General features: G+C 68.7%; 55 protein-coding genes, 2 pseudogenes and 1 riboswitch (1 of these 58 running past the window's edge). Of the genes and pseudogenes, 31 read left to right on the forward strand and 26 right to left on the reverse strand.

Annotated elements, in window-relative coordinates:
- The 3 genes in view from F8178_RS14165 to F8178_RS14175 are tightly spaced (at most 48 nt apart) and all read right to left on the reverse strand, a layout consistent with a single transcriptional unit that may run on beyond the window.
- Positions 1-776, reverse strand: partial view of a patatin-like phospholipase family protein gene (locus F8178_RS14165; protein ID WP_317495245.1) — the 5' portion only. 136 nt of this gene lie to the left of the window's left edge; only the first 776 of its 912 coding nucleotides appear in the window; the start codon lies at positions 774-776; its stop codon lies off the left edge, out of view.
- Positions 777-824: 48 nt separating this feature from the next.
- The gene (locus F8178_RS14170) at positions 825-1,496 is read right to left on the reverse strand and encodes an HAD family hydrolase (protein WP_317495246.1); all 672 of its coding nucleotides are present in this window, start codon (positions 1,494-1,496) and stop codon (positions 825-827) included.
- 38 nt (positions 1,497-1,534) lie between these two features.
- Positions 1,535-2,158, reverse strand: coding sequence for a TetR/AcrR family transcriptional regulator (locus F8178_RS14175; protein ID WP_317495247.1), 624 nt, complete (start codon positions 2,156-2,158; stop codon positions 1,535-1,537).
- A 286-nt stretch (positions 2,159-2,444) separates the two neighbouring features.
- Here F8178_RS14175 and F8178_RS14180 point away from each other — a divergent pair, with 286 nt between their 5' ends.
- On the forward strand, positions 2,445-3,710 hold the full coding sequence (locus F8178_RS14180) for a bifunctional alpha/beta hydrolase/OsmC family protein (RefSeq protein ID WP_317495248.1): 1,266 nt from the start codon (positions 2,445-2,447) through the stop codon (positions 3,708-3,710).
- 88 nt (positions 3,711-3,798) lie between these two features.
- On the forward strand, positions 3,799-4,350 hold the full coding sequence (locus F8178_RS14185) for a peroxiredoxin-like family protein (RefSeq protein WP_317495249.1): 552 nt from the start codon (positions 3,799-3,801) through the stop codon (positions 4,348-4,350).
- 2 nt (positions 4,351-4,352) lie between these two features.
- Here the strand turns inward: F8178_RS14185 and F8178_RS14190 are convergent, their stop codons facing one another.
- Positions 4,353-4,733: a metalloregulator ArsR/SmtB family transcription factor gene (locus F8178_RS14190; protein ID WP_317495250.1), complete on the reverse strand. Its 381-nt coding sequence runs from the start codon at positions 4,731-4,733 to the stop codon at positions 4,353-4,355.
- A gap of 85 nt (positions 4,734-4,818) precedes the next feature.
- Between F8178_RS14190 and merA the strand changes: the two genes are divergently transcribed.
- The 4 genes from merA (at position 4,819) to F8178_RS14210 (ending at position 7,766) form a co-directional block, all read left to right on the forward strand.
- Positions 4,819-6,252, forward strand: a complete 1,434-nt coding sequence (gene merA, locus F8178_RS14195) for a mercury(II) reductase (RefSeq protein WP_317495251.1) — start codon at positions 4,819-4,821, stop codon at positions 6,250-6,252.
- A 26-nt stretch (positions 6,253-6,278) separates the two neighbouring features.
- Positions 6,279-6,920: an alkylmercury lyase family protein gene (locus F8178_RS14200; protein WP_317495252.1), complete on the forward strand. Its 642-nt coding sequence runs from the start codon at positions 6,279-6,281 to the stop codon at positions 6,918-6,920.
- A gap of 202 nt (positions 6,921-7,122) precedes the next feature.
- The gene (locus F8178_RS20430) at positions 7,123-7,377 is read left to right on the forward strand and encodes a type II toxin-antitoxin system Phd/YefM family antitoxin (RefSeq protein WP_396345528.1); all 255 of its coding nucleotides are present in this window, start codon (positions 7,123-7,125) and stop codon (positions 7,375-7,377) included.
- Positions 7,374-7,766 (forward strand): type II toxin-antitoxin system VapC family toxin, encoded by a 393-nt coding sequence (locus F8178_RS14210; RefSeq protein WP_317495254.1) that lies wholly within the window; start codon positions 7,374-7,376, stop codon positions 7,764-7,766. The genes F8178_RS20430 and F8178_RS14210 overlap by 4 nt, the downstream gene beginning before the upstream one ends.
- 70 nt (positions 7,767-7,836) lie before the next feature.
- On the opposite strand, the gene F8178_RS14215 is transcribed toward F8178_RS14210, so the two are convergent.
- Positions 7,837-8,568, reverse strand: coding sequence for a DUF427 domain-containing protein (locus F8178_RS14215; RefSeq protein ID WP_317495255.1), 732 nt, complete (start codon positions 8,566-8,568; stop codon positions 7,837-7,839).
- Positions 8,569-8,698: 130 nt separating this feature from the next.
- Here F8178_RS14215 and F8178_RS14220 point away from each other — a divergent pair, with 130 nt between their 5' ends.
- Entirely contained in the window at positions 8,699-9,238 is a 540-nt protein-coding gene (locus F8178_RS14220) for a carboxymuconolactone decarboxylase family protein (protein ID WP_317495256.1), read from the forward strand.
- Positions 9,239-9,263: 25 nt separating this feature from the next.
- Here the strand turns inward: F8178_RS14220 and F8178_RS14225 are convergent, their stop codons facing one another.
- Together F8178_RS14225 and F8178_RS14230 are read right to left on the reverse strand one after the other, a co-directional pair.
- On the reverse strand, positions 9,264-9,962 hold the full coding sequence (locus F8178_RS14225; protein ID WP_317495257.1) for a DsbA family protein: 699 nt from the start codon (positions 9,960-9,962) through the stop codon (positions 9,264-9,266).
- A 51-nt stretch (positions 9,963-10,013) separates the two neighbouring features.
- Positions 10,014-10,562, reverse strand: a complete 549-nt coding sequence (locus F8178_RS14230) for a peroxidase-related enzyme (protein ID WP_317495258.1) — start codon at positions 10,560-10,562, stop codon at positions 10,014-10,016.
- Between the two features lie 217 nt (positions 10,563-10,779).
- On the opposite strand from F8178_RS14230, the gene F8178_RS14235 reads away from it, so the two are divergent.
- The 4 genes and pseudogenes from F8178_RS14235 to F8178_RS14245 all read left to right on the forward strand — a co-directional run bounded on the left by F8178_RS14235 (position 10,780) and on the right by F8178_RS14245 (position 13,140).
- Positions 10,780-11,355, forward strand: a complete 576-nt coding sequence (locus F8178_RS14235) for a hypothetical protein (RefSeq protein ID WP_317495259.1) — start codon at positions 10,780-10,782, stop codon at positions 11,353-11,355.
- Positions 11,356-11,365: 10 nt separating this feature from the next.
- Positions 11,366-12,124 (forward strand): NAD(P)H-hydrate epimerase, encoded by a 759-nt coding sequence (locus F8178_RS14240; RefSeq protein ID WP_317495260.1) that lies wholly within the window; start codon positions 11,366-11,368, stop codon positions 12,122-12,124.
- A 170-nt stretch (positions 12,125-12,294) separates the two neighbouring features.
- Positions 12,295-12,423: pseudogene (nrtS, locus tag F8178_RS20435) on the forward strand (nitrate/nitrite transporter NrtS); the annotation flags it as partial.
- 177 nt (positions 12,424-12,600) lie between these two features.
- Positions 12,601-13,140, forward strand: coding sequence for a carboxymuconolactone decarboxylase family protein (locus F8178_RS14245; RefSeq protein WP_317495261.1), 540 nt, complete (start codon positions 12,601-12,603; stop codon positions 13,138-13,140).
- An 88-nt stretch (positions 13,141-13,228) separates the two neighbouring features.
- On the opposite strand, the gene F8178_RS14250 is transcribed toward F8178_RS14245, so the two are convergent.
- Positions 13,229-15,214 carry a PA domain-containing protein gene (locus F8178_RS14250; RefSeq protein WP_317495262.1) on the reverse strand — a complete coding sequence of 662 codons (1,986 nt, stop codon included), beginning with the start codon at positions 15,212-15,214 and terminating at the stop codon, positions 13,229-13,231.
- Positions 15,215-15,435: 221 nt separating this feature from the next.
- Between F8178_RS14250 and F8178_RS14255 the strand changes: the two genes are divergently transcribed.
- The 5 genes from F8178_RS14255 to F8178_RS14275 all read left to right on the forward strand — a co-directional run bounded on the left by F8178_RS14255 (position 15,436) and on the right by F8178_RS14275 (position 20,720).
- The gene (locus tag F8178_RS14255) at positions 15,436-16,932 is read left to right on the forward strand and encodes a hypothetical protein (protein ID WP_317495263.1); all 1,497 of its coding nucleotides are present in this window, start codon (positions 15,436-15,438) and stop codon (positions 16,930-16,932) included.
- Between the two features lie 166 nt (positions 16,933-17,098).
- Positions 17,099-17,794, forward strand: coding sequence for a Crp/Fnr family transcriptional regulator (locus tag F8178_RS14260; RefSeq protein WP_317495264.1), 696 nt, complete (start codon positions 17,099-17,101; stop codon positions 17,792-17,794).
- 33 nt (positions 17,795-17,827) lie between these two features.
- Positions 17,828-18,853 carry an AAA family ATPase gene (locus F8178_RS14265; protein ID WP_317495265.1) on the forward strand — a complete coding sequence of 342 codons (1,026 nt, stop codon included), beginning with the start codon at positions 17,828-17,830 and terminating at the stop codon, positions 18,851-18,853.
- A complete protein-coding gene (locus F8178_RS14270) occupies positions 18,850-19,782 on the forward strand; it encodes a DUF58 domain-containing protein (RefSeq protein ID WP_317495266.1) in 933 nt (310 codons plus the stop codon). The genes F8178_RS14265 and F8178_RS14270 overlap by 4 nt, the downstream gene beginning before the upstream one ends.
- Positions 19,779-20,720 carry a VWA domain-containing protein gene (locus F8178_RS14275; RefSeq protein WP_317495267.1) on the forward strand — a complete coding sequence of 314 codons (942 nt, stop codon included), beginning with the start codon at positions 19,779-19,781 and terminating at the stop codon, positions 20,718-20,720. The genes F8178_RS14270 and F8178_RS14275 overlap by 4 nt, the downstream gene beginning before the upstream one ends.
- A 59-nt stretch (positions 20,721-20,779) precedes the next feature.
- Here F8178_RS14275 and F8178_RS14280 read toward each other — a convergent pair whose 3' ends face one another.
- Positions 20,780-21,094 carry a zf-HC2 domain-containing protein gene (locus F8178_RS14280; protein ID WP_317495268.1) on the reverse strand — a complete coding sequence of 105 codons (315 nt, stop codon included), beginning with the start codon at positions 21,092-21,094 and terminating at the stop codon, positions 20,780-20,782.
- Positions 21,091-21,636, reverse strand: a complete 546-nt coding sequence (locus tag F8178_RS14285; RefSeq protein ID WP_317495269.1) for a sigma-70 family RNA polymerase sigma factor — start codon at positions 21,634-21,636, stop codon at positions 21,091-21,093. The genes F8178_RS14280 and F8178_RS14285 overlap by 4 nt, the downstream gene beginning before the upstream one ends.
- 331 nt (positions 21,637-21,967) lie before the next feature.
- Between F8178_RS14285 and F8178_RS14290 the strand changes: the two genes are divergently transcribed.
- The 5 genes from F8178_RS14290 to F8178_RS14310 all read left to right on the forward strand — a co-directional run bounded on the left by F8178_RS14290 (position 21,968) and on the right by F8178_RS14310 (position 25,468).
- Positions 21,968-22,498, forward strand: a complete 531-nt coding sequence (locus F8178_RS14290) for a hypothetical protein (protein ID WP_317495270.1) — start codon at positions 21,968-21,970, stop codon at positions 22,496-22,498.
- 256 nt (positions 22,499-22,754) lie between these two features.
- The gene (locus F8178_RS14295) at positions 22,755-23,315 is read left to right on the forward strand and encodes a DUF302 domain-containing protein (RefSeq protein ID WP_317495271.1); all 561 of its coding nucleotides are present in this window, start codon (positions 22,755-22,757) and stop codon (positions 23,313-23,315) included.
- A 2-nt stretch (positions 23,316-23,317) separates the two neighbouring features.
- Positions 23,318-24,079 (forward strand): hypothetical protein, encoded by a 762-nt coding sequence (locus tag F8178_RS14300; protein ID WP_317495272.1) that lies wholly within the window; start codon positions 23,318-23,320, stop codon positions 24,077-24,079.
- Positions 24,080-24,147: 68 nt separating this feature from the next.
- Positions 24,148-24,381 carry a hypothetical protein gene (locus tag F8178_RS14305; RefSeq protein ID WP_317495273.1) on the forward strand — a complete coding sequence of 78 codons (234 nt, stop codon included), beginning with the start codon at positions 24,148-24,150 and terminating at the stop codon, positions 24,379-24,381.
- A 529-nt stretch (positions 24,382-24,910) separates the two neighbouring features.
- The gene (locus tag F8178_RS14310; RefSeq protein WP_317495274.1) at positions 24,911-25,468 is read left to right on the forward strand and encodes a DUF302 domain-containing protein; all 558 of its coding nucleotides are present in this window, start codon (positions 24,911-24,913) and stop codon (positions 25,466-25,468) included.
- A 35-nt stretch (positions 25,469-25,503) separates the two neighbouring features.
- Here the strand turns inward: F8178_RS14310 and F8178_RS14315 are convergent, their stop codons facing one another.
- From F8178_RS14315 to F8178_RS14330, 4 genes are all read right to left on the reverse strand, one after another.
- Complete coding sequence (locus F8178_RS14315) at positions 25,504-26,403, reverse strand: patatin-like phospholipase family protein (protein ID WP_317495275.1); 900 nt, start codon at positions 26,401-26,403, stop codon at positions 25,504-25,506.
- A 77-nt stretch (positions 26,404-26,480) separates the two neighbouring features.
- Positions 26,481-27,017, reverse strand: a complete 537-nt coding sequence (locus F8178_RS14320; RefSeq protein WP_317495276.1) for a hypothetical protein — start codon at positions 27,015-27,017, stop codon at positions 26,481-26,483.
- A 1-nt stretch (position 27,018) separates the two neighbouring features.
- Positions 27,019-28,653 carry a multicopper oxidase domain-containing protein gene (locus F8178_RS14325; protein WP_317495277.1) on the reverse strand — a complete coding sequence of 545 codons (1,635 nt, stop codon included), beginning with the start codon at positions 28,651-28,653 and terminating at the stop codon, positions 27,019-27,021.
- 111 nt (positions 28,654-28,764) lie between these two features.
- Positions 28,765-29,658: an alpha/beta hydrolase gene (locus tag F8178_RS14330; protein ID WP_317495278.1), complete on the reverse strand. Its 894-nt coding sequence runs from the start codon at positions 29,656-29,658 to the stop codon at positions 28,765-28,767.
- A gap of 147 nt (positions 29,659-29,805) precedes the next feature.
- Between F8178_RS14330 and F8178_RS14335 the strand changes: the two genes are divergently transcribed.
- Together F8178_RS14335 and F8178_RS14340 are read left to right on the forward strand one after the other, a co-directional pair.
- On the forward strand, positions 29,806-30,186 hold the full coding sequence (locus F8178_RS14335) for a hypothetical protein (protein ID WP_317495279.1): 381 nt from the start codon (positions 29,806-29,808) through the stop codon (positions 30,184-30,186).
- A complete protein-coding gene (locus F8178_RS14340) occupies positions 30,183-30,530 on the forward strand; it encodes a glutaredoxin domain-containing protein (protein WP_317495280.1) in 348 nt (115 codons plus the stop codon). The genes F8178_RS14335 and F8178_RS14340 overlap by 4 nt, the downstream gene beginning before the upstream one ends.
- 36 nt (positions 30,531-30,566) lie before the next feature.
- On the opposite strand, the gene F8178_RS14345 is transcribed toward F8178_RS14340, so the two are convergent.
- Genes F8178_RS14345 through F8178_RS14365 form a run of 5 tightly spaced genes read right to left on the reverse strand, consistent with a single transcriptional unit; the run spans position 30,567 to position 34,702 of the window.
- Complete coding sequence (locus F8178_RS14345; RefSeq protein ID WP_317495281.1) at positions 30,567-31,730, reverse strand: copper chaperone PCu(A)C; 1,164 nt, start codon at positions 31,728-31,730, stop codon at positions 30,567-30,569.
- Positions 31,727-31,939: a hypothetical protein gene (locus F8178_RS14350; RefSeq protein ID WP_317495282.1), complete on the reverse strand. Its 213-nt coding sequence runs from the start codon at positions 31,937-31,939 to the stop codon at positions 31,727-31,729. The genes F8178_RS14345 and F8178_RS14350 overlap by 4 nt, the downstream gene beginning before the upstream one ends.
- A gap of 20 nt (positions 31,940-31,959) precedes the next feature.
- Complete coding sequence (locus F8178_RS14355) at positions 31,960-32,700, reverse strand: ABC transporter ATP-binding protein (protein WP_317495283.1); 741 nt, start codon at positions 32,698-32,700, stop codon at positions 31,960-31,962.
- Entirely contained in the window at positions 32,693-33,766 is a 1,074-nt protein-coding gene (locus F8178_RS14360) for an iron ABC transporter permease (RefSeq protein ID WP_317495284.1), read from the reverse strand. The genes F8178_RS14355 and F8178_RS14360 overlap by 8 nt, the downstream gene beginning before the upstream one ends.
- Positions 33,767-33,769: 3 nt before the next feature.
- Complete coding sequence (locus F8178_RS14365; RefSeq protein ID WP_317495285.1) at positions 33,770-34,702, reverse strand: ABC transporter substrate-binding protein; 933 nt, start codon at positions 34,700-34,702, stop codon at positions 33,770-33,772.
- 256 nt (positions 34,703-34,958) lie between these two features.
- A riboswitch (cobalamin riboswitch) is annotated at positions 34,959-35,085 on the reverse strand.
- A 131-nt stretch (positions 35,086-35,216) separates the two neighbouring features.
- Here F8178_RS14365 and F8178_RS14370 point away from each other — a divergent pair.
- Both F8178_RS14370 and F8178_RS14375 read left to right on the forward strand, forming a co-directional pair.
- On the forward strand, positions 35,217-36,578 hold the full coding sequence (locus tag F8178_RS14370) for an FAD-dependent oxidoreductase (RefSeq protein WP_317495286.1): 1,362 nt from the start codon (positions 35,217-35,219) through the stop codon (positions 36,576-36,578).
- A gap of 225 nt (positions 36,579-36,803) precedes the next feature.
- On the forward strand, positions 36,804-37,226 hold the full coding sequence (locus F8178_RS14375; RefSeq protein WP_317495287.1) for a cyclic nucleotide-binding domain-containing protein: 423 nt from the start codon (positions 36,804-36,806) through the stop codon (positions 37,224-37,226).
- 29 nt (positions 37,227-37,255) lie between these two features.
- On the opposite strand, the gene F8178_RS14380 is transcribed toward F8178_RS14375, so the two are convergent.
- The gene (locus tag F8178_RS14380; RefSeq protein ID WP_317495288.1) at positions 37,256-38,047 is read right to left on the reverse strand and encodes a methyltransferase domain-containing protein; all 792 of its coding nucleotides are present in this window, start codon (positions 38,045-38,047) and stop codon (positions 37,256-37,258) included.
- On the reverse strand, positions 38,034-39,623 hold the full coding sequence (locus F8178_RS14385; protein ID WP_317495289.1) for a radical SAM protein: 1,590 nt from the start codon (positions 39,621-39,623) through the stop codon (positions 38,034-38,036). Before F8178_RS14385 ends, F8178_RS14380 begins: the two co-directional genes overlap by 14 nt.
- A gap of 80 nt (positions 39,624-39,703) precedes the next feature.
- Between F8178_RS14385 and F8178_RS14390 the strand changes: the two genes are divergently transcribed.
- The gene (locus F8178_RS14390; protein WP_317495290.1) at positions 39,704-40,126 is read left to right on the forward strand and encodes a RidA family protein; all 423 of its coding nucleotides are present in this window, start codon (positions 39,704-39,706) and stop codon (positions 40,124-40,126) included.
- Between the two features lie 118 nt (positions 40,127-40,244).
- On the opposite strand, the gene F8178_RS14395 is transcribed toward F8178_RS14390, so the two are convergent.
- The 3 genes from F8178_RS14395 to F8178_RS14405 form a co-directional block, all read right to left on the reverse strand.
- Positions 40,245-40,661, reverse strand: coding sequence for a DoxX family protein (locus F8178_RS14395; RefSeq protein WP_317495291.1), 417 nt, complete (start codon positions 40,659-40,661; stop codon positions 40,245-40,247).
- A 116-nt stretch (positions 40,662-40,777) separates the two neighbouring features.
- Positions 40,778-42,628, reverse strand: a complete 1,851-nt coding sequence (locus F8178_RS14400) for a CocE/NonD family hydrolase (protein WP_317495292.1) — start codon at positions 42,626-42,628, stop codon at positions 40,778-40,780.
- 198 nt (positions 42,629-42,826) lie between these two features.
- Positions 42,827-43,999 carry an MFS transporter gene (locus tag F8178_RS14405; RefSeq protein WP_317495293.1) on the reverse strand — a complete coding sequence of 391 codons (1,173 nt, stop codon included), beginning with the start codon at positions 43,997-43,999 and terminating at the stop codon, positions 42,827-42,829.
- A 389-nt stretch (positions 44,000-44,388) separates the two neighbouring features.
- Here F8178_RS14405 and F8178_RS14410 point away from each other — a divergent pair, with 389 nt between their 5' ends.
- Positions 44,389-45,261: a DUF4389 domain-containing protein gene (locus F8178_RS14410; RefSeq protein ID WP_317495294.1), complete on the forward strand. Its 873-nt coding sequence runs from the start codon at positions 44,389-44,391 to the stop codon at positions 45,259-45,261.
- Positions 45,262-45,290: 29 nt separating this feature from the next.
- Here F8178_RS14410 and F8178_RS14415 read toward each other — a convergent pair whose 3' ends face one another.
- A complete protein-coding gene (locus F8178_RS14415) occupies positions 45,291-46,181 on the reverse strand; it encodes an SDR family NAD(P)-dependent oxidoreductase (RefSeq protein WP_317495295.1) in 891 nt (296 codons plus the stop codon).
- A 261-nt stretch (positions 46,182-46,442) separates the two neighbouring features.
- Here F8178_RS14415 and F8178_RS14420 point away from each other — a divergent pair, with 261 nt between their 5' ends.
- From F8178_RS14420 to F8178_RS14435, 4 genes are all read left to right on the forward strand, one after another.
- On the forward strand, positions 46,443-47,624 hold the full coding sequence (locus F8178_RS14420) for an MFS transporter (protein ID WP_317495296.1): 1,182 nt from the start codon (positions 46,443-46,445) through the stop codon (positions 47,622-47,624).
- A gap of 378 nt (positions 47,625-48,002) precedes the next feature.
- Positions 48,003-49,415, forward strand: coding sequence for a GGDEF domain-containing protein (locus F8178_RS14425; protein ID WP_317495297.1), 1,413 nt, complete (start codon positions 48,003-48,005; stop codon positions 49,413-49,415).
- A gap of 135 nt (positions 49,416-49,550) precedes the next feature.
- Entirely contained in the window at positions 49,551-51,269 is a 1,719-nt protein-coding gene (locus F8178_RS14430) for an LCP family protein (RefSeq protein ID WP_317495298.1), read from the forward strand.
- A 199-nt stretch (positions 51,270-51,468) separates the two neighbouring features.
- Positions 51,469-51,966 (forward strand): helix-turn-helix transcriptional regulator, encoded by a 498-nt coding sequence (locus tag F8178_RS14435; protein ID WP_317495299.1) that lies wholly within the window; start codon positions 51,469-51,471, stop codon positions 51,964-51,966.
- 21 nt (positions 51,967-51,987) lie between these two features.
- Here F8178_RS14435 and F8178_RS14440 read toward each other — a convergent pair.
- Positions 51,988-52,558: pseudogene (locus tag F8178_RS14440) on the reverse strand (4-hydroxyacetophenone monooxygenase); the annotation flags it as partial.

Raw genomic sequence — 52,558 nt, forward strand, 5'->3', positions numbered from 1 at the left:
CGGGAGAAGTCGCCCCCCGATACCGACAGCGGACACAGCGGCGGTAGTACGACGAGCGCGACGTTCTCGGGAACATGGGCGAGATCGCTGATCACCTGACGGTGGAGGAGCAGGGTGATGGCATGGGCGGCCATCGACGGCACGGTGCCCGGCGGCTGATCGAGGTCGCAGGCATACCCCCCGGGCAGCACGTACACGGTGCGAGCGCCGAGGCCGATGGCGTGCGCTATCGGGGTGTTGTTGGTGACGCCGCCGTCGATGTACTCGCGGCCCTCGTGACGCACCGGCGGAAACACGCCGGGTATGGCCGCGCTGGCCAGCAGCGCGGACTCAACCGGCCCGGCAGCCAGGCGCGCGCCCACACCGGTGAGCACATCGGTTGCCATCACCGACAGGGGCACGGGGGCTTCGTCGAGCGTGTCGAACCCCACCCAGCGGGAGACCAACCGGCGGAGCCCGCGCAGCGACGAGAAGTGATTGCGCCGCCCGAGCAACGCGAGCAGCCCGGTGGTCACCGGCACAGGGAACACGTCCTTGCGGCGCAGCCCGATCCAGATCTCGGCCAGCTCGTCCGCGGTCTGCGGGACCGGCGGGCGCGAGGCGATGTAGGCCCCGTTGAGGGTACCGGCGGAGGTGGCGATCAGCAGGTCGGGGGCGATCTCCCGCTCGTAGAGCGCCTGTAGCATGCCCACCTGCACGGCCCCCATGCTGCCGCCGCCGGAGAGCACGAACGCCACCGGCCGCTCGTCGGGAACCTCGGGTTCGGAGTTTGCCATGGACTACTCCTTGCGGAACGTTTCCGGGATTCCAGCCGTCCCTGCCGTTCAACCGGGCAGCGCGAGCAATCCCCGCGCCACCTCGACGAGGTCGTCCCCGGCGACGTCGGGGGCGGCGAAGATATCCGGGTAACGGCCCTCGTGCCTGCTCGCCCACCCGGTCGTCAAGCCCGCCCGGCGCGCCCCGTGGCAGTCGAACGCGTGCACCGCGACGAGCGCGGTCCCTGCTGCCCGGCGACCCAGATGGTGCAGCGCGTGCTCGTACACCCGAGCAGGCGGCTTCCAGCTCCCGGCCTCGGCGACGCTGATGACCGTTTCGATGGTGCGGTCGAGCCCGGTGCGCGCGAGGAAGTCTCGCGTGCCGTGCTCGGTGCCGTTGGTCAGGCAGGCCAGCTGTACCCCGGCGCCGGCCAGCTCACGGGCGGCGGGTTCCGCATCGGGCTGAGGGGGCAGCTCACCGAAACCGGCGAGCACGTGCTCGACATCGGCGTCGCCGAGTTCCCCGCCGGACAGCGTGTGGAGCGCGGCGGCCGCCACGCGCGGGAACGGCACGTAATCCCCGGCCAGCGACAACGCCATCCCGTCACGCAGTACCCGGTCGAACCATCGCGCCAGGAGCTCGGGGGCGAGCCCGACGGCTGCGAACCGTTCCCGCAGTGGCTCGAGAGACATGAGCGTCTCGACCACGTCGAAGAGCACCGTGTCCGGTCTGTTCGCCATGCTCGGCTCCTTCGATCGTGTTCGCCGCCACTGCCTGGTTACTTGCCCTGAGGCCAGGTATCCACCACCGCATCCGGGGCACGCATCGCGCTCAGCGCGGCGGAGGCGGCATGGCGCAGCGCGCGTGCCTCGGCCCCGTCACGCGACCGCACGTTGATGCCGTGGGTCACCATCACCAGGTGCTCCACCATGGCCTCGATGTCGGCGTCAGCACGGAGCTGGCCGAGTTGGGCCGCGCGCCGCACCGCGGCGTGCAGCGCGCCGCGCAGCCGCTCGTGCTGGGCGGCCAGGATCGCCGCGACCTCCGGATCAGCGCCTTGCGCCGTGGCTTGGAGCGCGGTGACCAGGCAACCCCAGCGTGCCCGTGCTCCCCAGCACCGCGCCGTGATCAGCCGCCCGAAGAACGCCGCGATGCTCGGCAACCCGTCTCCCCCGCCGTCCAGCGGGGTGAATACCGGGGCCACGTACCGGTCCAGGTACCGCTCCAATGCGGCGAGCCCGAGCTGGTGCTTGCTGCCGAAGGTGGCGTACAGGCTGGACCGGCTCAGCCCGGTCACGTCGACGATGTCCTGGATGCCGGTCTCGGCCCATCCCTGCCGCCACAGCAACAGCACGACATCGTCGATCGCCTCGTCCGGATCGAAGTGCTTGGTCCCGGGCACCTACGTCCCCTTCAGTCCTCGTTGCCGGGAGCTTCCCCGCCTCACGCCGGCCACCTCCTGGAACGTGCGGTCCAACCTATGGGGACGGCATCCCGCGAGGCAAGTCACGATCGGGCGAATCGCGCCGCCACGTAGCGTGCCGACGCCGGTGGCCGACCATGACCCGGCTCTGATGCCCTGTACGCACACTGCGGGTATGTCAGCGTGATGACAGCATGGGATTCGGGGACCGGCGCGCGTGGTTGCGCCGGGAGTACACGGCGATCGCGATCCGGAGAGGACATCGATGACCAGTAGTACCAAGATCACCTTCAGCGGATCCAGCGGCGACACGCTTGCCGGGCGTCTCGACCTGCCAGATGGCAAACCGCTGGCTTACGCGCTGTTCGCACACTGCTTCACCTGCAGCAAGGATGTCCTGGCCAGTTCCCGCATCGCCCGCTCACTGGCCGAGGCGGGGATCGCGGTGCTGCGCTTCGACTTCACCGGCCTCGGTCATTCCGAAGGCGAGTTCAGCAACACGAACTTCAGTTCCAACATCGACGACCTGATCCGGGCAGCGGGTCACCTGCGGGAACATTACGCCGCGCCGTCGATCCTCATCGGACATTCGCTCGGCGGTGCGGCCGTGCTAGCCGCGGCGCACCGGTTGCCCGAGGTCAAGGCGGTAGCTGTGCTCGGCGCGCCCGCCGACCCGGAACACGTCACGCGGCTACTCGGCGACGCACGGACCGACATCGAGCAGGAAGGCGAGGCCGAGGTCAGCATCGCGGGCCGCAGGTTCCGCATCCGCTCCGAGTTCCTCCAGGACATCGGCACCCAACCCCAGGCCGAGCGCATCGCGAACCTGAACGCAGCATTGCTCGTGCTGCACTCGCCGACCGACGAGATCGTATCGGTCGACAACGCGCGGCTGATCTTCGATGCCGCTCGCCACCCCCGCTCGTTCGTCTCCCTCGACGGCGCCGACCACCTGCTCACCGATCCCGCCGACGCCGCGTACGCCGCCACGGTGATCGCCGCGTGGGCGGGCCGGTACGTCGACCTGGCCGCGGACGCGGACGGCGCCGGTACGGTGGACACGCCCTCGGCCGAGGCTCCGGAAGCCCCGGTCGAGGGTGTGGTGCGGGTGGCCGAGAGCGGTGCCGGGCCGTACGCGCAGCGGGTCACGGTGGGAACGCACGTGCTGGCCGCGGACGAGCCGCGGCCCACCGGGAACGACACCGGTCCCTCGCCGTATGACCTGCTGTTGGCCGGTCTCGGCGCGTGCACCGCCATGACGCTGCGCATGTATGCCGACCGCAAGGAGTGGGCGTTGCAGCACGTCGCGGTGTCGCTGCGCCACTCGCGGATCTACGCGCGGGACTGCGAGAGCTGCGAGACCGAGCAAGGCAAGATCGATCGCATCGAGCGGTCGATCGAAATCGACGGCGATCTCGACGAGGACCAGCGGCAGCGGCTGCTCGCCATCGCCGACAAGTGCCCGGTGCACCGCACGCTGCACTCGGAGACCGTCATCGACACCACAGAGGCAGGCATCGCGGCTGGCTGACGTCGCGATAGGCACCCGCCCGAGCCGACAGTGTCAGCCTGCTGACATCCGCGGCACCCGGCGGCCCGTTTCGTGGTGACGTGGTCGCATGGTCACGTTACGAGAAGGCGACGTGCTGGATCGGCGCAAGTTGGTGGGAATCGACGGCGAGCTGGTGCACCTACCCGATCCGCAGCGCCGGGTGCACCTGCAGTTCCGGCGCTACGCGGGCTGCCCGATCTGCCACCTGCACCTGCGGTCCATCGCGAGCCGCCACGAGGAGATCCGCGCCGCGAACGTCTGTGAGGTGGTGGTGTTCCACTCGAGCGCCGAGACGATGCGCCGGTATCACGACGACATGCCCTACACCGCGATCGCGGATCCCGAACGGCACCTCTACGCGGAGTTCGGGGTGACGACCTCGCCGCGGGCCTTCCTCGACCCCCGCGGGTGGGCATCGGCGATGCGTGGTGTCGTGCACCAGCGGAGCCTGCGCGGCGCCGTCGGCGACGGTGAGACGCATCTGGGATTGCCCGCCGACTTCCTCATCGATCCCGACGGCACCGTCCTCGCGGCCAAGTACGGCGCCTACGCCGATGATCAGTGGTCGGTGGACGAGCTGCTGGAGCTGGCCGGACTCGGCAAGCGGGAACGCGGGTGATGTCACTGCCGCACGTCCTCACCGTCGACACGCACGCAGGCGGCGAGTGCGGCGACGTTGTCCGCCGCCAACGCCTGTGCCGTACTCACCAGCTCGACGACGCGGTCATCGACGACCGTGTAGTAGATACGACGCCCGTCGCGCCGCCGACGCACGTAGCCACAGTCGGCCAGGCACGCCAGGTGGCTGGATACGCGCCCCTGGGACAGGCCGATGTGATCGACGCACTCGCCGACGGTGCGCTCACCGTGGAGCAGGAACTCCAGCAGCCGCAGCCGCGCCGGATCCCCGAGGGCGCGGAAGAACTTCGCCACGACCTCGACACCCTCCGGCTTCTCCGGAAGCACGACGTGCGCTGGTTCCGGGTAGTCTGCTCCGCTCATAGCACACCAGCTTGATATATCCGCATAAGCGAATATTATAGAGGTGTCTATCACGAATTCCACAACGATCTCTGGTGGGGCTACCATGCACTACGATCTCGCGATCATCGGTTCCGGCAGCGCGGCCTTCGCCGCCGCGATCACCGCGCGCGGGCACGGCCGCAGCGTCGTCATGATCGAGCGCGGCACCCTCGGCGGCACCTGCGTGAACACCGGCTGCGTGCCGTCGAAGGCACTGCTGGCCGCGGCAGAGGAACGCCAGGTGGCGCTCGCCGACCACGTTCCCGGCATCCACACCGACGCGGGCGCGACCGATCTCGCGGCGCTATCGGCCGACACCGGCGCACTGGTGGCACGGCTGCGCAACGAGAAGTACCGTGACCTCGCCGCAGAGTACGGCTGGCAGGTCCTGTCAGGCACCGCGCGGTTCCTGCCGGATCCCGCGATCGAGGTCACCCGCCCCGACGGCGAGACCACCACCCTCGATGCGGAGCATTACCTGATCGCGACGGGATCGGCTCCGGCGCTGCCACCGGTTCCCGGCCTGGCCGAGGCCGGATACCTCACCTCGGCGGGTGCGCTGGCACTCGACACCGTGCCGGAGTCGCTGATCGTGCTGGGTGGCAGCGCCGTCGGCCTGGAACACGCCCAGCTGTGGAGCAGGCTCGGCGCGCGGGTCACGGTGGTCGAGCTCGCCTCGCGGCTGGCCCCGAGCGCCGAGCCCGAGCTCGGCCGCACCCTCGAAGCCGCGTTCCGTGACGAGGGCATCGCCGTGGTGACCGGAGCCCGCACCCACCGGGTCGACCGTGCCCACCACGATGGCGACGGCTACCGGGACGGCTACCGAGTCGCGCTGGACGCGCCGGACACCGGTACCACCGAGCTCCGCGCCGAACAGCTCCTGGTCGCCACCGGGCGCGCACCGGTCACCGACGCGCTGGACCTCGACGCCGTCGGGGTGACGCGCGGCGAGCGTGGCGAGGTGGTGGCGGATCCATCGCTGCGCACCGCGAACCCCCGCGTGTGGGCGACAGGGGACGTAACAGGCGGTCCGCAGTTCGTCTACGTCGCCGCCGCGCACGGCACCGTCGCCGCCGACAACGCACTGACCGGCGCCGGACGCACCCTCGACTACCGCCACCTGCCCGCGGTCATCTTCACCAGCCCCACGCTCGCCTCGGCGGGGATGACCGAAGCCGAGGCACTGGACGCGGGCTTCGACTGCGAATGCCGCATCCTCGACCTGGAGTACGTGCCGCGAGCTCTGGTCAATCGCGACACTCGTGGCGTGATCAAGCTGGTTGCCGAACGCGACACGGGACGATTGCTCGGCGCGCACATGCTGGCACACGGCGCGGGCGATGCGATCGCGGCGGCGGTGTACGCGGTGGCGACCGGCATGACCGTGCACCGGATGGCCGAGCTGTGGCTGCCGTACCTGACCATGGCCGAAGGCCTGAAGCTGACCGCGCAGACCTTCACCCGCGACGTGTCCAAGCTCTCCTGCTGCGCGGCGTGACCGCGACACGAAGGAGGACGTTCGCCATGACCGGGACACCACACCCTGAGCCGAACACATCCCGCGCCGCAGCGGCCCTCACCCCCGAAGCACGCGGTGTGCACCGCGCACTGCTGTCCGGCTTCGCCGCAACGGGGCAATCACTGACCCGGGAAGATCTGGAACGAGTAGCGCACCGTCACGGCACCGATGTCGCAACGGTGGTGACCGAGCTGGCCGAAGCCGACGTGGTGGCCTTCGGCGAGCGCGGGGAGGTGCGGGCGGCCTACCCGTTCGCACCGGTTCCGACGCCCATCAGCGTGACGTGGCGAGGCGGTCCGGCCGCGTACGCCATGTGCGCCATCGACGCGCTCGGCATCTCCGCCATGCTGGACCGGGCGGTAACGATCACGGCGTGCGAGCCACGCACCGGCAAGCGCATCACCGTCGACGTCGACAACGACCAGGCATCGTGGCATCCCGATTCCGCCGTGGTGTTCGCAGGCACGGTGAACGACACATGCTGCGCCGCGGTGGATCGTATGTGCGGATACGTCAACTTCTTCACCTCAGCTCGAGCCGCGTCCGATTGGGCATCCGATCACCCTGATGTCCGTGGAGCCGTGCTCGACCAGGCGACGGCTTTGGCCTCAGGCATCGCCGAGTTCGGCGAGCTGCTGCGGATGTGACGGCGACGTCATCGAGGCGGACCGGCTTGGCGGGGACAACGCCCGCGCTGGCAAGTGCTGGCCGCGCGGAGCGGCGAGGCCCCACCGAGCCCGGTTGAGGCGGGCAGGTATCCCGCTCCTACGCCTGGGTAAGCGATCGGGAAACACCTCGACCAGACCCAAATGTGCTACAATTGCTACATCCGGTAATCGTGGAGGAGCCATGTCACGCACCATTGCGCACCGTGAACTGCGGAACAACAGCAGCGCGGTGCTCCGTGATGTCCAGGCAGGCGAAAGCATCCAGATCAGCAATCACGGCGAGGTGGTCGCTCTCCTCGTGCCGCCATCCCATCCATCGGCAACGTCGCTCCAGGTCCGCCATGCCCGCATTCGGGGAGGCTTCAGCCAGCTGTCCCGCGTGCGCATCCCACAGTCGACCCAGGACGTTCTCGATGATCTCCGAGGCGACCGTTGACGGCATACGTCGAAACATCGGCCGCGGCCAAACTGTTGATCGAAGAAACCGAATCAGCCGCACTGAGCGCGTACCTGGACCTGCTGGCTGAGCGGCACGTCACGGTCGCGTCCAGCATGGTGCTCGAAACCGAGCTGCGGCGTCTGGCGACTCGTCACGAGATCGATCAATCGACCGTCACGGAGCTTCTCGACAGATTCGATCTCGTTACCCCCGATCGCGCGATCTTCGTCGAGGCCGGGTTGCTACCGGGACGGTACTTGCGCAGCCTCGACGCACTACACGTCGCGATCGCGCTGCGAATCAACGCCGAAGAGTTCCTCGCTTACGACACACGGCAATCCGAGGCTGCTCGGGCAGTCGGGCTGCATGTCGCAGCCCCCACGTGAGGTCGCCTCGGCCAGGGTCGCGTCATCCGCAGGCTCGTCCGAACGACCGGTGGTTCGAGCGTGGCTCGCCCTACTGGCGCACGCCGTCCATCTCCACGGCCACCTGACCGGTGTGGAAGGCGGTCATTCCCGCGATCGTGTGCGCCTCCGCGAACGGGGTCGCGTACGACCACGCGACGTCGGGATAAAGCGTGTCACCGATCCGGATCGAGTGGTACGACGCCGTGCCCTTGTAGGGGCAGCGCGTCACCGTGTCGCTCGGCTCGAGCAGATCCAGCCGCACGTCGGTTGTCGACAGGTAAGCGCACGGCGGCAGGCCCGTCTCGAACAGCAGCCGGGGATGGGTCGACTCCGCTACCACCACCCCGCCGAGCTCCGCGCGCACACGGCGCGAGCTCGCCAGGATGTCGATCCTGACGTACGGATCGCGGGGGTGGACATAGACCTCCTCGTCCTCTTCGAACCAGGAGTCCACCGCTTTCCAGCGGAAACGCAGGTGATCCCGCAACCGCGCGACCGGCGAGTCCGGGAAGCTCAGCACCCCGTCGACGGCTTCCCGCTCGGCCACCCGCACCGTGTGCAGCCGTGCCTGGCCGGCTCCGGTCCAGTGACGGCTACGTCCTGTGCCGGCGATCAGGTCGGTCCGCACATCCTCGCGGGGGAAGTAATACGCGGGGTGGTGTGGCCGCTCCCACACCAGCAGCGCCCTGGTGGAATCGACGACGACGGTTCCCGCGAGGACACCGCGGATCCGTTTCGGGCTCAGTTCGTGCGGCAACTCGCCGCGCTCGGGAGTCTCCATACTCCGGTGACCGATCCGGTGGTGGTATTTATTCCCGGCAACGTGCCGCATCCCGTGACGGGCAGGAATGTGCGCCGTAGCATGGCCACGTCGTACGCCCGTCCCGCCATCACGTCACGGAGCACGCCGCATGAGCTACCTGCCGTCGCTGCCGGAGAACGCCACTCTGCTCGACGTGCTGCGCGCCTACCCGGACGCGGCACGCCCGCTGCTTGACTACCACGAAGCGGTGCTGCGCGGCCCGTCGCCGCTGAGCATCGCCCAACGCGAGCTGCTCGCCGCCTACGTCTCCGGTCTCAATGCCTGCGACTACTGCCACGGCATCCACGAGGCGACCGCGCAGTCCTTCGGTGTGGAACCGGGGACGCTGGCGGCACTGCTGTCCGATATCGACAGCGCCCCGGTGGAGCAGTCCATGAAGCCCGTACTGCGCTACGCGACCACACTCACCGAGGAGCCCGGACGCGTGCGCCCCGACGACGCCCGAGCCGTGCTGGACGCCGGGTGGGAGGAGCGCACGCTGCACGACGCGGCGGCCGTGGTCGGGTTGTTCAACCTGATGAACCGACTCGTGGGTGGCCTGGGCATCACGCTGAGCCCGGAATACGTACCCACCTCCTCCAGACGCCTCGCCGACGGCGGCTACTCCGGGCTGAAGGACCTGTTGTAGCCTGCACCGCTTGCCACGGGACGCGTCAGCGCACGCGGGTGGCCCTGCCGGACAGGTGCGCGGTCAACGGGGTGTGCGGGAACGCACGCAGTCCCCGCTTGAGCTCGGCGAAACCGGGCCAGCGAGCCAGGGTGGTGATCGAATCCCACAGCCGCAGCGCGTCGTCGCCCTCCGGGGCACGGTCGATCACCGGACCGAAGAACGCCGGCCCATCCGGCGGGTCGAAGCTCAAGATCGGGGTTCCCACCTCGCCGCCTGCGCGCTCCACTGCCTCCTCGGTATCGGCCCGCAGCACCTCGTCCCAGCCGGCGTCGGCGGCAGCCGTAGCCAACTCTCGCGGCAGGCCGACCTCACCAAGGATGGCGGTGAGATCGCGCGGGCGGGCGCACTCGGCGAGGATCGCCTCGAACCCGTCGACCGAGGGCTCGGGCGTATGCCACAGCGCGCGGCCCATCGCCCGGTACAGCTCACCCACCACCTCGGGTCCGTGCTGCTGCCGGGCGGTGGCGACCACGCGCAGCATCTCGAGCCCGCGCTGATGCGCCTGCGGGTAGCCTTCCGGCCGATCCTGGTAGCCGATCGGCTCGTTGAGGATGCGCAGCGACAGCGGCCGCCACCGCACCCGCAACGAGCGCCGCTCGACCACGTGCCACACCCACTCCGCGGTCACCCAGCAAAACGGGCATACCGGATCGAACGAGAACTCGAGATCGACGTCGGCCATGATGTCAGCTCCCTCTCCACATGGTCCGGTGAACCGCTCGCGACCACCGTCTCATGCCGACCACGCGTACGCGGCGAACGCGTCGTCGAGCGGGGTATCTGCCAGGTGGTTGATGTAATTCGACAGCGTTTTCATCGCCACACCGGTAACGATGTCGAGCATCTGCCGCCGCTCGAATCCCGCGGCGAGGAACTCGGCAATCTCCTCCTGCTGGACCCAGCCTTGCCGCTCCACCACGGTCCGCGCGAACCGCCGAACCGCTTCCAGCCGGCCGTCGCCGATCGGCTTGTCCTGCCGGATCGCGTCGATCACGGCGCTGTCGACGCCCGCGCCCTGTGCCACGGCGGAATGCACCGCGAGACAGTACCCACAGCTGTTCTGCCTGCTCACCGCCAGCCACACGACGTGCTGTTCCTGCCGGGACAGCGAGCTGGCGAGGAACTGCTCCTGGGCGGCCCGGTAGGCGCGGAAAGCCTGGGGCGACTCGGCCATCACCCCGTAGATGTTCGGGATGAACCCGAAGTTCGAGCGGAGCTGTTCCAGCTCCGGCGTGATCTCGGCGGGGGCGCTGTTCTCGTCGTGCACACCGAATTCGACCATTGATCCTCCTCACGGGATACGGGTATCGCGCACACCGCGACACGGTCGGTGACCGCACGCCTCCGGCCGACGTGCTCACCGCGGCTGACAACACGCCGCGACCACACGTCGATCCGGGGAGTGTCCGCTCACTGACATTCCCGCCTGTGGCGTCGCATCCCCCGGGTTGCACCTCATACGCACACACCGTGCCCGGCATCGGAACGAGGTGATCCTCATGACCGCAGCGGAACTGCACGCCAAGGGAGCCGTGTGGCGCAACCGCTCCTGGCACTTCGCCGCGCTGTTCCTCGAAGGGGAAGCGCCGGACCGGTCGAGTGGCACCATGCTGGTCGATGCCCTACACCTGGTGGCGCGGGCTCGCGGGCTACGACTGATCACCGATCTGGATCAGATCTCCCTCCAACCCGTGCCGAAGTGGCGGGTGCTGCTCAACGCCCGGCACGCCGTGACCCTCGAGTGGCCACACAGCCGCCCCCTGCTGGCCAACGCCCCGATCGAGCTGCCCCACGGCTGGCACGAACTCGCCTCAGCCCACGGCATCGTCCTCGTGTTCGCCGGCTACGGCCTCGGGTTGCACGAGCAGTCCCGTGGCGACGCCGCATCCACCACCGAGCGCCTGGTGGAAGCGGCCTGGGACGGTGCGCTGGCGGGCGCCGCGGTGCGGTTCGACGGGGCCGCTACGGTCGCGCTCGCCGGCATGACCGGCAGGCCCCGGCGCGTGCGCCGTCACCGGAGGCAAGGGCGTGGGCCGGCGTGGCCGGCGGGGCACGCGACGCGCGAACCGGCGTGAAAGGAGTCCCATGCGTCGACCGCACGTTCCCTGCCGCGAAGTACCGGCCATCACCGCGGCGCAGATGCGGGAGGTCGACCGCATCGCCACCAGCGAGTTCCACATCGAGCTCAAGCAGCTCATGGAGAACGCGGGGCGCAGTCTCGCCGAGATCGCGACCGAAACCTTCCGTCCATGTCGGGTCGTCGTGCTGTGCGGCCCAGGCGGCAACGGCGGGGGCGGTCTCGTAGCAGCGCGGCACCTGATCAATCGCGGGTGCAACGTGTCTGTCGTGCTCGCCACGACCATGTCCGATATGGCACTGGTGGCCGGGTATCAGCTCGACATCCTGCGGCAGATCGGTACTCCGGTGATCGAGCCCGCCGAAGAAAGCCTGGGACGGCCGTGGCCCACGGTACCCGGCAGCGCGGATCTGATCATCGACGCGCTGCTCGGATACAGCACCAAGGGTGATCCGCGCGACGGGGCCGCGCGGCTGATCGACTGGGCCAACGCCCACCCTGCTCCCGTGCTGAGCCTGGACAGTCCCAGTGGGCTCGATGTGACCACCGGCGCCGCTGGTCACCCGTGCGTGCTCGCCACCGGCACACTGACACTCGCACTGCCCAAGCTCGGATTGCTGGAGGCCGGTGAGGTGGGGTGGCTGGCGCTGGCCGATATCTCGATCCCAGCAGCCACCTACCGAGGGATGGGCTACGAGGTCGGCGAGCTGTTCGCCGCGGGGCCGATCGTGTCGCTGGTAGGCGAGCCAGCGGCAGCACACGAGTGAGAACGATGATGCCACGGGGATCGCGACGCCTCGACACCATGCGCCGGAGGCGTCGAACCCTCGGGACGTGCTGCCGCCACACCAGTACCGAGATGTGCGCCCGCTGTTCCTGGTCAAGGCTTCCACAAGCGATCGGCATCCTGCTCCGCGGGTACACGGCCCGCCGCGCGATGCCGATCGCGGCGATCGTCGGGACCGTGCTCTCGGCGGCCAACCAGGGCGTCACAATCGCGACCGGGTCCGCCACGGCAGGCACCTGGATCACAGTCGCGGTCAACTACGCGGTGCCGTACCTCGTCGCCAGCGTCGGCTACCTGTCGGGTCGGCGGGTGTACGCCCGGATGTCCCCGCCACCTCAGGATGCGCGTCACCCAATAGGAGCCGCGCGCCTGGGTGGCGAGCCGAAGGACTCCTCGGGTACACCAAGTGCACCGAAGGAGCCCTTCGGCTCATCTCCACCGGAAGGAGTACCCAACGTGAGTCACCTCCCTTCGCTGCCGCCCGATGCTGGCCTACTCGAATTCTTCAAGGAGGTCCCTGGCGCCGCGCGCCCACTGCTGGACTACACCCAAGCCGTGTTGCGCGGCGATTCCCCGCTGACCGTTGCCGAACGCGAACTCATCGGTGCCTATGTATCCGGGCTCAACGCCTGCCGCTTCTGCCGCAGTGTGCACAGCACGATCGCTACCGAGTTCGGAGTTCCCAGGGAAACACTGACTTCCGCACTGTCCGACATCGATAGCTCTGCTGTGGAGGATCGGATGAAACCACTTCTCCACTTCGCCAGAAAACTCACCGAAACACCGGGGCAGATCACCGCCGATGACGCTCGGACAGTACTCGACGCGGGATGGGAGGAGGGCGCGCTGCGCGACGCCGTCACCGTCTGCGCGTTGCTCAACATGATGAACCGGATCGTCGACGGGCTCGGACTTGCCTCCCACGACGGGTACGTAGCGGCCGCCGCGAGCCTCCTGGCCGACGGCGGCTACGAAGGGGTGAAAGCCACGCTGTGACCGGGGTAGGTGAGCCGAAGGACTCCTCGGGTACAGCATGTGCACCGAAGGAGCCCTTCGGCTCGCACCCCACCCGCGTCAGCGCCGGTCAGCGCCGGTCGGTGGTGCCCCTGCCGAGCTCCTGGAAGATGTACAGCCCGCCGTTACGGTCCGAGCCGTAGATCCACGGCTTGCCGGGGATCTTGTACACGCCCCAGAAGTCATGGGGCTGGCCGCCATTTCCTTCCCGGAACTCGTCGGAATCGTCGAAGAACCGGGCCACCTCGACCGGGTTGGCCGGGTCGGTGACATCCAGCACCAACATGCCGTCCCGGTACCACGACACGTACGCCTTCACCCGGCCGTCGTCGGTGGTCTCCACGATGACGTTGTGGACCGAGTAGGTCCCGAGCGGGTCACACTCCGGGATCGGCTCCCATGCGGCGCTGCATTCCGTGTCGAACGTCGACGCCAGCTCCGGGTTCTGTGGGTCCGAGTAGTCCCAGATCCGCAGCCCGCCCCACGGGGTGTCGTCGCGGAGGTTGTTGGCGATCACGACCGCGTCGGCGCCCGCCTCGGCCGCGTTGACGTTCTTCTCGCGGAAGGTGCACGCACCTCGACGCACGATGGCGATGCCGCCCTCGGCGATCGCGTCGCCATTGAGGATCTCGTCGCCATCGCATGCCCTGCCGATCCACACGATGTCGCCCTCGACGGGGCCGACCTCGCCGAAGGTCGGCTGGTCACCGGCCAGCTCGACCGCAGGGTACGTGGTGCCCTCCAACGGCCCCGAGGACACCTCGAGCACATCGGCGTCCACCGCCCCAGCGTTGCCCGTCGGGCTGTCCTCCAGGTCGTCGCCCGCCGACGTGCTGATCGCGGTACCCGGAAGCGGGGTGGCCGGATCGCCGGTGCCGAAGGTCAACCCGCTCGGTGGCTGCACCGTGACCCAGGCGTCGAAGTCCTCTTCGCCCTCGACCACGATGTCGCCGTCCTCGCTCGGCCACACCGAGTGACTGTTGACCTCCCCGTCCAGCGAGCCCTCCTCCGGCTCCAGTGCCACGGAGACCACCTCGGGGGCCGCCGGGTCCTCGATGTCGAGCAACACCAGGCCCGCGTCCCAACCCGCGGCGTACAGCAGGTTCCCGTCGTCGGTGACGGTGATGTCGTGCACCGAGCGGATGGTGGATTGCCCGAAGCCCGGGGTCGGGCCTGCCGGGTCCCCGAGGATCCAGAACGAGATCGTGTCGATCAGCACGTCCGGATCGGTCTCGGCGTAGGGGTCGTCGCTGCAGAAGTCCTCCTCGCAAAGCAGCTCGGGACCCCAGGCGCTGACGAACTGCGGATCGGTCGGATCGGTGATCTCGAAGATCTGCACGCTGCCGAACCAGGCGTTGCCGTGGGTGGCCAGCGCCACGTAGTCACGGTAGCCCTGGGTGAACAGGAACAGGTTGTGCACGCCCCGGTTCACCGCGCCGAACTCTTCCCGCAACACCTCGTTGGGCTCATCGATCCGCACGGTCGACAGGTGCTGCGGAGCGCGCGGATCGTCCACATTGTAGATCTCGAAGCCACCCATGCCTTCAGGGCCGCAGTCCTCATTGGAATGGACAAGGACGTCGCCCGAGTTCATCGCATCGACCTTGATGTCGTTGGAACGGCTCCCCTGTTCCGATTCGATGATGCCGACGTGCGACGGTCGGTTCGGGTTGCGCACATCCCACACCCACACGCCCGCCTCGTCCTCGCCGCCGCACGGGTTGTTGAACGTTCCGGTGTAGGCGTAGCCGTCGTGTGCCCAGACATCGGTGGTGGCGTTGGCGACGAGCCGCTCCCCTCGCCCACGGATCGCCAGGTTCTTCTCCTGCGCTCCCCTGCTCGCCGAACCGGCAACCGCGTAGCTGTCCAGCTCGGCCAGCGACGCACTCGGATCGAGCGGGGCCTCGCCCGGTTCGGTCCCGTCGGGGTGACCCTGCTCGACGGCGCCGTCCGGGTCCGACGTGCCCCCATCGGCTTCCGTGGCCTGGGCAGCGACGTGGCTCCCGGTGGCAAGCAGGAATGCCATCGTGATCGACACGATCGTTCTTCGTCTCATGCGCTACCGACCTCCTCCACGAGCGCGAGCGGATCTCGCCCGCCCGTGACGTATATCACCCTGAAACCCATTGGCGTGACATGGAACACCTGAAAGGAGTAATCGCCCACGAATCTGCGTACCCGGAACATTGCCGCATTCCGCACAGTCCGGAACGGTGACGCCTCCTCTGCGGGCTTCAACCGACGCAAGTTGTCTCACGTTGTATGGAGGCGGTAACCATGAACAACTACCGATACGCTCGCCGGGCGTTTCGCAAGAACCGGGCGGTACTCGGCGCCTCGGCCGCCGTCACCGCCGCAGCGCTGGCTGTGGCGGGGGCGGGTCCGATCCTGGCCCAGGACGACGACAACGCTGATCCCCCGGCCGAAGAGCTGGAGGAAGGTGGCGAGGCTACCGAGAACGACGACGAGGACGAGAACGGTTCCGACGAGGAGCTCACCGAAGGTGACGGCGGGTTGACCGAGGGCACCGGCGCGATCAATCCTGATCTCTCGCTGGATGGCGCCGAGGTCGAGATACTCAACCTCGACGATGAGGACTCCGAGTACGCGAAGTTCACATTCTCGCGCACGATCACCTCGGTCGACAGTGACAGCGCGTTCGAGCTGTCAGGGTTCAGCCCGCAAGCTTCGGCGACGGCCGAGGACACCCAGATCGTGCAGGGTGAACCGCAGTCGGTGCTCGCGGCCTACGAAGCGGGGACGGACCTGGAGAGCTTCACGCTCGCCCACGTCGAGTCCGGAGCCGTCAGCGACGAGGCCGGACGCACCAACCTGCCGGGAACCACGGAGCTGACCGGCGGAGGAGCGAGCGTCGAGGGCACGGACGCACCGCGGCTGCAGGCCGTATCGGCCAACGATTCGATCGACCAGATCACCTACGTCTACGATCGAGCGCTGGACGAGGCCAGTGCCAGTGCGGGCGACCTGGGTCTGTACACCTCCAGCGGGCGCGAGATCTCCGGGTCCGAGATCGTGGCAACCGACAAGGAATCCGTCACGGTCGGCTTCGACAGCCAGGTCGAGGATGCCGTGGCGTACTTCTCGAAGGCTGACGCGGTCGAAGACACCCGCGGTCTCGGCAACGTGCCGCACACGGTCGGTGACGACACCGCAGCCCCACACCTGGAAGACGTGAGCGACCTGGTCGGCAAGACACAGTTCGAGTTCACCTTCTCCGAGCCGGTCGCCAACGTGGACGAGGAGAGCTTCGTCGTCTACACCGCCGACGGCACTTCGGTCAAGGGCTCCGGCGTGGTGCAGCCGTCCTCGGACGTCGTGCGGATCGCGTTCCCTGAGACGCAACTCTTCGGTGAGACCATCACGCTCGCCGCGGTGGAGGCCGAAGCCGTCACGTCCAACGATGGTTCGGACACCCCGAACACCATTGCTTCGGACGTGATCGGGGATGCCTCCGGCGTCTCGGCAGGACCGGACCTGCAGAGCATCGCGGTCGAGGAGTCCACCGGTCAGGTGCGCTACACCTTCGACAAGGCGGTCGACGACCGCGAGTCCTACGACACCGCCGACTTCACCCTGATCGACGAGTCCGGTGACGTGGTCGAAGCCGACAGCTTCGTCGAGGTCGACGGCGACAGTGTCCTGCTGAACTTCAACAGGGCATCGGCACAGGCGGCCGACTCGCTGAGTGTGGAAGCCGGTGCGGTTCAGGACTTCAGTGGCAACCCGAACCCGGCCAACACGCAAGGCCTGTGATATCGCATGAGTCCCCGGCCGCACCGCTGAGCTCCACTGCCCGCGGTGCGGCCGGATCCATGTGGAATGCGAGACGGCGGGTGCGGGTTTCCCTCACATCTCGGCCCTCCCGCGCCGATTTCGCGTCACAAATGCACACCACCACCGATCTGCACGGGAGACGGCCATGCGCACACACGTGGACCCGCTGCCCTCCTGCGCGATGGCAGCGAGCCAGCTCATCGCGGTGATCAGCGAGCTACCGTGGGCACGCACCACACCACAGCTGCGGCACGGGGACGTACTCTTCCGCCAGGGCGACCTGCTCGACACGATCGCCGTCCCTCTCAACGGGCTTCTCGCCCTTCGGAGCTCCCATCGGGATCGGCGAGCCACGCTGATGCTGCTCCGTCGCGGCACCTTCGTCGACGACAGCCCGCTGACCGGGCCTTCTCGTGCTCGGTTCGATGCGGTTGCCGTGACCGACTCGACGGTGCTGTCCGTACCGGCCGCCGACCTGTGGCACAGACTCGCGGAGTCGCCGCGGTTCACCTACTTGTGGCTGACGGTGACGGCCTGCCGTTTCGCCGAGTACCAGCGTAGGTTGTCGGATCTGCTGGCAGGCGACATCCGCAGCCGAGTGGCCTCGCTGGTACTCCACGAGACCGGCGAAGATTCCTCGACCGCACTGACTCATCAGATGATGGCCGATCTCCTCGGTGTCCAGCGCAGCAGTGTCAGCCGGGCACTGGCCGACCTCGAACGTCGCGGAACTCTCAGCTGCGGGTACGCACACCTGCGCGTGCGCGATCGCCGTGCCCTGGAACGGGCCGCACTCGGCTATGCGACATGCCCGTCCTCGCCGCTGCGTTCGGCGAGTTGATCTCCCATGCCCGCCGAGCCGGAGGGGACCGCGATGAACACCTCGTCGGACAACATCGGCATCCTGCGCCCACGCGAGGGCAGGTTGCTGCGAGGATTGCTGTGGGAGCTGAAGAAGGTCATCGTCGGCTACGACATGGAGAGCGAGGAGATCCTGGTCGCGCTGCTGGCCGGTGGACACTGCCTCATCGAGGGCATGCCCGGCGTGGCCAAGACCATGACCGTCCATACCTTGGCGCGAGCGGTGGACGTCGAGTTCACCCGCATCCAGTTCACCCCGGACCTGGTGCCCTCCGACATCGTCGGCACCCGCATCTACCGCGCCTCCACCGAACGGTTCGACCTCGAACGCGGCCCCATCTTCACCAACTTCGCGCTGGCCGACGAGATCAACCGGGCGCCTGCCAAGGTCCAGTCCGCGCTCCTCGAGGTCATGGCCGAACGGCAGGTCAGCATGGGAGGGCAGACACTCCAGGTGCCGCGACCGTTCCTGGTGCTGGCCACGCAGAACCCCATCGAGACCGAAGGGGTCTATCCCCTTCCGGAAGCACAACGGGACCGGTTCCTGATGAAGGTACTGTTCCACTACCCGGATCTCGCCGCCGAGATCGAGATCGCGCGCCGGATGAGCGCGGGAGTTCCCGCTGTGGAGCGGGTGCTCTCCAGCAGGAAGCTGGTCGAGCTCCAGGACATCGCCGCAGAGGTCTACGTCGATCCCACCGTGCTGGAATACGCAGCGACGGTGGTGATGGCCACCCGCAGGCCGATGGAGTACGGGCTTCCCGACCTGAGCGCATACGTCGCCTGCGGCGCCAGCCCGAGGGCCACACTCGGCCTCATCGCGGCGGCCCGCGCGCTGGCACTGATCCACGGCCGTGGCTACGCGCTCGGTGAGGACGTGCACCGCCTGGCCCACCCGGTGCTACGCCACCGGCTCGTGCTCACCTACCAGGCACTGGCCGACAACGTCGTGGCGGGCGACATCGTCTCCGCCGCGCTGTCCCGCGTCCCGGCGCCCCGCCACAGCAGCCTGCCCACCCCCGCGCCGAGGCCGTCATGACACGAACCCCGCACCCTCGGGAACCGGCCACCCGGAACGCGCTCAAGCGGTTGGAGCTGATGGTCACCCGACGCCTGACCGGAGCGGTCCACGGTGACATCGAGGGGTTCTTCCCCGGCCCCGGCACCGAGACCGGCGACGGGCGCATCTACGTCCCTGGTGACGACGTCCGGCTGATCGACTGGAACCTGACCGCGCGGACCAGCGAGGTGCACGTGCGGGACCCCATCCACGATCACGAGCTGGACGTCTGGCTCGTGGTGGACGCCTCACCGAGCCAGTACTTCGGTACCCGGATCGGGGAGAAACGGGAGCTGGCGATGTTCACCGCTGCCGCGTTCGGATTCGCCGCGAGTAGGCTCGCTAACCGGGTGGGCGGGGTGCTGGTGTTCGACGGGCAGACGACCGTGTTCCCTCCTCGGTCCGGCGAGGCGGGGTTGAACGCGCTGCTGCACTCGATCGCCTCCTCCCCGCGGGGGAGTCCCGCCGGACGGACCGACCTCGCCGGTCCGCTGGCCAGCACCGCCGCCTACACGGTGCGGCGGGGCTTCATCGCGGTCATCTCCGATTTCCTGCTGCAACCGGGGTGGCAGGCCGAGCTCCACCAACTGTCCCAACGGCACACGGTCGTAGCGGTCGAGGTGGTCGATCCACGCGAGCTCGAGCTGGTCGACATCGGCTCCGTGCTGTTGGAAGACCCCGAGACCGGCGAGCAGCTTTGTGTGGACACCTCCGACAGCGCGCTGCGCGAGCGTTACCAGCAGGCAGCCGCCCGCCGCCGCCGCGAGCTGGCGGGCAGCATCACCCGGACCGGAGCCGAGCATCTCCGCGTGGACACCGATGCGGACTGGATCGGACAGATGGTGGATTTCCTGCGCTCCCGCAGGCTCCACCAGCACGGCTACCGGAGGGCGGTGTGGCAGACATGACCTTCCTACGTCCGTGGTGGCTGGTGCTGCTCGGGCTGGTCGCCGCACTGGTCCTCGGCCTTGTGCTGGCGATGCGGCGCAGGTCACGATACGCGATCGCGTTCACCGACACGGAGCTGCTGCGATCGGTAATGCCACGCCGACCGGGCTGGCGCAGGCACCTCCCACCAGCGCTGATGCTGCTGGGGATCACCGCGCTCACCCTCGGGCTGGCCGAGCCGGCCATCCGCACGACAGGTTCCGTTCCGGAACGGCTGGTGGTGCTCGCGGTGGACGTCTCACCGTCGATGATGGCCACCGACGTTCCCCCGACCCGGTTCGAGGTAATGGACGATGCGGTGCGGACCTTCGTGGACGACCTCCCCACCGAGGTGCATCTCGGGCTGGTCAGCTTCGCTGGGACCGCCCGGGTCGAGGTGGCACCGACCCGCGAGCACGAGGCGATCGTCGACGCGATGGAACAGCTCGAGTTCCGCTCCAACACCTCGCTCGCCCAGGCGGTACTGACCTCGCTCACCGCGATCGAGACCGCCGCGAGTCCCGCCGAGCGGCTGCCCGCCAGCATCGTGCTGCTCTCCGACGGCGACAGCAACGTGGAACCGCCGCTGCCAACCGGTATCGAGGCCGCGAGGGACGCAGAGGTGCCGGTGTCCACGATCGCGCTGGGCACACCGGACGGGGTGATCACGTTGAGTGGGGACCGCGTTCCAGTTCCGGTAGCCACCGATGAGCTGAGCAGGTTGGCCGAAGAAACCGGCGGAGCTGCCACCGATGCGGCCAGCCAGGAGGAGCTCCGCACGATCTACGGGGACATCGGCGGCTCATTCGCTGGTCATACCGAGCTGCGCAGCATCGCCGACTGGTTCTTCGTCGCCTCGCTCCTGGGGCTGGTGGCCGCGGGGGCGCTGTCCCTACGGTGGTTCTCCGGGCTTCCGTGACCGAGCATGACCACCCACCACAGGCCTCAGCGGGACCGAACCGGTCTCCGCACGCAACGTCACCTGCCCCGCTCTTCCGGACCTGCCCCCGACCCGCGTGATTCCGGATCCTCGTGCTCCCCCAACAGTTCATCCGAGAACGCGCGCAGCCGCGCGAGCGCATCGCTCGGAGGCCTGCGGCGCCGGGCGACCGCGTCCTTGATCGCCCGGTAGGTCTCAGCTTCCAGGCCGCAGCGCAGGCACTCCTCGAGGTGCCGCGTCACGCGCCGCGCTACCACCTCGTCGATCTCACCGTCCAGGTAGGGCTGCAAGTCGCGCATGGTGCGCCAGCAGCGTAGCGGGGAGCCCGCCCGGCTACGGCTCGCTTCGTTCATGCTTCACCTCGCCGGACACCGATCCCCGTACCGCTCAGGTGCGCACGGACCCGCTTCCGCGCCCGATGCAACCTGCTCATTACCGTGCCTGTGGGAAGCCCGAGTGCCTCGGCGGCCTCCGCGTAGGTCAGTCCCTCGATATCGATCAGTGCCATCACTTCCCGGTAGCGTTCCGGCAGGTCACGGAAAGCCCTCTCCACCTCGGCGTCGAACTGGCCGTCCATGACCGTCCGTTCGGGATCCTCCCGTGTTGCCGGCGCCGCTTCCTGCTGCACATCCTGGTTCGGATCGTCCAGCAGTTGCGGGCGCCGGCGGCGATGACGGTTCCGTTCGGTGTTGCGCAGGATGGTCAGCAACCACGCACGGGGGTACTGACCATCGAAGCTTCCGATCGACCGGTACGCACGCACCAGCGTGTCCTGCACCAGGTCTTCCGCGTCCGCGGGCTGGTTGGTCAGCGTGCGCGCCACCCGGTACAGGATCTCCAGCTCCGGCAGCACGTAGCGTGCGAACGCCTCGCGTTGCGTACGCAGCTCTGTCACCGTCACCTCCGATTCCGGAACCCGGTAGCCTGCCGAACTATTCCCGGAGATGGCATGCGGCAGGAATCACACCGGGTCATATTCACAAGTCGGGTTACCGCCTTATGATTCAGCGTCATGCCGGAAGCCACGACACGGTGGGGACATACGTCGACAACGAGCTTCCCCGTACCTCGACGTCAGCACTGGCCGCGCACCGATCGAGCTGCCCGATCGGCGACGAACGCGCCGCGACGATACGAGCCCTCAAGGGTGCACTCCGCTGTCGCCCACGGTCGTACAGGCCGCACCTCCGCTGACACGGAACTGTCCGTGGGCTGACACATTCGCGATGCGCGAACCGTTTCGTGGTGTTCGGGTCAGTGGCGTGCCGTCCAGGAAAAGCGCGGACCCGAACACGGCGGCACGGGATAGGAGCAGCATGCGCATTCGTTTCGGCAAGGCCGTTCTCGCCGGCCTCGTAGGCACACTGGTGTTCGACATCGCCGGCCTGCTGATGAAACGCGAGTGGTGGGATACCCCCGCGATGCTCGGCACCAACCTCGATCTAGGTCTGGCCGGCGGAGTTCCCGCGCACTACGCGATCGGGATCGTTCTGGCGATCATTTACGCCGGGATCGCACCGTCGCTTTGGGGCCCCGACTGGGTACGGGCCCTGATGTTCATGACTGTCCAGACCGTACTCGGAGTCTGGCTGTTCCTCCAGCCGCTGCTGGGGATGGGCATCGCAGGACTGGAAGCCGGGCCACTTGTCCCGGTGATATCACTCGCAGGCCACTGGGCGTTCGGCCTGGTATTGGCCGTGCTCTACCCGGTGCGACGGAGCGCATCCGCCGAGCAGGTCGCGACCGCGAACCGCTGAGCACCGGCCATCTCCGGTCACCACCCCAACCGAAGACGCTCCACGCCCGCTTCCCGCTTCCACGACACCGAACACCATGCGTCACCTACAGTTTCCGTTCGCACGTCGGCTGCGCCGACCCCCGCCCGGAAACTTGTGAATAACCCTCCGGGTTGGAATACCTCCGATCACCGACCGGGTTACGCAGCCGGTTGTCCCGCCGCTCTCGCGGCGGGACAGGTTCGTCAGATACATGTTCACCAACGGAAGGATCGTCTTGAGGAACTTCACAAGCACCGGTCGTCGATCTCGCGCGACCCGCCTCGTCATCGGCGCCGCCGCTGTGTCACTGGTAGCCGCGGCCTGCGGTACCGAGGACACCGATTCCGACGAGCAGGAGGCGGCCGGTCAGGAGCAACCGCCAGCTACCGAGACCGAGGACGATCCGGGCGCGGCCGGGGCATTGCTGACGCACGTCTCGGAGCACTCGTTCGATGAGACGGTGGAGGGTCTGCAGGAGGCCACCTCCGAGGCCGGGATGATGGTGCTCGGCGACATCAACCAAGCCGGTGCCCTGGAAGCCACCGGCCTCGACCTCGACGGAGCCCACAGCTTCTTCATCGGCAACCCCGAAGCCGGGCAGAACTTCTTCGAGGCCACCCCCGGCATCGGCGCCGTCATCCCCGTCCGCGTACACGTCTGGGCCGACGACGGCGGCACCACCCACGTCAGCTACTTCGACCCCGCACCCCTGTTCACCGCCGTCGACGACGACCTCGCCGAAGGCGGCCAGATGATGTCCGACATCGCAAGCGACATCGCGGGCGCCGTCGAGTGACGATGGCGGCCCATCACGCGGAAGGGGCCGGTGTCACCGGCATCGGTCGGGCTGTCGGGGACCTCACGATCACGGTGCTGGCCATTGTGGCCGCGACCCTCTCCGGCGCCCAGCTCTTCGCTATGGCCACTGCCGCACAGTCCGACTACCAGCAGCTGCTGCTGTCGGTAGGCATACCCGCGTTCGGGCTGTTGGTCCTTGTGACGGTACTGGCCTTGCTGCTGCGCTGGCGGCGTCCATCACGGGCCATCGTGGTGGGCGCCGCCGCGGGGGCTGTTGCCACGGTGCCGCTGGAAGCCGTGCGGATCACCGGGTTCCGGGTATTCGGCTCGATGCCCGGCGATCTACCGACACTGATCGGCATGCGTGCGGCCGACCGCATGATGGCAGGACCGAGCACGTGGTCGACTCTGCTCGGCTACACCGACCATTTCTGGAACGGTGCCGCGTTCGGCATCATCTATGCGCTGCTCCTCGGCGGGTTCCCTCACCGGTGGCGGGCGTGGTCGGGCGCCGTGCTTGGCGGCGGATACGGCGTCGTGCTGGGGATCGGGTTCGCTACCGGACCGGTGCCGCTCGCGCTCGGCGTGGGTGGCGTGTTCGGCACGGTCAGCGTGGTCGCGTTCCACACCACGGTCTACCTGGCGCACCTGGCTTTCGGGCTGACGCTCGGGGCTCTGGTGCACCGTTTCGGCAAAGATCTCGCACCGGCGTGGTCGCCGGTGCTCACCGTGCTGCGGCGCATCCGACTGTCCGGCGGATGACAGTAGGGCCACCTCCGGAAGCATCCACCGTGTTCTCCCGAGCAACACCGCTTCCGGAGGTGGTCACGATGGACGCACTGCTGCGCGAGCTGGGAACGCTGCACCGCGCACGACCGGGTATCGAGTCGACCAGCTCCGAGGTCGCGGCGTGGTACGAGGCCAAGGCTGACGTGTTGTGGCGTATCGCAGCCACCGATACCACCCCTCGACAACTCGCCGACAGGTTCGCCGGGTTGGCCTCGCTCGCCGAGAAGCACGCCGAGCGACTGCGGCATTCCCAGGCGGATGCTCGGACATCCTGAGCAGACGCTGCCGGCAGCGACACCACGACCCACCGGGGCGCCCCGGAGGGCTATTCACAAGTTTTCGGACGGGGGTCGGCATAGCCGACTCGCAGGCGGAAACTGCAGGTAAAGCATGATGTTCGGTCACGTGGACACAGGAAGCGGGCGCGAAGCGCCTCCGATTCGGGTGGTGGTGGGCGACGGGCGGGAGAATAGCCCGACATATGAATAAGCGCGCCGGGCTGTCACCGGACTGACCAACCTCGCGACCGGATCACTCCCCTCGGTGATACTGCTGGGGATCCTTCAGGTATCTATCCTGGTCATAGTCTTGCTCCGGCCAACGGCGCCGCACGTACCCATCACCGCGGTCGCACGCCCAACGGCTGAAGCGTAATGTTCCTTTCGTGTGCGTGCCACGTACCGGTGGCGGCACCGGCTTACCCGAACGGGCAGCAACACGCGATACCGGACCGTCACGCGTCGATGGTCGTGCGGTGTGGCTAGCAGACTTACGAAACTACAACGTCCCTATCGGAGGGTAGTCGTGCGGATCCCCACCAGGACTGGACGCCGGTCTCGTGCGACCGGCCTCGCCATCGGCACCTCGGTCATCGCGCTGGTGGCCGCGGCGTGCGGTACGGAGGAGACCGCAGCCGGGGATCGGGACGCAGGCGATCAGGAACAGGCTGCGGCGAACGACGCCAACGGTGATCCGGATGTGACCACGACCTTGATGACCTACATATCCGATCGGTCGTTCGGTCAGACCGTGGGACGGGTCGGCAGGGCCTCCTCCGAAGCCGGAATGGCGATACTCGGCGCCGTCAACCAGCAAGAAGCCCTCGAAGAACACGGACGCGACCTCGACGGAGCCCACAGCTTCTTCATCGGCGACCCCCAAGACGAACACGACTTCTTCGAGACCACCCCCGCCATCGGCACCGTCATCCCCCTCCGCATGCACATCTGGTCCCACGACGGCACCACCCACATCAGCTACTTCGACCCCGCACCCCTGTTCACCGCCATCGACAACGACCTCACCGACCGCGGCGAAACCATGTCCGAGCTCGCAGCCGAAATCGCCGACGCGGCCACGTGACGCCCGCGTAGCGCGGGATGCGTAACACGCCGGCGTCATACCGGATGAGGTGCGGCTCCGCCGTGCCGATGTGGCATGACGTTCCCGGCGGCGTCGCCGGACGGCACCCGGTCCGCGAGAAAGGATCGGGCGCTCTCCTTGCCGCGCTCGATGAGCTCTCCGGCGCGGGAGAAGTCCACGGGCGAGACGTCGAGCGGGCACGGCAGCGGGAGCACGGTCAGCTCGACATCGGCGGGTACCTGCCCGATGTCGGCGACCAGTCGCTGCTGCACGAGCACGCTGAGCGATTGCAGCACCACCCCCATGGCGCTGCCAGGTACCTCCTCCAGCGCGCACGCATACCCTGCGGACAGCACGTAGATGCGGCGAGCTCCGAGGCGCACCGCGTGGGACAGCGGGGTATTGTTCGTGACGCCACCGTCCACGAGCTTCCTGCCGTCACGCCGTACGGGCGGGAAGACCCCGGGGATCGCGGCGCTGGCGAGGATCGCGCTCACCGTCGACCCCTCGCTCAGCCGCACCTCCTCGCCGCTGAGCACATCGGTGGCGATCACCGAGAACGGGGTCGGCGCCTGGTCGAGGGTGTCGAACTCCACCCATGTCTCGATCAGCTCCCGCAACCCCCTGGCGCTCACCAGGTGGGAGCTCCAGCCGAACACGCCGAACAAGCCGGTCAGCGGATTCACCGGGAAGATGTCCCGGCTGCGCAACGAACGCCAGACCTCGGCCAGCTCCTCAACCGCCGACACCGTGGGTGGACGGGATGCGATGAACGCGCCGTTGATCGCCCCGACCGAAGCCGCGACGATGGTCTCCGGGGCGATCCCGCGCTCGTACAGTGCCTGGAGCATCCCCACCTGCACAGCACCCGCCGTCCCACCGCCGGAGAGAACGAACGTCACCGGTCCACTGTCGTCCCGAGTCGCTGCCGCCATCGCTGCCTCCTTCCGGTCACCGGGAACAACCCGAACGGCTCGCGACCGGTACCGGAACTGTCACCGCCCTGACACCGTTAGGGCAGGCTCGCCTGCGGCACGCCGACCACGAGCGTCACCACGTAGTCGCTCGGTGTGCCGGGCGGAAAGCCGAGCTGCGCGGGATCGGCGGGGTCCGGTTCGGGACGCAGGCAGACCGCAGCGATCCCGACCCCGCTGACGCGGTAGCTGAACACCGAGATCTCCGAGCTGCCCGTCATCCGGTCTGAGTTGGGCAACGTGTCGGTGTCGAGCAGCTCGACATCGGCGCGTAGCGGCAGCAGCGACGTCGGCACCAGATCGGCCACCGGGCTCGGCTCGCAGTCCCGCCCGTGCTCCGGGACCCATTCGACCGGGTCACTGGGCAGCTGCACCTGGATGTGCGCCCCGGACGGCACTGTTTGTGGCACCCAGGTGTTGTTCCACCACGGGAGGTTGTCCCGGTGTTGCTGGGTGAGGATGTAGGCCTCATCGGACTCCAGGGGTTGCCCCGGAAGCCCGTCTTGGGTATCACCGGTCGCCGTGACCAGTACGACGGCTCCCATTCCCGCGACAAGTGCGATGCGTGAGCCCATCTCAGGTCACCTCCCCTTCCGGGGAGATCAGCACGTTGCCCATCATGCCGTTGTCCTCGTGCGGCAGAATGTGGCAGTGGTAGACGGTCTTGCCCGTGATGTCGGGGCGGAAGTAGGTCCGCATGGTCACCTCCCCCTTCGGGGGCAGCCGGAAGACATCCCACCAGATGCTCGGATCGGTCTCCCACGACGAATCACCCGGCGGGATGCCCTTCACGTCGACGATGCGGAACGGGTTCACGTGGATGTGGAACGGGTGCTGGAAGACGTCCTCGTTGACCAGCCGCCACTCCTCGACGGTGCCCGCTTCGACCTCCTGGTCGATCCGGTCGTGCCGGTAAAGCTGGTCGTCGATGAAGAAGCGCACGCCCGCGCCGTCGTGGCCCGAGATGTCCCCGCTGAACACCAACGTGCGCCGTCGCGTGACCGGTAAGTCCGGCACGGCGGGCGCGTCGACAAGCTCCCTGGGGATACGCCCCCCGGCAGTCGCGCCGTCGATCACCAGCGTGCCCAGCTGTACCGCCGGCCGCGCCCCACCCGGGTGTCCCTGGTCGTAGCGGCGGGCCACCACCGGATACCGGCCCGGATCTCCCGCGGTGATGATGAACTCGGCGCGGTTACCGGCGCTGAGCATCACCGAGTCCACCCGTTTGGGTCGCTCGAACGGGATCCCGTCCTGGCCGATCTTGTACAGCTCGTGTCCGTCGGCCTGCAACCAGACGGCGCGGTGCGGCGACGCGTTGAGCACACGCCACCGTTGCGCCTCGCCGGGGCGCATGTCGATCTCCGGGACCAGCTGGCCGTTGAGCGTGAAGGTCATGGTGGTCGGCACGGCGGGAACGGAGGTGAACGGCACCTGGCCGCCTGAGGGCAGCACCATCGCGGTGGGGACCTCGCCGTCCTCGTTGAGCCACAGCTCGTTGATCACCATGGTGCGCTCGCGCATGTCGGCGATCTCGGGCACCCGGTCGATGTCGCCCTCCACGATCATCGGCCCGGACAGTCCGGCCCAGCCCTGATGCGAGGTCGAGCCGTGGAAGTGCGGGTGGTACCAGTGCAACCCGGCCGGCTGATCGTCCGGGATGTCGTAGACGTACTGGTGCCGCTGGCCGGGGTCGATGCGCAGGAAGACGTTGTCCGCACGGCCCTCAGGGGAGACCTGCAGCCCGTGGGTGTGGATGTTCGTGGCCACCGAGGTCTGCGCCAACGTCTCGCCCTCGGCGAGGTGTCCAGCCGCGTGCGGCAGGCACTCCAACGGCCCTCCTGGGGAGTCCTCCCCCGGAGGCGGGGCGCACAGCGGTGGTGGCCCGTTCGGCGGGATCCCCATCGGGTGCATGTTGTTGCGCAGCAGCAGCCGCACTTGCTCACCGGGTCGGAAGCGCAGGATCGGGCCGGGCATCGTGCCGTTGTAGGTATCCACCGTGATCACGCGGTCCCCGACCTCGACCCGCTCGGCGGCCATGTTCAGCTGATGATCGAGGACGCCACCGCTGCTGCGCACCTCAGGCAGGTCGCGCAGCGGCTCGCCCTCGACCCCGCTCACCGGGCCGCTCGACGGCGACGCCGCCGAGCGCGGCACCACGAGCCCGCCCATCACGGCCAGCCCGGCGTTCTTCAGTACTGTCCTGCGGTCCACCTCACCCACTCCTTCGAGCCGCCTGGCAGTGCGTCTGCGTGCGCTTCCACGCGTACGTGACCATCCCGGTAACCTGCGGCGACGGCCGTGCATGCCACGTTCGCACCAGAATCACCCCTCCGGGTGGCCGATCAACCAGAGCACGGCCTCGGCGACGACCTCCGGTGCCTCGATCTGCGGGTAATGCCCCAGCTCCGGCAGCTCCACCACCGGCGCGGACGGACGTAGCTGTCGCAGCCCTGCCAACACGTCGGTGGTGGCCACCGGGTCCTGGAGTCCCCACAGGAAGCTGACCGGTTGGTCCCAGTGCCGGATCGCGCCGTGCCAGCGGTGGGCGTACACCGCCCGCTCGCGGACGTACCGGCACAGCAGGTGAAGGATCCGGTGGCCGTTCTGCCGGGCGAGCAGCGCCCACTGTGCCTCGGCTTCGGTGCGGCCCAGCGGGTGCTCGGCGGAGAACAGCCTGCCGAACTGCCGCACGAACATCGGGCGGTTGGTCAGCCGAGCCACCAGCGGCCCCAGCGGGCTCAGCAACGCGCGCTGTGCAGGGCGCAGGCTGGCCCGCTCGATGATGATGCCGCCGTTGGATAGCACCACCCCTGACAGGTCGAAACCGAGTTCACCATCACGGTCGCGCGCCATGAGCTCGGTCGCCACCGAGGTCCCCATATCGTGTGCCACGAGGTACACCGGTTCCTCGGAGTACCGCGCGAGTACCCACTCGACGACATCGGCGTGTTCGAAGAGCGTGTACCCGTGCGGGCGCGGCTTGTCGGAAAGCCCGAACCCGGGGAAATCCAGCGTCAACGTCGCACGGCCCGCGAGCCGATCGAGCACACCACGGAAGTCGTACCCACTACTCGGGTACCCGTGCAGGAACACCAGGCGCGGGCCCCTGCCCTCGGTGCCTTCGGTCGCGCGGACGAACACCCGCCCCTGGGGAACCGTCACCCACTGGCCGCCGCTGTGCCACTCGGCAACCGCCTGCTTCCCGGTCCGTGCCATCCCGCGAGCCTAAAGCCCGGTCCGGCCCGGCACCGGTGCCTGCTGTCATGCCGCTGACACTGTGCGAGCGAAACCCGGACAGGGAATGCTGGGATGGCCGGTAGACAACAGGGAAGGGACGGTGCTCGGGTGAGGCCACCATCGGACATGGTTGAACAGACAGCGCAGCAGCGGGTGGGAGAGACCGTGCGGCAGCGCCTTCCGGTGTGGCGCACCGGCCTCGCCGGTGGGCTGGTCGGCATCCTGTGCTGCGTCGGGCCGACCGTGCTGGCGCTGCTCGGCGTGGTCAGCGCGGGAACCGCGTTCGTGTGGGCCACCGAGCTCTACGACGGCTACGCCTGGTGGTTCCGGCTGGCAGGGCTGGCGGTGCTGGCGCTGCTGGTGTGGCTGAGCCTGCGCCGCCGCGACCAGTGCAGCGTCGCGGGCCTGCGCCGCTGGCGGTGGCGCCTGGCGGGGACGCTCGCCGTGGCCGTCGGCACCTATGTCGCGTTGTACGCGCTCACCACGTGGTTGGGGACCTTCGCATGAGCACCGACGAAACCGGTGGCGCGGACAGCGCCATGAACGATACGGGCGTCGCCGTCGAGTTCTACTGGCGACCCGGCTGCCCGTTCTGCACGCTGCTGCGCACCGCCCTGCGCCGCGCCAAGCTCCCGATGCGCGAAGTCAACATCTGGCGCGACCCCGCCGCCGCTGCCCGGGTGCGCGCAGCCACCGGCGGTGACGAGACCGTTCCCACCGTGTTCGTCGGTGAACGTGCGATGGTCAACCCCGGCGCCCGCACGGTCCTCGAGGTCGTGCGGGAGGAGGCACCCGAGCTGTTGCCGCCACGATCGGCACGCGGCAGGCGCCGGTGGTGGCCGCGGCGGTGACGGCACGCGGTTCCGCCGTTCCCGCCGGGCCAGGGGTCAGTGGTTCATCCCGGCCCGCAGCGCATGCACCGGAAGCATGAGTTCGACCTCCCCCGCCTCGGCGAAGGTCAGCCGCACCGGCACGGTGCGGCCTTCGCTGGTGGCGTTCATCGCCCCGAACAGCATGAGGTGCAGCTCACCGGGGGCGAGCGAGATCGGTTCCCGAGCCGACACCGGAACCGGGAATGCCAGTTCGGAGTCCTCACGGCGCGGGTCGTGCAGCGCCGCGCCGTGCGCGAGCTCGCTGGAAGCCGACAGCAGGGTGTCGCTGCCGCTGGCCACGCCGATCTCCCCGAACACCGCTGCCGCCTCCGGATCGTGCATCCCGCGCTTGGCGTACAGCCCGTGCAGCCGGATGTCGCCGACGTGCTGGTCGACGAGCGGGTCGTCGGCCACGCCCTCGTTGTGCCTGTCGACCAGCGCGGTGTCGCCGGAACGTGCCGCCAGCCGCGCCACCGGCACCCCACCGACGAGGTGCTCGTCGACCACGGTCTCGATCACTTCGGCATCGACGTTCGGGTACCACGCGCCTTCCGGGTAAACCAGCGTGACCGGCGCCATGGTGCACGGTCCGAGGCAGCCTGCCCTGGTCACCAACGCCTTGTCCGCACCGCGGTCCACACCGGCTCGAGCCACCGCGCTGCGCATGCCGTCCAGCGCCTCCCACGCCCCGGCGGCCACACAGCGGGGGCCGACACAGACCAGGACGTGTCGCCGGTGCACCGGTACGCGCGCGCTGCCGGGCCGGTACCGCATCGGCCGTACTGATGTGGCAACGTCCTCGGCCTCGTGGGCGGTACGCACCGAGTCGCGCACGGCGCGGTCGACATGCTCACCGGACTCCATCGGTGGACCGAACCGCACCCGGGGCGGCTGATCCAGCTCGCCGAGCCACTGGCTGATCGCGCGCGGCAGCCACGCCTTGATGTTCCTGTCGAACGGGACGAACGCCGGTATCACGAGGATGTCGACCTCCCCCTCGGCGGCCAGTGCCAGCAGCACGTCCTGCAGCCCCGGCGCGGTCATCTCGAGGAAGGCCACCTCGGCCCGGCCGGTAACGCCCTCGTCGAGCAGCGATTCGGCGGTGCGTTGCAGTGCCGCTCGCTGCTCACCCTTCGGCATCCCCCTGCCGAGTAGTACCACCACAGGAGAGTGTGTCATCCCCAGACCTCCTGATGTGTGGCGATCATCGGGAGCACGGCGCGGTACCCGCGCCGATCCCGCTCATCGGCCTGCTGAAAGCAGCCGCCCGGCAGGTCAGCGCCCGCGAGGGAGGATCGGCCGAGGCAAGCGCTGGTGGCCAACGCGTCCTCCGCCTGCTCCTTGACGCTGCTCCGTAGCCGGGACAGGTCGCTGACGGTCTCGGTCATGGTGAACCTCCTCGGTACGGTCAGGTGTACTGCACCGCGATGCGGAGCTCGTCGGAGTCCGGTGTGGACACGCGCATCCGCCGCATCGGCAGGCCGTACAGCTCGGAGAGTGCCTCCTCGGTGAGGACCTTCTCCGGCTTGCCGACACGCAGGTCGCGTGGCGCGGCGAGCAGCGCGGCGCGGGTGGCCACGGCGAGTGCGTGGTCGGGTTGGTGGGTGGAGAACAGCACGCCGTAGCCGTCCGTGGCCAGCTCGATGAGCAGGCGCAACACCACACCCTGATTAGCCAGGTCGAGGGCTGCCGTGGGCTCGTCGAGCAGCAACAGCCTGGCCTCCGAGGCCATAGCGCGCGCGATCAGCACCAGCTGTTGCTCGCCCCCCGACAGGCTGGGAAACGGCCGCTCGGCCAGCTCGGACAGGCCGGTGGCAGCCAGCGCCTCGGCCGCGCGTTCCCGGTCGGTCGGCCCCGGGCTGGTCAGCGGCCCGAGGTGGCGCGCCCTTCCCATGAGCACCATGTCGAACACCGAGAAGCCGAACGTCACCTGCGTGGCCTGCGGGACGAACCCGACGGTCTCCGCTGCGACGGCCGACCCTTCGGTGAACGGTTGCAGCCGAGCCGCCCCGCGCAGCAGGGTTGACTTGCCGCGACCGTTCGGGGCCAGCAACGCCACGATCTCCCCGGTGTCGACACGGAGGTCGAGCTCGCGGAACAGGAAGTCACTGTGGCCGTAACGGTGACCGACACCGTGCAGCTCAAGCATCGTTCCACCCCCGTGCCTGGGTCCGTCTCAGGACCACGAAGAAGATCGGCGCGCCGACCAGCGCGGTCAGTACCCCGAGCGGGATCTCGGAGGCGGTGAGGGTGCGCGCCGCGGTGTCCATGACCGTGAGGTACGCGGCGCCGAGGAAGACGCAGGCAGGGATCAGCACCCGGTTGTCCGGACCGAGCATCATGCGGACGATGTGCGGGATCACCAACCCCACCCAGGTGATGACACCGCCAACAGCCACGGTTCCGGCGACCACGACGGCCGCAGAACACAGCAACACCCAGCGCAGCACCGCAGGCTCGACGCCGAGCGCCCGTGCGTCATCGTCGCCGAGCGCCAGGATGTTGATGCGCCATCGCAACACCAGCATCGTCGCCACACCGGCCAGCACCGGCAGCGCCGCGATGGCGACCTTGTCCCACGTGGCCGTCGCCAAGCTCCCGAGGAGCCAGAATACGATGCTCGGCAGGTTCTCCTCCGGATCGGCGAGGTAGGTGACCCCGGAGACCAGTGCGGCGAAGAAGCCGCCGACCACGATGCCCGCGAGGATCAGCATCAGTACCGTGCGGCGTCCGTGCACCTTGCTGAGCACCATCGCCGCGATCAGCGCAAGGAAACCGAACGCGAACGCCCCACCGACCAGCAGCACCGAGCTTGCCCCAAGTAACAGCGCCAGCGCCCCACCGAACGACGCTCCCGACTGGACACCCAGGATCTGCGGGGAGACCAGCGGGTTCCGCAGCACACCCTGTAGTACCGCACCAGCGCAGGCCAGGCCCGCTCCGACCAGCATGGACAGCAACACGCGCGGCGCCCGGACCGCCTCGACGATCTGTTGCTCGGTGCCGCTCCAGCCTGCCTCCAGCGGCACGATCTGGCTCGCCAGGATCCGCACCACAACGTCCGGCGGGATCGCCAATCGACCGAAACCGAGCGCGAGCACCCCGGCACCAATCGCGGCCACGGCCAGCCAGACCATGACCGTCGCGGTAGACAAGCGCCCGAGTCGCCGTGTGGACCCGGCCCAGCTCGCGGTGGTCTCCGGTGTCCGGACCACCGGTTACTCCCGCAGGACGCGGTCGTAGCCCGCGGTACCGGCGTTGAGCTCGGCCCGCAGGATCTCGCGGATCTGCTCATCACTGACCGCCTGCTGGTCGTACAGGAAGTCGTAGTGCTCCCGGATTTGCTCCGGCAGGTCCACATCGATCCCGTCCGGGTGCAGTAGCTGCGCGAGCCACTGCCACATCAGCGGTGATTCGTGACTCGGTGGGTCCCAGCGGTAGCCACCCAGCGGTACCTGGTACACGCGGCGCTCGGTGACCGCGGTGAGTTCCCGCCAGGCCGGGTGTTCGGCGACGTCGTCGACGGTCGCATCGTCGAAGCTGCCCACCAGGATGACGTCCGGGTCCCACGCGGCGACCTGCTCCGGCTCGACGACGTGCCGCCCGGTGATCTCGGCGGCCGCGTTCGTGCCGCCTGCCAGCTCGATGTAGAAGTCGTTGTAGGTGTCCGACCCGGACACCCGGAGCTCCTCGGCCATGCGGTGGAAGTACAGCACCGACGGCCGCTGCTCCGGCGGGTCGAGTTCCGCCAGCTCGCGGCGCACCTCGTCGTGCCAGTCGAGGATCCGCTCGGCCCGGTCATCCTCGCCGATGGCGGCACCGACCATCTTGAGGGCGGCTTCGAGCTCGTCCTGGGTCGACGAGGTCAGCGCGGCGGTGGTCAGGCCCGCGTTCTCCAGTGGTCTGACGATCTCGTCGCCACGGTCGGACCATTGCAGCACCAGGTCCGGATCGAGCCCGGCGACGGTCTCGATGTTCGGCGCGAACGACTCGTCGGTGATGTCGCTGGGGATCTCTGAAGCCTCGGGAAAGAACTCGCCGAGGATGCCGTCCTCGATCGCCTTCGCCGAGCTCGGATTCATGCCTGCCAGACGGTCGGTACCGCCGTCCAGCGCGATCACCATCGCGGCGTGCGGGATCGGAATGGTCACGATCCGCGACGCCGGCTCGTCCAGGGTCAGCTGAGTACCGCGTAGATCGGTGAAGGTGACTCCCCCACCCGTACCGGCGTCACCGTCGCGTTGCGATGCGTCGCTCGCACATGCGGCGATGAGTAGTACTGAACACGCGGAAACGGCCGACAGAGAGTGTCGTAACGACACGGATACCGCATCCTTCCACTCATCTGTCGAGTCGGATGCTTTTCGACGACGTGGCGTCGACGAAGAGCCCCTCCTCGAGAGCTGCATTCGTCCCACCCGCGCAGGCGACCTGGCTCGTCCCCTCGGGGACTCACAGTTGCGGGACAGCGCCGGATTCACACCGGACTTCGCTGCACGCGTGGCTGGGCCAGGCTAGCAGCTCACCGCACGACGGTCGTCACCGTCGTGGGCATGCTCACGGTGTCACCGCGCCGACAGTCGGTGGTGGAGGTTCGGCTGAGTGGCCGACACTGGAACCACGTGCGAGCGCACCCCGTCCCAGGGTGCGACACAGGGAGGGTGCGTGGTGCAGGAATACGATCTCGTGGTACTCGGCGGCGGAGCCGCCGGACTCGCCGCCGCGTCGACCGGCGTGCGGCAGGGTGCGACCACATTGCTGGTCACGGAATCACCACCGGGCGGGGACTGCACGTTCACCGGGTGCGTGCCGTCGAAAACGGTGATCGAGGCGGCCGCGGCCGGGTTGCCGTTCGGCAGGGCCATGGCCAGGGCCCGGGAGGTGGTGGCGCGGATCGGGGCGACCGAGGACGAAAGCGTGCTGCGGGCACGCGGCATCGACGTGATGCGGGGGCACGCCCGGCTGCTCTCCCGCGACCGCATCCAGGTGGGAACGCGCGTGGTGCGCGCCCCGCGGATGGTGCTCGCCACGGGCAGCGCCCCGATGGTGCCGCCGATCGGCAACCTGGCGGACGTGCCGGTACTGACCACCGACACGGTGTTCGACCTGGAAGCCGCTCCGGACTCGCTGGCCATCCTCGGTGGCGGGGCGAACGGGTGCGAGCTCGCCCAGGCCTTCGCACGGCTCGGCATTCCGGTATCCCTTGTGGAGTCCGAGGGCACGTTGCTTCCCGGAACGGACCCGGATGTCTCGGCGCTGATCGGCGAGTCGCTGGCCGCGGACGGGGTGGACGTGCGGGTGGACGCGCCGGTGTCCTCGGTGCACGGCGATGGCCAGGAGATCACTCTGACGGCCGGCTCCGCGACACTCTCGGCGCAGCGCCTCCTGGTCACCACTGGGCGCGCCCCGGTGACCGCGGACCTCGGGCTGGACGCCGCGGGCGTAGCTACCGACCATCGCGGGTTCGTCGTGGTGGACCGCCACCTGCGCACCACCGTGCCCGGCATCACCGCGGCGGGCGACGTGACAGGCCTCTCCGGGCACACCCACGCCGCGTATGCGATGGGGCGCGTCGCGGCGACGGCGGCGCTGCGACGTACCAGGAAGCCGGTGTTCGGCACCGGCGCGATCCCGGAGGTGGTGTTCACCACGCCCGAGGTCGCCACCGTGGGCACGTTCGAACACGACGTCACCGATCACCGGGTGCGGGTGGCCTACCTACCGATGGCCGAGGTCGACCGGGCGGTGACCGCGGGCGCCACCACGGGGTTCGTCAAGCTCATCGCCGGCCCACGGCGCGGTCTCGGACGGCTCGGCGGCGGCAAGCTGCTCGGCGCCACCGTGGTCGCCGAACGCGCGGGCGAGCTGATCAGCGAGGCGACACTGGCGATCGACACCGGCATGTTCACCGGCAGGCTCGCCCAGACCATCCACCCCTACCCCACCTGGTCGATCGCGCTGCAGCAAGCCGCCGCCCAGTTCTTCGGCAGTCACGGCGGCCGCACCGCCCGCCGCGCAGGTGGGTGAGGGGGTGCGAGCCGAAGGACTCCCTGGGTACACACGATGCACCCAAGAGGCCCTTCGGCTCAGGCCCTGCGCACGACCGGATGGAGCCGAAGGGACCCTTGGGTACCACATACGCACCCGCGGAGTCCTTCGGCTCGCACCCCACCCAGGTATCCTGCCGGAAGCAGTGTCGGTGACAACCGACCACAGGCGAGCACAGGCGACGACGCCCGGCAAGGAGAGAGCATGGCCACGCGGGTTCCCAAGGAAGGCTCCGAAGCTCGTTACCTGCACCGATTCCCCGCGTTCGAGGAGTTGACGCAGTCGGAGGTCAACGCGATCGTGCGGGCGAGCACGCGCGCGAGCCTGCCCGCGAACTGGGCCCTGATCCACGAGCAGACGCCAGGGGATGCCTGCTACATTCTGCTGTCGGGCATCGTCGGGATCTACTCCGGGCAGGATCTGGTGGCCGAGCTCGGGCCAGGCGATGTGGTCGGGGAGATGGCACTGCGGCACGGGCGACTGCGTTCGGCGACCGTGTCGACACGAGAGCCGGTTGAGCTGCTGCGCATCGACGGTGGCGACCTCGATCGGCTGCTGGAGCGGGTCCCCGCGTTCCGCCGGGTGCTCGACACAACCGGCCGGGACGGCGACACGGCCGGCGCCTGAGACGGCGCGGCGGTAGTACCACCGGCGGGTCACCCGGGCTTTTCCGCCACCAGCAGCGCGTAACCGATCACCCCATCGGACACCGCCTCGCGCGCCAGCGCGCAACTGCGCAGCACCGCATCGACGTCGACCCCGGCCCGGTGGAGCTGCCCGAAGGAGGTCATGCGCAGCAGCCGGATACGAGCATCGATCTGCTCGACCATCCGCCGGATCGCGTCGTCGTGACGCTCGGTGTGCACCACGGCCAGCCCCGCCTGCGCCAGGATCTCCCGGTAGCCCTCCGGCGACCGGGCATCGGCGAGGCAGGCCACCCAGGCCCCGAGCGTGGCCAACTCGTCACCAAGCTCGCCCCCGGAGACGGTGACGTCGCTGATCCCGACCCGGCCGCCCGGCCGCAGCACCCGCGCGAACTCGGTGGCCGCGCTCGGCTTGTCCGGGAAGGTACACAGCGCGCACTCGCACATCACCACGTCGAAGGTGGCGCCGGGCAGCGGCAGGCTCTCGGCGTCACCGGCATGGAAACGCACCTTCGCCCGCAGGCCGGCGCGCTCGGTCTCGTCGCGGGCGGTACGCAGTGCGTCCTCGCCGAGCTCCACTCCGTCGACGGTGACGTCGTAGTCGGCGGCCAGCATGCGCGCGCTGCTCCCCCGCCCGGAGGCCACATCCACCACCCGGTGTCCCGAGCGCAGGCCGGTACGCTCAGCCAGCCGCCTGCTCAGCTGCAACCCGCCCGGGTGGTACGACTCGCCGAGCACCATGGCGACGGCGTCGTTGCCGTACGCCGCGGCGCAACACGCCTTGAGCTCCTCAGCGTTGATCATCGGACCTCACTTTCGAACCGTACGGCGAGTCGACGATCACCGGCCGCAGCTCGCGCGCGTTCGGCACCACCCCGTCGACCCGGACACCGGACATCTGCTCGCGCACCTGCTCGCGGTAGCCGACCGAGTTGTAAGCACAGAACGGGATCATGCGCCCATCCGGGGTGATCTCCTCGACGCAGCACTTCATGAGCTGCTTGACGTTGAGCGTGTACGGATCCTGGAAGTCCTGCACGACGATCATGAATGCCCGGTCGGTCAGCTCGGCAACGGCGCCAGGGAGGTTCACGCCGCAGGCGTCGGCGCAGTCCAACGCGTCGGCGGCCGCCCGCAGCTTCTCTTCGGTGACCTCGGTGCCCATGAACGCCGAGGCACTCCACAGCTTCTCCAACGCCTCGCGGATCGCGTAGTCGGGAACGACCCGGTTGGAGACGTAGTCGAGATACTCCCCGACATCGAGCAGCCTGGGGATGGGCACGATCCCGAAATCCGGATCGCCTGGCTTGCCCTCGGTGAGCAGGTAGGTCACCGACCGGCAGGTCGGGAAGCAGCACGGCACCGGGAAGAAGTCGTCGGTGCGCAACCAGTCGGGGCGCTGCTCGGCGAGCAGCCGCATCACGTCCGGGTTCGTCAGCCGGGTCAGCGGGTCGAACTCGACGTGCCTGCCCGAATGGGTCACCGGTTGGAACGACACCGACCGCACGGCGGGATGGCGCAGCCCGAACTCCACGATGTCACCGATCTCGTGCTCGTTGAGCCCGCGCTCGACCGCGGCGACCAGTGTGACCGGCAGCCCGACGTCGGCGCAGTTGTCCAGCGCCCGCTGTTTGATCTCGCGGAGGTCCCGGCCGCGGATCGCCCGATGGGTCTGCTCGGTCAACCCGTCGAACTGGAGGTAGATGTTCACCGACCGCCCGGGGACACGGTGGCGCTCGGCGAGCGCTGCGACGAATCGGAGATCGCTTGCCAGCCGGATCCCGTTGGTGTTGAGGGTGACGTTGCGGATCGGCCTGGCCTGCGCCAGGTCGATGAAATCCAGGATCTCCTTGTGAATCGTGGGCTCCCCGCCGGAGAACATCACCACCTCCGCCTCGCCCTCCGAGGCGACGAAGGTGTCCAGCATCAGCTCGCACTGTTCCCGGGTTATGGAGTACCCGCCCGCTCCATTCTCCGGCGCGTGGTTCCCGGAGTCCGCGAAACAGATCGGACAGTCCAGATTGCATCCGGTGTTCACCTCGATGATGCCGAGGCACGCGTGCTGCTTGTGCTCCGGGCAGAGGCCGCAGTCCAGCGGGCACCCCTCGTTCACCTCGGTCTGGAAGGTCAGCGGTACCGTGCCCGGCTTGTTGAAGCGGGAGGAGGACAGGTAGGCCTCGGCGTCCGAGTACGTCAACGCTTCGAACCAGCCGTGGTGGGCGCAGCGTTTCCTGAGGTAGACCTTGCCGTCACGGATGTTGACCTGGGCATCTACCGGCACCTTGCAGACCGGGCAGATGCTTTTCGTAAACTCGACGAACACCTCGTCCCGGTCCCGCTTGCCGCCGTCCTGCTGGATCGAGCGTTCGGCGCTGCTCACTGATGACCTCCCCGTATGGCGTCCTGTCGTGCTACACCAGCCCAGCAGAGCACGCCCGGGAGCGCGCCAACACTGTCGGCGTGCCGACAGTGCCTGCCAAGGAAGCTGTCATCATCGACGGCATGACAACTCCCGGCCCGATCGTGCCCGACGGTGGCGGCTACCGCCATTCGTACGAGATCACGTCCCCGGCACGCGTGGTGCACGTGTCCGGGCAAATCCCGGTGGCCCCGGACGGCACCGCTCCGGCGACCTTCGGCTCGCAATGCCGTCAGGCATGGGCCAACCTCGCCGCTGCCCTCGCCCACCACGGCATGCAGCTGTCCGATGTGGTGAAGCTGACCACCTTCCTGGCGGATCGGAGCTACCGCGAGGAGAACGCCACCATCCGCCGCGAGATCCTCGGTGACCACGCTCCCGCCCTCACGGTGATCATCACCGGCATCTACGAAGAGGAGTGGCTGCTCGAAATCGAGGCGGTCGCCGCGCGCGAGCTCCCGTAGTCCGCGGCACCCGCGGGGTCAGGTGCGAGCCGAAGGGCCCCTTCAGTACACATCCTGTACCGGAGGAGTCCTTCGGCTCGCACCCCCACACGGTCAGCCGTACCGGTGGGCACCCGGCCTAGTTCAACGTGAACAGCGGCCCGGTGATGGTCAGCCCGAGATCGTCGACGGCGGCGAAGAGCGCGAACGCCATCAACGCCGCGCCTGCCAGGCCGGTGTTCTTCATGAAGTGGACCATCTCGCCCTGCCGTGCCTGCGGATCCGTCTCCTGCCAGAACGCGTGCATCAGCGCGGCCGACAGCACGACGTGGACGAGCAGTAGCAGCGCGCCGAGGTCGGCCCAGATCCCCAGCAACACGAGCAGACCACCGACGATGATCCACACGCCGGAGACCGGTACCACCACCTTCGCCAGCGGCACTCCCCGTGACGTCGCGTAGCCCGTCATGGCGTTGGCCTGCGCCAGGTGATTGATGCCGGAGCCGATGAACAGCGCGGCGAACAGTATGCGGCCGATGAGGACGACAACGTCCATCACGCACCTCCTCATGGTGTCGTTACGTCGACCCGCGACGATGCCGACCTCTCCATGGTGGACCCGGCGCGGGCGCGGGGAAAGCCCCCATCCCCCGACCGGCGCCGTCGCTTGCCCTACCCGTTCGGTTCAGCGACGCAGCGCACGGCTTCCTGCGCACCGCACGGCAACGCCGGGCCGAGGTCGCCGCTGTCGATCGGCTGCAGCGGCACCGTCAGCCTGCTTGGATGTTCGCTCGAGTGATGGACGGTGTTGATGCTCGGCGCCGTGGTCGGCACGTAGGCGTAGACGCTGTCGAGCGCCGGTGGCGCGCTGACCTTCACCATCAGCCGGTGCCCCGGTCGGAGCACGTGCCCCACGGGGAAGACCTCGATCACGTACTCCTCGACCTCACCCGGTGTGATCGGCTGCGGGTTCGTGTGTGGACGCCACGGGCGATACAGCACGTCACCGTCGTAGTCACTCCTGGTGTCATCGATCGACCGGTGGCTGGCCTTGAGCAGCCCCCGCTGCAGGTAGCTACGGCTACCGTCCGGAGCTTCGTCGATGAGCTGGACGAACAGCTCAGTGTCCACGCCCGTACTCGACAGGTGCAACGTGGCTGTCATCGGCCCCACCAGGGCGGTCGGCTCGTCCACCGGTTCGGTCCGGTAGGTCAGCTCGTCCGGCGCGTCCGCGGTGGACAACGGCGCCCCGACCGCGGGACCCAGGTGGTACGACCACGCCTGCCGCCGTGTTCCTGACAGGTACGTGGACGTGCCCTCCGAGCCCGGCGCCGCCTGTCCCGGCGTCAGCGAGCCGTCGGCACCGAGGTGGAAGTCGGTCCAGTCGGTGTTTTCCAGCGGGAACTCCGTGCTGTCGATGCGGCCGTTGGAGGTCAGTTCGCCGTCCCCGTCGCGATGTGTCTCCAGCAGCGTGGTCACCGAGGTCCGGCCCACTCCGGCTGGTCCGAACTCCGGTGTCCGTTCGACGCCGGTGAAATGGTCGATCCAGGCAACGCGATCGCGCCACACCTCGGGTCCCGCAGCCGCCGGGTTCTGGGTCGCGTGATCGCCGTTGGTCAGCAACATGCGTTTGGGCACCCCGTCGACCTTCTCCCACAGGTGCGGCGCGCCGCGAGGTCCGGTCTGCTCATCCTGGTAGGCGTGGGTAATGTGCACCGGGACCTCGATCCGGTCCGCATAGGTCACACTGGACCGCGTGCGATACCACTCGCTGTCGGTCTGATTGAGGCCCTGCAACAGCGGATCGTCCAGCACCGTTCGCCGTTTGGTGAGCTGGTTGGTGGCGCACCGCTGCTGCCGCTCGGCGAACTCCTCGTCGGATTCGGCGAACAGCAGCCCGGGAAGCACTCCCCCGCCGAGGTCCATCGCGGGCCGCAAGCCGCCTGCCCAGAGCAGCGGGAATCCGTAGTTGACCACTCCACCTGGGTAGACGATGCCCCGGTACAGGTCGTCGATCAGCCCGGACACGGTGATCGCGCGAAGGTGCTCCGGTTGTGCCGAGGCCACCATGAACCCGGTGATGCCCCCGTAGGAATGCCCCATGATGGCCACATCACCGTTGGACCATGGCTGCTGCGCGATCCACTCGTCGATGATGTAGCGCCCGTCCTCGGCGGTCTGGTAACTGAACAGATCGAACTCACCGCCCGAGCACCCGGTACCGCGGATCGAGGCGTGGATGGTCACGTAGTCCTCGTTGAACCGTTCCGTCAGCTGCCTGCTGCCCTCGATCGGGCTGTCCTCGGAGGCCGACCCCCCGTCGTAGCCGGACATCTCGAACACCGTCGGGTAGGTCCGGTCTTCCTGGTAGTCGTCCGGCAGCCGCACGTTCAGCGCGATCTCCACGCCATCCGGCATCGTCACGTACGTGTTCGGCGCCGCGGCCGCCTGCGGTGCCCCGTGCACGACGAGCAACGCGGCGAGCAGCCCGATCACCGCCCCGAGGGCGGGTACCAGCTCCACGGCACGCCGTCTCCTTCCCGGTACACGGGATCGGGCTTCGCCTGCCATCGTGACCTCCCAGCTGACCGCACCGTGCCGCCGCGCAGGCACGCAGAACACGAATTATGCTCACGTATGCTTACCCGAGGGTGCCGATCGACGCAATGGTGCGAACCGGTCACGCTGTCACGATGGGACCGGCAGGCGGTGCGGTGGGGCTCAGTCTCGTGCGCGTTCCGGTGGGCGGATCACCATCGCCGCGACGATCACCGCCACCGGCGCCGCCGTGGACACCAGCAGTGCCGGCGTATAGCTTCCCGCGAACTGGAACACCCCGGCGAAGGCGAGCGGCCCGAACGCCGTCGAACCCACCATGATCGCCGAGACCGTCCCCCGGATGGCCCCGATATGGGCGGTGCCGAAGTACCTCGGTAGGCTCGCGCCCTCGACCGCGCGGACACTGCCGCCTGCCGCGCCGACGAGCAGCCCGAACACCACCGCGAGCGGGCCAGGGGCGACCACGGTGGCCAGTACCAGACCACCGATCAGGCACGCCATACACGCAACCAGCAATCCCCTGTGGCCGACACGGTCGGCCAGGTAGCCCACCGCGAACGTGGCCACCAGGTTGGCGATCGTCTGCGGGATGAAATTGGCGGCCGCTTCGGCGGAGCTGAGCCCGCGTTCGCCGAGCAGGCTGATCTGATGGAAGTTGACCGCGGTCACCAGCAGGCTCACCGTCGCTATCGCCGAGGTCACGACCCAGAAGTACGGCGTGCGCAGCGCCGCCTGACGCGTGAAGCCCCAGTCGCTCGCGGTGGGATCGGCGCCGCCGTCGACGACGCCGTCCGGGAACTGGCCGAGCTCGGCGGGCCGGTCGCGCATGCCGAACCATGCGACGGGCAGCACGATCACCGCGACAGCCACGCCCTGGATGAGCCACGTCGTGCGCCACCCCCACTGCGCGATCAGGCTCTCCAACAGCACAGGTGCCAGCGCGATGGCCGAAGCGCCGACCGCGCTGACCATGCCGAGAGCGGTACCCCGACGTCGCTCGAACCACAGCGCCACCGCAGTGGTCGCAGCCAGGCTCAACGCACCCTGCCCTGCCATCCTGATCGCCACGAAACCGCCGGTCAGCCCGATCACGGAGGACACGGCAGCTAGCGAGCACAACGCGATCGAGAAGATCAACCCGATCGCGACCATCACCCGCCGGATACCGAAGCGATCGAGCATCCTGCCGACGAACGGCATCGCCAGCGCGCCGGTGAGGGTGCCAGCCAGGTATGCCGCCGAGATCGCGGAACGGCCGATGTCGAGCTCGGCGATCATCGGGTCGATGAATACCGATACCGCGGCGGTCTGTCCCGGGGCGCTCACGGCGATCATCAGTGCGGCGAATCCCGCGATGTGCCAACCATAGAATCCGGACGGCGATCGGGCGCCGCGCGTACGCGCCGGAGAGGTCAGTGGGTCTCCTCGAGGATGGGGGTGGGTTACGGTGATCGACGTGCTGGACGGCGATCGGCACTGACCCCGCGCGATGACGACCGGATCGAGGATACCCGACCGGCTGTGATCCGGGATCCGGAGCGTCGCCGCGCCGGTACGCCACGGCGACGCCGCGGATACGGCCGCACAGGCGTATCCGGCCGTATCCGGCCGTATCCGGCGCCAAGGACTCACCCGTTGAGATGATCCTCCCGCCCCATCGGGCGGGACTGCTCGGGCGCTGCTAGAACGAGGACCAACGGCCCACGGCGACCCGGGAGTACAGCATGACCACACCCGCAGGCGAGCCCGCCGCAGCAGACCACCCCCGGCTGGCCGAGCTGCTGCCGGAGCTCGACATCAACCGCCCCGAGCGGCACCGCCGGTGGACCGTACTGCTGCGCCTCCTGCTGCTGATCCCGCAGTTCATCGTGGTGTACGCGCTCGGTATCGCAGCCACGGTCATCGTGGTGATCGGCTGGTTCGCGGCGCTGTTCATGGGGCGGCTGCCCACGTGGGCGTTCGGCTTCCTCAGCGGGTACGTGGCGTACTACGCCCGGGTCAATGCCTACCTCTACCTGCTCACCGACACCTACCCGCCGTTCGCCTGGTCGACACAGGACCACCCGGCACGGTTCGAGCTACCGCCCCAGGACCGGTTGAACCGGCTCGCCGTGCTCTTCCGTATCATCCTGATCATTCCCGCCTACATCGTCGCCGTGGTCGTCATAGCGGGATGGATGATGCTGGCGTTCTTTTTCTGGCTGATCGTGTTGATCCTTGGCAGGATCCCCACCCCGATCTTCGGCGCGAGCGCGGCCGTGCTGCGCTACGAGCTCCGCTACATGTCCTACGGGCTGCTGGTGACCGCAGCGTACCCGAAGCTGCTCTTCGGTGACACTTCACGGGTTGCGGCCACCACCGCGCACACGACTCCGACGCCCCAGGCCGCACCGGCCGGAGCGGTTCCGCAGGCACAGGACACGCAGGGGGCGCCGGAGCGAGCCAGCGACACCCGGCCGTTGCTGCTTTCGCCCGGCGCGAAAGCCCTGCTCGTGGTGATCATCGTGCTCGGCGTCCTCGGCGCCATCGGCGGCGGCGCGGCAGGCACCGCTGCCGAGACGGCAACGGACGGCACCGACACCGTCGTCATCGAGTAGGCGAGCAGGCGAAGCTCGCCGCTGGTCTGTCAGGACACCCGTGAGCGGAACGGCTCGACGAGCCTGCGTAGCCGGAGGGGGAGCCGCTTCTCCAACCCGTACGGCTCCAGGTGCGCGGTCAGTACCTCGTCGAAGGAACGCCGGATACTCGCCACGTCCCAGGTCTCGCGCTCCAGGACCGGTTGCTTGACGTACGGCTGGCCCACGATGTGCAGCTGCCTGCCGTCACACCTGATCAACTGCCCGGTGATCCCCTCGGCGGCGTCCGACAGCAGGTAGAGCACCAGCGGTGCGACCCGATCCGGTGTCCGGTCCGGCGGGCAACGCCGCCGGGAACGCGGAGACCGGCGCACCATACGCGTCAGCGCCAGCGGGCACACCGCGTTCACCCGGATCCCCTCGGTCTCCATGTCGAGCGCCCAGGAGTACGTCAGCGACGCGACGGCGCCCTTGGTCGCCGCGTAGCTTCCCAGCTGCCGCTGTCCGAAGGATGCCCCGGAGGAGATGTTCACCAGGGACCCGCCCGTGCCGAGCATCGCCCGCGCGGCTGCCAGCCCAGTATGGATCACGCCGAGCAGGTTGACCTCGACCAGTTCCCGCACCGCGTGCGGATCCTCGTGCCACGGGGCCGCTTCGTGATGCACGCCCGCGTTGTTGACCAGCCCGTCGAGTCGGCCGAACGCCACGAGCGCGGTCTCGACGATCGCCGCCGCCTCGTCGGGATCCGCCACGGTGTGGTGGCTGACCACCGCGTTCCCGCCTCGCTCCCGGATGTTGGCCGCGATACGGTCCGCCGAGGCCGCGTCGACGTCGTTGACCACCACGGCCGCGCCCGCCGCGGCGGCCTCGGCGGCAAAGGCCGCGCCGAGCCCTCGCCCGGCACCTGTCACCACGACCGACTTGCCCTCGAGGATGCCCATGGTTCCAGTCTGGCCCCGTACGCACTGGGAATCACACTCCGTCGACGAGTGGATGGCAGAATGCGTCGAATGTCCGATGGTGACCAGTCGGGCGGAAGCGCCGGACCGATCACCCCATCAGAACCAGCACTCCGGGTAGTCGCAGTAGTACACTCCGGGGCCAACAGTCAGCGCCGTCGTGAGGGGACATCCCAGGTGCCGATCGGGCGCAACGGTAACCGAACGGCGCGTGCCGGGCCGCGAGAGCACCGTGCGCGCTTCGTGGACGTGCTGTCCCATCCCGAGTTCCGCTCGCTGTGGATCACCGAGGCTGTATCGCTGGCAGGTGATCAACTGGCCAAGGTGGCCCTGGCGATCATGGTGTTCGGACGTACCCAATCGGCGTTGTGGGCGGCGCTGGTCTATGCCATGACCTTCCTGCCCGCACTGGCGGGCGGGCTGGGCCTGTCGCAGCTCGCCGACCACTTCCCTCGCCGCACGATCGTCATCGGGTGCATGCTGATCCAGGCCGTGCTGGTGGCCGCCATGGCCGTTCCCGGCACGCCGCTGCCCGTGCTGTGCGCGCTGGTGTTCGGCGTCGGGCTGGCAGGAGCGCCTGCCAACGCCGCACAGCACGCGATCATCAGGGAGGCCATCAGCGACGACGAGCTCTACCTCCGCAGCCAGGATCTGCGGGGCGTGACCACCAACACCATGATGTTGGTGGGACTCGCCGGCGGTGGCGTGCTCGTCACCCTCATCGGGCCGCAACTCGCCCTGCTACTGGATGCGCTGACCTTCCTCTTGGCGGCGGGCATCGTGCGCGCCTGCGTGCGCCACCGGCCACGCGCCACCGCTTCACGGGACGGCTGGTTCGACGGTGCCAGGCTCGTCTTCGGCGATCGCAGGTTGCGCAACCTGACCTGGCTGGGGTGGCTGGTGGGGTTCGCCGCGGTTCCCGCTGGGCTCGCCGCACCGCTGGTGTCCGAACTCGATGCCGGGGACCAGGCCGTTGGCTGGTTACTCGCGGCCGATCCACTCGGGTTCGTGATCGGCGCGTTCCTCCTGGCACGCTTCGTCCCGGCCGCCGCGCGGCTGCGGCTGGTGCCGCTGCTGGCCACCGTCTCGCTGGCGCTGCTGGTACCGTTCGCGCTTCAGCCCACGCTGCTGACCAGCCTGCTCCTGCTGACACTCGGGGGGATGACGGGCGCGTACCTGATCACGGTCAACGCCACGTTCCTGACCCTGGTGCCCAACGAGCTCCGCGGCGGCGCGGGCGGTGTGTACCGCACGGGCCTGCGGGTGTCCCAAGGGATCGGCGTGGCGATCGCCGGGGCTGTCGCGGAATGGCTTGGGTCGGCCATGTACACGGTCGCGATCGGGGGCGCGACCGGTGCCACGCTCGCGCTGCTCGTCACCGCCGGATGGCTCCGGGTACGGGGGCAGGTCACCGTGAATGGCTAGGCCTACGGCGACCCGCCCGTTGTCGACGTCACGCCTACCGCTACCACCAAGGCACAGATCCCCCGTCAGGGTGCGCGCCAACAATCGTCCCTACGGGGAACGGATGTCCCGCAGTATCATCGTCAGAAGTCACGGTCGGTCACAACGAACACCTCCCAGAAGTACTGCCCAGCTGAATCCTGTACTCGAGGGATCCTCAGAAGTCACGGTCGGTCATCAGTAACACCTCCGATCACGGCGCGTCCTGTCTCCGGGCAAGCCACAAGCCCAGCCGGTGCTACCGGCACAACCGATACGGTGGATGGTACCGGGTTCCGGCCGCGTGGCCGCGCGCAGCGTCGGTTGTGACGGCCGTACGAGCGCGAAAGGAGGAGCGTCGTGACGTCCCCTCCCCGCGGCCGGCAGCCCGCCCATCCCCGTCAGCGGCATCAGCCCGAAACCGGCGACACGGCGAGCACGCGTGGAGCCGGTTCCGGCCCGCGCGGCCACCACCCGCGACAGTGGGACCTCTGGCGGCGGCCGAAGCCGATGGTCGTGCTGGTGCTGGCCGTCGAGATCCTCGCGGTCGCCGGGTTCGTTCTCGCGATCGCGGCTGCACCCTTACCGGCAGCCGAGGACTGGGCGCGGTTCGCCATCCTCGCCGCGGGCGGCATGCTGCACATCCTGCTGACCAGCAGGCAAGAGGCGCGGCGGCGTAGCCGCATCGACGGCGTCATCATCGACCTCACGGCTGTGTGGATCTTCCCGGCTGCCCTGCTGCTTCCCGTGCCGCTGATCCTCGCGCTGGTCGCGCTGTTGCGCATGCAGCGGTGGCTGATCGCCCGACGCCCGCCGCACAACTTCGTCTTCTCCTCGGTGAGCATCGCGGCCGCCGCGACGCTGGCGCATCTGGTCTTCACCGCCGTCGAAGGCATCAGCCTCGCCTCGGCCACGTCCTTCTGGGCGCTTCACGAGTTCGGCGCGATCGTGCTGGCCGGGTTGACCTACGAGGCGGTGCAACTCGTGTTGACCGCGAGCGTGCTGGCACTCGGCGGCACGCAACGACGCACCTGGCGCAAGGTTGTCGGCACCGTGCATGACAACCTCATCGAAGCCGTCACCATCGGACTCGGTGCGGTGACCGCGATCCTGCTGGTCAACGTTCCGCCAGCGGTAGCCGTCATGGCGCTGGTCACCGTGGTGTTCAACCGGCTGGCCGAGCTGGGGCAGCTGCAATCCGATGTACGCACCGATTCGAAGACCGGGCTGTTCAACATGCGCGGCTGGACGGAATCGGCCGAGCGGGTCTTCCGCCGCGCCAGCCGCACGCGCGAGGGACCCGCCCTCCTGATGATCGACTTCGACGACTTCAAGTGGATCAACGACACGTACGGCCACCCGGCCGGTGACGATGTGTTGCGGCACGTGGGTGCGCTGCTGAGCGAGACGACGCGTCCGGGGGACATCGTCGGCCGGTTCGGCGGCGAGGAGTTCCTGGTCTTACTTCCCGACATCGGGCTCGAAGCCGCGGGCCACGCCGCCGAGCGCATCCGCAACACTGTCGCGCGCGCCCGCATCGTCACCACGAACAAGCGTGGGGGCACGGCCACGATCACCGGGCGCACCACGTCGATCGGCGTCGCGGTGTACCCGCACCACGCCGACTCGCTCGAGACGTTGGTGCAGGCAGCCGACGCGGCGGTGTACGAAGCGAAGGAAGGCGGGCGCGACCAGGTACGGTTCGCGCATCGCAGGGCCGACCACGCAAGCAGGGGTGAGGATCGGACAGGCCGGACGTATCCCGCCGGATAGCCGAGTCCGGCGGCCAGCCGTACGGGTGACACCTCGTGATCATCGGCTGCGACGCCGCTGCCCGGACGTCCTGGCGACCTAGGCTGGCGTACCGACCGTGGCCGTCACGGGTCGCGACGGAAGGGAGCGAGCAGCGTGGAGGAGCGACCACGACGTCAGCGGCGGGAACGGGACCCGTCGCGGCCGTGGCTCGATCGGGAGCCCGACACCCCGCCCCCGCCACGGCCCGGCCCCGGCCGCCCGCGCGGCGGCGCGAGCGCCGCCGCTGCCGGTGGGCGCCTGCCGCGAGGCTGCTCCGGCGGCACGTTGGGCCGGGTCAGGTCGCTACTCGGCGTCAAGATCGCGCTGGCCATGGTGTCGCTGCTCATCCTCGGGGTCACCGGATACGCATGGGCCTCGGTGTTGGGCATGGACCGGAGCCTGACCGTCGCCGACGTGCTCACCGACGGTGGTGGCGACGACTTCGCGGACGGCTCGCGTGACATCCTGCTGGTCGGGCTCGACAGCCGTACCGACGCGCAGGGCAACGAGCTCCCCCGCGAGTACCTCAACGAGCTCAACGTCGGCACGGGCGACGGGGAGCTCAACACCGACACGATCATCCTGATCCACGTCCCCGAGGACGGCAGCGGCGCGGTCGCGGCTTCCATCCCCCGCGACTCCTACGTCACCATCCCGGGATTCGGCAGGCACAAGATCAACTCGGCCTTTGCGCGAGGCAAGGTCGCCGAACAACGCAGGCTCCGTGCGGAGGAAGGGCTCACCGACCCCCGCGAGATCGAGGTGCGCGCCCGACAGGAAGGGGCACGGACCCTCATCAGGAGCGTCGAACGGCTCACCGGCCGCACCATCGACAACTACGCCTCGGTCAATATCTTCGGGTTCCTGGAGATCACCGAGGCGATCGGCGGGGTGGAAGTGTGCCTCAACGAGGCCGTGCAGGAGGACAACTCGGGGGCGGATTTCGACGCGGGCGTACAGACCCTCTCCGGCAAGGACGCGCTCGCCTTCGTCCGGCAGCGCTACGGCCTACCCCGCGGCGACCTCGACCGGGTGGTGCGCCAGCAGGCGTTCCTGGCAGGGCTGGCGAGCAACATCCTCTCCGCGGGAACCCTCACCAACCGGACGAAACTCAACGACCTGATCGACGCCGTCGGTTCATCGGTGGTGCTCGACCAGGGCTGGGACATCATGGGCTTCGCCGAGCAGATGGGCGGGCTGTCCGGCGGCGATATCGAGTTCCGCACCATCCCGGTGGAACGCATGAACATGGACACCCCGGCGGGCTCGGCCGTCCAGGTCGACCCGGCAACCGTCAGGCAGTTCTTCGACGAGTACTCCGGCACGGACACCGCGGAGGGATCGGAGGAGGACGCGTCCGACGAGATCACCCCTGCCGAGGTCACGGTGAACGTGCTGAACACCACGACCCGACCCGGCCTGGCCGCCGATGTCGCCGGCTCGCTGACCGCGCAGGGCTTCACCGAGGGCCTGGTGGACAACGCCGCTGCTCGCGACACCACGGTGGTGCGCTACCCCGCTGGCGAGGAGGGTAACGCTCGGCACGTCGTGGCGGCGCTGGACGGGGCGGGAGAGCTCGAGGAGGACGGTTCGCTGTCCACGGGGCAGGTGACCATCCTGCTCGGCAGCGACTTCCCGGCAGGTACCGGGACCGAGGGCACCGGCCCGTCACCGCAGCATGCGCCTACGGAAGGGCCCACGGAACAGGCCGACGTGCACTCCGGCCAGGAAGACACCCCTGACGGCGCCGGTGACAGCGCGGGAGACGCCGAACGGGACGAGGACGCGGACGAGGGGCCCATCACAGCCGATGGTGTGACCTGTGTCAACTGATCGGGATCGACGCAGCGCAGCGCGAGGATTCCGGTGGCCACGCAGGGTGCTCCGCTGATTTTCCTGTCCGAATCGCGTCACGACCGGCCAGCTCCGCACTTTCACCTATGTGAGACCGGCGCTGGTCTCAGCCGTTGGTCGTCGCGACAGCAGGGGCGATGACGCGGCCCGAGGTGGAGGGACGTGAAGAGGGACCACGGTGCGCATCGATAGCCAGCGGTACCAGCAGATCCTCGGCGACGAGCTGCGGAAGGCACGCAAGCGCCGGGGATGGACACGCAAGGAGCTCAACCAGCGACTGGACAGAGACGTCTCGATCCAGACGCTGGCGACCTACGAGCTCGGGACTCGGCAATGCTCGGTCGTACGCCTTGCCGAGATCTGCCTCGCTATGGGCGAAACACCGCACGACCTGCTTGGTCGGGTTCATGCACGGTTGTTCAGCACCGGTGCCGACCAGATCGAGATCAACCTGGTGACCGTCGCACACGATCCCCGACCCGAGCTCCACCCGCTCCGGCGTTGGGCCGCGGACCGGCTGCGCGACGAAGGCACCTTCAGCCACCCGTACGTCTACCTGGCACCGGCCGCGGTGGAGCGCCTGGCCGAGCTGTGCGACGTCCCGCCCCACGAGCTACGCGAATACCTGCGCACCCTGTCCAACCCGGTCACGTCGAACGCGGACGGGCAGGAGTGACCGCCACGCGGCGGTTGGCCGTCACCGGCCGACCTGACCGTCACGGCCATCACCCGGGCCGACGAGCTCGTACTCGCTGGGATCAACCGAACGGGTCTCCAGCCAGTATCGCCAGGTGAAGCCGGGCCAGAGGGTTCGGTTGACCCCCTTGGAGTCCAGGTACCAGCTGGTGCAGCCCCCGGTGGTCCACACACCCCTGTGCAGCTTGCGCTGGATACGCTCCTGGAAACGCTCCTGCGCCTGGGGGCGCACTTTGATGGCCTCCGCCCCGCGCTGCTCGACACGGCGCATCGCATCCAGCACGTAGCGGACCTGCGACTCGATCATGAACACCACCGAATTGTGGCCGAGCCCGGTGTTCGGGCCGAGCAGGAAGAACAGGTTCGGGAAACCCTCTACGGTGATTCCCCTGTGGGTCTCCATGCCCTGAGTGGACCACTCGGTGGACAGCTCGCGGCCGGACTCGCCGGTGATGTCGAGGTAGTCGAAGGCGTCGGTGACGTGGAACCCTGTGCCGTAGATGATGGCGTCCACCTCGTGCTCGACCCCGGCGGTGTCCACGATGCTGTGCTCGCGCACCTCGGCGATGCCG

This window comes from Haloechinothrix sp. LS1_15 (assembly GCF_033042135.1).
GTDB lineage: Bacteria > Actinomycetota > Actinomycetes > Mycobacteriales > Pseudonocardiaceae > Haloechinothrix.

Coding starts and splice junctions, on each gene's coding strand:
- F8178_RS14275 (WP_317495267.1), top strand. CDS start 19,779: ATGACCTTCCTACGTCCGTGGTGGCTGGTGCTGCTCGGGCTGGTCGCC.
- F8178_RS14215 (WP_317495255.1), bottom strand. CDS start 8,568: ATGGAGACTCCCGAGCGCGGCGAGTTGCCGCACGAACTGAGCCCGAAA.
- F8178_RS14355 (WP_317495283.1), bottom strand. CDS start 32,700: ATGCTTGAGCTGCACGGTGTCGGTCACCGTTACGGCCACAGTGACTTC.
- F8178_RS14170 (WP_317495246.1), bottom strand. CDS start 1,496: ATGGCGAACAGACCGGACACGGTGCTCTTCGACGTGGTCGAGACGCTC.
- F8178_RS14410 (WP_317495294.1), top strand. CDS start 44,389: ATGACCACACCCGCAGGCGAGCCCGCCGCAGCAGACCACCCCCGGCTG.
- F8178_RS14335 (WP_317495279.1), top strand. CDS start 29,806: ATGGTTGAACAGACAGCGCAGCAGCGGGTGGGAGAGACCGTGCGGCAG.
- F8178_RS14395 (WP_317495291.1), bottom strand. CDS start 40,661: ATGGACGTTGTCGTCCTCATCGGCCGCATACTGTTCGCCGCGCTGTTC.
- F8178_RS14345 (WP_317495281.1), bottom strand. CDS start 31,730: ATGACACACTCTCCTGTGGTGGTACTACTCGGCAGGGGGATGCCGAAG.
- F8178_RS14190 (WP_317495250.1), bottom strand. CDS start 4,733: ATGAGCGGAGCAGACTACCCGGAACCAGCGCACGTCGTGCTTCCGGAG.
- F8178_RS14340 (WP_317495280.1), top strand. CDS start 30,183: ATGAGCACCGACGAAACCGGTGGCGCGGACAGCGCCATGAACGATACG.
- F8178_RS14180 (WP_317495248.1), top strand. CDS start 2,445: ATGACCAGTAGTACCAAGATCACCTTCAGCGGATCCAGCGGCGACACG.
- F8178_RS14270 (WP_317495266.1), top strand. CDS start 18,850: ATGACACGAACCCCGCACCCTCGGGAACCGGCCACCCGGAACGCGCTC.
- F8178_RS14375 (WP_317495287.1), top strand. CDS start 36,804: ATGGCCACGCGGGTTCCCAAGGAAGGCTCCGAAGCTCGTTACCTGCAC.
- F8178_RS14290 (WP_317495270.1), top strand. CDS start 21,968: ATGCGCGAACCGTTTCGTGGTGTTCGGGTCAGTGGCGTGCCGTCCAGG.
- F8178_RS14320 (WP_317495276.1), bottom strand. CDS start 27,017: ATGGGCTCACGCATCGCACTTGTCGCGGGAATGGGAGCCGTCGTACTG.
- F8178_RS20430 (WP_396345528.1), top strand. CDS start 7,123: ATGTCACGCACCATTGCGCACCGTGAACTGCGGAACAACAGCAGCGCG.
- F8178_RS14305 (WP_317495273.1), top strand. CDS start 24,148: ATGGACGCACTGCTGCGCGAGCTGGGAACGCTGCACCGCGCACGACCG.
- F8178_RS14350 (WP_317495282.1), bottom strand. CDS start 31,939: ATGACCGAGACCGTCAGCGACCTGTCCCGGCTACGGAGCAGCGTCAAG.
- F8178_RS14225 (WP_317495257.1), bottom strand. CDS start 9,962: ATGGCCGACGTCGATCTCGAGTTCTCGTTCGATCCGGTATGCCCGTTT.
- F8178_RS14280 (WP_317495268.1), bottom strand. CDS start 21,094: ATGAACGAAGCGAGCCGTAGCCGGGCGGGCTCCCCGCTACGCTGCTGG.
- F8178_RS14255 (WP_317495263.1), top strand. CDS start 15,436: ATGAACAACTACCGATACGCTCGCCGGGCGTTTCGCAAGAACCGGGCG.
- F8178_RS14415 (WP_317495295.1), bottom strand. CDS start 46,181: ATGGGCATCCTCGAGGGCAAGTCGGTCGTGGTGACAGGTGCCGGGCGA.
- F8178_RS14300 (WP_317495272.1), top strand. CDS start 23,318: ATGGCGGCCCATCACGCGGAAGGGGCCGGTGTCACCGGCATCGGTCGG.
- F8178_RS14330 (WP_317495278.1), bottom strand. CDS start 29,658: ATGGCACGGACCGGGAAGCAGGCGGTTGCCGAGTGGCACAGCGGCGGC.
- F8178_RS14200 (WP_317495252.1), top strand. CDS start 6,279: ATGACCGGGACACCACACCCTGAGCCGAACACATCCCGCGCCGCAGCG.
- F8178_RS14265 (WP_317495265.1), top strand. CDS start 17,828: ATGAACACCTCGTCGGACAACATCGGCATCCTGCGCCCACGCGAGGGC.
- F8178_RS14240 (WP_317495260.1), top strand. CDS start 11,366: ATGCGTCGACCGCACGTTCCCTGCCGCGAAGTACCGGCCATCACCGCG.
- F8178_RS14405 (WP_317495293.1), bottom strand. CDS start 43,999: ATGATCGCCGTGAGCGCCCCGGGACAGACCGCCGCGGTATCGGTATTC.
- F8178_RS14260 (WP_317495264.1), top strand. CDS start 17,099: ATGCGCACACACGTGGACCCGCTGCCCTCCTGCGCGATGGCAGCGAGC.
- F8178_RS14185 (WP_317495249.1), top strand. CDS start 3,799: ATGGTCACGTTACGAGAAGGCGACGTGCTGGATCGGCGCAAGTTGGTG.
- F8178_RS14230 (WP_317495258.1), bottom strand. CDS start 10,562: ATGGTCGAATTCGGTGTGCACGACGAGAACAGCGCCCCCGCCGAGATC.
- merA (WP_317495251.1), top strand. CDS start 4,819: ATGCACTACGATCTCGCGATCATCGGTTCCGGCAGCGCGGCCTTCGCC.
- F8178_RS14380 (WP_317495288.1), bottom strand. CDS start 38,047: ATGATCAACGCTGAGGAGCTCAAGGCGTGTTGCGCCGCGGCGTACGGC.
- F8178_RS14220 (WP_317495256.1), top strand. CDS start 8,699: ATGAGCTACCTGCCGTCGCTGCCGGAGAACGCCACTCTGCTCGACGTG.
- F8178_RS14250 (WP_317495262.1), bottom strand. CDS start 15,214: ATGAGACGAAGAACGATCGTGTCGATCACGATGGCATTCCTGCTTGCC.
- F8178_RS14315 (WP_317495275.1), bottom strand. CDS start 26,403: ATGGCGGCAGCGACTCGGGACGACAGTGGACCGGTGACGTTCGTTCTC.
- F8178_RS14235 (WP_317495259.1), top strand. CDS start 10,780: ATGACCGCAGCGGAACTGCACGCCAAGGGAGCCGTGTGGCGCAACCGC.